45 protein-coding genes (1 of these 45 running past the window's edge) are annotated in these 57,671 nt (G+C 55.2%); 22 read left to right on the top strand and 23 right to left on the bottom strand.

The annotated features are described in order from the left end of the window. Together ABD971_RS24365 and ABD971_RS24360 are read right to left on the bottom strand one after the other, a co-directional pair. Nucleotides 1-260, bottom strand: partial view of a hypothetical protein gene (locus ABD971_RS24365; protein ID WP_345326388.1) — the start only. Its footprint begins 1,093 nt before the window's first position; 260 of the gene's 1,353 nt are visible here — the first part of the coding sequence; it begins with the start codon at nt 258-260; its stop codon lies off the left edge, out of view. 119 nt (nt 261-379) lie between these two features. Further along, a complete protein-coding gene (locus ABD971_RS24360) occupies nt 380-1,645 on the bottom strand; it encodes an NAD(P)/FAD-dependent oxidoreductase (RefSeq protein WP_345326384.1) in 1,266 nt (421 codons plus the stop codon). A gap of 331 nt (nt 1,646-1,976) precedes the next feature. Here ABD971_RS24360 and ABD971_RS24355 point away from each other — a divergent pair, with 331 nt between their 5' ends. Continuing rightward, nucleotides 1,977-2,297 carry a hypothetical protein gene (locus ABD971_RS24355; RefSeq protein WP_345326382.1) on the top strand — a complete coding sequence of 107 codons (321 nt, stop codon included), beginning with the start codon at nt 1,977-1,979 and terminating at the stop codon, nt 2,295-2,297. Nucleotides 2,298-2,368: 71 nt separating this feature from the next. Here the strand turns inward: ABD971_RS24355 and ABD971_RS24350 are convergent, their stop codons facing one another. The 11 genes from ABD971_RS24350 to ABD971_RS24300 form a co-directional block, all read right to left on the bottom strand. Continuing rightward, entirely contained in the window at nt 2,369-2,770 is a 402-nt protein-coding gene (locus ABD971_RS24350; protein ID WP_339938997.1) for a hypothetical protein, read from the bottom strand. A 121-nt stretch (nt 2,771-2,891) separates the two neighbouring features. Next, nucleotides 2,892-4,175: a beta-ketoacyl-[acyl-carrier-protein] synthase family protein gene (locus ABD971_RS24345; protein ID WP_339938996.1), complete on the bottom strand. Its 1,284-nt coding sequence runs from the start codon at nt 4,173-4,175 to the stop codon at nt 2,892-2,894. Between the two features lie 68 nt (nt 4,176-4,243). Further along, nucleotides 4,244-4,750 carry a 3-hydroxyacyl-ACP dehydratase FabZ family protein gene (locus tag ABD971_RS24340; protein ID WP_345326380.1) on the bottom strand — a complete coding sequence of 169 codons (507 nt, stop codon included), beginning with the start codon at nt 4,748-4,750 and terminating at the stop codon, nt 4,244-4,246. 6 nt (nt 4,751-4,756) lie between these two features. Next, nucleotides 4,757-5,146 carry an acyl carrier protein gene (locus ABD971_RS24335; protein WP_008694933.1) on the bottom strand — a complete coding sequence of 130 codons (390 nt, stop codon included), beginning with the start codon at nt 5,144-5,146 and terminating at the stop codon, nt 4,757-4,759. A gap of 136 nt (nt 5,147-5,282) precedes the next feature. Continuing rightward, a complete protein-coding gene (locus ABD971_RS24330; protein ID WP_339938994.1) occupies nt 5,283-5,777 on the bottom strand; it encodes a 3-hydroxyacyl-ACP dehydratase FabZ family protein in 495 nt (164 codons plus the stop codon). A gap of 88 nt (nt 5,778-5,865) precedes the next feature. Then, a complete protein-coding gene (locus ABD971_RS24325; RefSeq protein WP_345326372.1) occupies nt 5,866-6,480 on the bottom strand; it encodes a DMT family transporter in 615 nt (204 codons plus the stop codon). Continuing rightward, nucleotides 6,481-6,936, bottom strand: coding sequence for an aspartate 1-decarboxylase (panD, locus tag ABD971_RS24320; protein WP_345326370.1), 456 nt, complete (start codon nt 6,934-6,936; stop codon nt 6,481-6,483). Between the two features lie 4 nt (nt 6,937-6,940). After that, on the bottom strand, nt 6,941-7,315 hold the full coding sequence (locus ABD971_RS24315; RefSeq protein WP_339938988.1) for a response regulator: 375 nt from the start codon (nt 7,313-7,315) through the stop codon (nt 6,941-6,943). Between the two features lie 242 nt (nt 7,316-7,557). Further along, complete coding sequence (locus ABD971_RS24310) at nt 7,558-9,843, bottom strand: outer membrane protein assembly factor BamB family protein (RefSeq protein ID WP_339938987.1); 2,286 nt, start codon at nt 9,841-9,843, stop codon at nt 7,558-7,560. Nucleotides 9,844-9,996: 153 nt separating this feature from the next. After that, entirely contained in the window at nt 9,997-12,270 is a 2,274-nt protein-coding gene (locus ABD971_RS24305) for an outer membrane protein assembly factor BamB family protein (protein ID WP_345326367.1), read from the bottom strand. Between the two features lie 158 nt (nt 12,271-12,428). Then, nucleotides 12,429-12,902, bottom strand: a complete 474-nt coding sequence (locus tag ABD971_RS24300) for a cupin domain-containing protein (RefSeq protein ID WP_339938983.1) — start codon at nt 12,900-12,902, stop codon at nt 12,429-12,431. A gap of 1,935 nt (nt 12,903-14,837) precedes the next feature. Between ABD971_RS24300 and lpxB the strand changes: the two genes are divergently transcribed. Next, complete coding sequence (lpxB, locus tag ABD971_RS24295; protein WP_345326452.1) at nt 14,838-16,025, top strand: lipid-A-disaccharide synthase; 1,188 nt, start codon at nt 14,838-14,840, stop codon at nt 16,023-16,025. Nucleotides 16,026-16,211: 186 nt separating this feature from the next. Here the strand turns inward: lpxB and ABD971_RS24290 are convergent, their stop codons facing one another. Then, nucleotides 16,212-17,417, bottom strand: coding sequence for an esterase-like activity of phytase family protein (locus ABD971_RS24290; RefSeq protein WP_345326364.1), 1,206 nt, complete (start codon nt 17,415-17,417; stop codon nt 16,212-16,214). Nucleotides 17,418-18,142: 725 nt separating this feature from the next. On the opposite strand from ABD971_RS24290, the gene ABD971_RS24285 reads away from it, so the two are divergent. Then, nucleotides 18,143-19,174: a DsrE family protein gene (locus ABD971_RS24285; protein ID WP_345326362.1), complete on the top strand. Its 1,032-nt coding sequence runs from the start codon at nt 18,143-18,145 to the stop codon at nt 19,172-19,174. 26 nt (nt 19,175-19,200) lie between these two features. Here the strand turns inward: ABD971_RS24285 and proB are convergent, their stop codons facing one another. Beyond that, nucleotides 19,201-20,373 (bottom strand): glutamate 5-kinase, encoded by a 1,173-nt coding sequence (proB, locus tag ABD971_RS24280; protein WP_345326360.1) that lies wholly within the window; start codon nt 20,371-20,373, stop codon nt 19,201-19,203. Nucleotides 20,374-20,703: 330 nt separating this feature from the next. On the opposite strand from proB, the gene ABD971_RS24275 reads away from it, so the two are divergent. Together ABD971_RS24275 and ABD971_RS24270 are read left to right on the top strand one after the other, a co-directional pair. Beyond that, a complete protein-coding gene (locus ABD971_RS24275; protein WP_339938975.1) occupies nt 20,704-22,317 on the top strand; it encodes an amidophosphoribosyltransferase in 1,614 nt (537 codons plus the stop codon). Nucleotides 22,318-22,607: 290 nt separating this feature from the next. Then, entirely contained in the window at nt 22,608-23,615 is a 1,008-nt protein-coding gene (locus ABD971_RS24270; protein ID WP_345326357.1) for a phosphotransferase, read from the top strand. 246 nt (nt 23,616-23,861) lie between these two features. Here ABD971_RS24270 and ABD971_RS24265 read toward each other — a convergent pair whose 3' ends face one another. The 3 genes from ABD971_RS24265 to ABD971_RS24255 all read right to left on the bottom strand — a co-directional run bounded on the left by ABD971_RS24265 (nt 23,862) and on the right by ABD971_RS24255 (nt 26,935). After that, nucleotides 23,862-24,917, bottom strand: a complete 1,056-nt coding sequence (locus ABD971_RS24265; protein WP_345326355.1) for a hypothetical protein — start codon at nt 24,915-24,917, stop codon at nt 23,862-23,864. A gap of 896 nt (nt 24,918-25,813) precedes the next feature. After that, on the bottom strand, nt 25,814-26,134 hold the full coding sequence (locus tag ABD971_RS24260; protein WP_345326353.1) for a sulfotransferase domain-containing protein: 321 nt from the start codon (nt 26,132-26,134) through the stop codon (nt 25,814-25,816). A gap of 177 nt (nt 26,135-26,311) precedes the next feature. Further along, nucleotides 26,312-26,935 carry a hypothetical protein gene (locus ABD971_RS24255; RefSeq protein WP_345326351.1) on the bottom strand — a complete coding sequence of 208 codons (624 nt, stop codon included), beginning with the start codon at nt 26,933-26,935 and terminating at the stop codon, nt 26,312-26,314. Nucleotides 26,936-28,217: 1,282 nt separating this feature from the next. On the opposite strand from ABD971_RS24255, the gene ABD971_RS24250 reads away from it, so the two are divergent. The 3 genes from ABD971_RS24250 to ABD971_RS24240 are packed head-to-tail and all read left to right on the top strand — an operon-like array spanning nt 28,218 to nt 33,127. Next, nucleotides 28,218-29,498 (top strand): FMN-binding protein, encoded by a 1,281-nt coding sequence (locus tag ABD971_RS24250; RefSeq protein WP_345326349.1) that lies wholly within the window; start codon nt 28,218-28,220, stop codon nt 29,496-29,498. Next, entirely contained in the window at nt 29,499-30,647 is a 1,149-nt protein-coding gene (locus ABD971_RS24245) for a glycoside hydrolase family 62 protein (protein WP_345326348.1), read from the top strand. Continuing rightward, the gene (locus ABD971_RS24240; protein ID WP_345326347.1) at nt 30,644-33,127 is read left to right on the top strand and encodes a 4Fe-4S binding protein; all 2,484 of its coding nucleotides are present in this window, start codon (nt 30,644-30,646) and stop codon (nt 33,125-33,127) included. Before ABD971_RS24245 ends, ABD971_RS24240 begins: the two co-directional genes overlap by 4 nt. 64 nt (nt 33,128-33,191) lie before the next feature. On the opposite strand, the gene ABD971_RS24235 is transcribed toward ABD971_RS24240, so the two are convergent. Beyond that, nucleotides 33,192-33,608, bottom strand: a complete 417-nt coding sequence (locus tag ABD971_RS24235) for a hypothetical protein (protein WP_345326346.1) — start codon at nt 33,606-33,608, stop codon at nt 33,192-33,194. 273 nt (nt 33,609-33,881) lie between these two features. On the opposite strand from ABD971_RS24235, the gene ABD971_RS24230 reads away from it, so the two are divergent. The 10 genes from ABD971_RS24230 (at nt 33,882) to ABD971_RS24185 (ending at nt 49,738) form a co-directional block, all read left to right on the top strand. Further along, nucleotides 33,882-34,790: an anti-sigma factor family protein gene (locus ABD971_RS24230; RefSeq protein ID WP_345326345.1), complete on the top strand. Its 909-nt coding sequence runs from the start codon at nt 33,882-33,884 to the stop codon at nt 34,788-34,790. Nucleotides 34,791-34,885: 95 nt separating this feature from the next. Continuing rightward, on the top strand, nt 34,886-37,228 hold the full coding sequence (locus ABD971_RS24225) for a heavy metal-binding domain-containing protein (RefSeq protein WP_345326343.1): 2,343 nt from the start codon (nt 34,886-34,888) through the stop codon (nt 37,226-37,228). Between the two features lie 77 nt (nt 37,229-37,305). Continuing rightward, the gene (locus ABD971_RS24220) at nt 37,306-41,298 is read left to right on the top strand and encodes an efflux RND transporter permease subunit (RefSeq protein ID WP_345326341.1); all 3,993 of its coding nucleotides are present in this window, start codon (nt 37,306-37,308) and stop codon (nt 41,296-41,298) included. 144 nt (nt 41,299-41,442) lie between these two features. After that, nucleotides 41,443-41,892 carry a hypothetical protein gene (locus ABD971_RS24215; RefSeq protein WP_345326339.1) on the top strand — a complete coding sequence of 150 codons (450 nt, stop codon included), beginning with the start codon at nt 41,443-41,445 and terminating at the stop codon, nt 41,890-41,892. 181 nt (nt 41,893-42,073) lie between these two features. Beyond that, a complete protein-coding gene (locus ABD971_RS24210; RefSeq protein WP_345326337.1) occupies nt 42,074-43,501 on the top strand; it encodes an efflux RND transporter periplasmic adaptor subunit in 1,428 nt (475 codons plus the stop codon). A 107-nt stretch (nt 43,502-43,608) separates the two neighbouring features. Then, nucleotides 43,609-43,959, top strand: coding sequence for a four helix bundle protein (locus ABD971_RS24205; RefSeq protein ID WP_146595561.1), 351 nt, complete (start codon nt 43,609-43,611; stop codon nt 43,957-43,959). A gap of 52 nt (nt 43,960-44,011) precedes the next feature. Then, nucleotides 44,012-47,488: an efflux RND transporter permease subunit gene (locus ABD971_RS24200; RefSeq protein WP_345326330.1), complete on the top strand. Its 3,477-nt coding sequence runs from the start codon at nt 44,012-44,014 to the stop codon at nt 47,486-47,488. Nucleotides 47,489-47,558: 70 nt separating this feature from the next. Beyond that, the gene (locus tag ABD971_RS24195) at nt 47,559-48,458 is read left to right on the top strand and encodes a hypothetical protein (protein WP_345326328.1); all 900 of its coding nucleotides are present in this window, start codon (nt 47,559-47,561) and stop codon (nt 48,456-48,458) included. 93 nt (nt 48,459-48,551) lie between these two features. Next, nucleotides 48,552-48,923: a DUF3147 family protein gene (locus ABD971_RS24190; protein WP_345326326.1), complete on the top strand. Its 372-nt coding sequence runs from the start codon at nt 48,552-48,554 to the stop codon at nt 48,921-48,923. A gap of 122 nt (nt 48,924-49,045) precedes the next feature. Beyond that, the gene (locus tag ABD971_RS24185; RefSeq protein WP_345326324.1) at nt 49,046-49,738 is read left to right on the top strand and encodes a GNAT family N-acetyltransferase; all 693 of its coding nucleotides are present in this window, start codon (nt 49,046-49,048) and stop codon (nt 49,736-49,738) included. A 351-nt stretch (nt 49,739-50,089) separates the two neighbouring features. Here ABD971_RS24185 and ABD971_RS24180 read toward each other — a convergent pair whose 3' ends face one another. Continuing rightward, nucleotides 50,090-50,425, bottom strand: coding sequence for a hypothetical protein (locus tag ABD971_RS24180; protein WP_425571362.1), 336 nt, complete (start codon nt 50,423-50,425; stop codon nt 50,090-50,092). Nucleotides 50,426-50,457: 32 nt separating this feature from the next. Here ABD971_RS24180 and ABD971_RS24175 point away from each other — a divergent pair, with 32 nt between their 5' ends. Further along, nucleotides 50,458-50,616, top strand: a complete 159-nt coding sequence (locus tag ABD971_RS24175) for a hypothetical protein (RefSeq protein ID WP_345326456.1) — start codon at nt 50,458-50,460, stop codon at nt 50,614-50,616. Between the two features lies 1 nt (nt 50,617). Here the strand turns inward: ABD971_RS24175 and ABD971_RS24170 are convergent, their stop codons facing one another. Beyond that, nucleotides 50,618-51,220 carry a cation efflux transmembrane domain-containing protein gene (locus tag ABD971_RS24170; protein ID WP_339938940.1) on the bottom strand — a complete coding sequence of 201 codons (603 nt, stop codon included), beginning with the start codon at nt 51,218-51,220 and terminating at the stop codon, nt 50,618-50,620. 330 nt (nt 51,221-51,550) lie between these two features. Continuing rightward, nucleotides 51,551-51,904, bottom strand: a complete 354-nt coding sequence (locus ABD971_RS24165) for a hypothetical protein (protein ID WP_345326321.1) — start codon at nt 51,902-51,904, stop codon at nt 51,551-51,553. A gap of 375 nt (nt 51,905-52,279) precedes the next feature. Here ABD971_RS24165 and ABD971_RS24160 point away from each other — a divergent pair, with 375 nt between their 5' ends. Next, a complete protein-coding gene (locus tag ABD971_RS24160) occupies nt 52,280-52,834 on the top strand; it encodes an RNA polymerase sigma factor (protein WP_345326319.1) in 555 nt (184 codons plus the stop codon). Between the two features lie 144 nt (nt 52,835-52,978). On the opposite strand, the gene ABD971_RS24155 is transcribed toward ABD971_RS24160, so the two are convergent. Then, nucleotides 52,979-54,574, bottom strand: a complete 1,596-nt coding sequence (locus ABD971_RS24155; protein ID WP_345326317.1) for a TolC family protein — start codon at nt 54,572-54,574, stop codon at nt 52,979-52,981. 160 nt (nt 54,575-54,734) lie between these two features. Between ABD971_RS24155 and ABD971_RS24150 the strand changes: the two genes are divergently transcribed. Together ABD971_RS24150 and ABD971_RS24145 are read left to right on the top strand one after the other, a co-directional pair. Then, nucleotides 54,735-55,337: a hypothetical protein gene (locus tag ABD971_RS24150; RefSeq protein WP_345326315.1), complete on the top strand. Its 603-nt coding sequence runs from the start codon at nt 54,735-54,737 to the stop codon at nt 55,335-55,337. Nucleotides 55,338-55,514: 177 nt separating this feature from the next. Then, nucleotides 55,515-57,557 (top strand): heavy metal-binding domain-containing protein, encoded by a 2,043-nt coding sequence (locus ABD971_RS24145; RefSeq protein WP_425571361.1) that lies wholly within the window; start codon nt 55,515-55,517, stop codon nt 57,555-57,557. The last annotated feature ends 114 nt before the right edge of the window (nt 57,558-57,671 follow it).

Raw genomic sequence — 57,671 nt, 5'->3', positions numbered from 1 at the left:
TGCTGCCAAATCGCGTCGCCAGGTTCATGTCGTAATTGGAAACCTGATTGCGACAGCAGCGATTCGGTTTCCACGGAAAACGGCAGCGAAATGTGATCGAGCCAATCGCTTAATCGTGTCCCGGTTTCCTCTAACATCCGTGTCTGCAAGTTGGCGACAAAGCGATTGTCACGCACAAACTCTTCGGTCCATTGATCGATCCGCATGGCGGCTTGTGGCTGACATTTCCAATCAAATTCCGACAATGATGATTTCGGCATGGTCATCGGGCTCCGCTTTCAGCAGGGGAGGAACACCACGACCCAATTCGTGATCGTCCTTCCTTCATTGTAGCATCGCCGAAATGTGGGATAGGCATCCTGCCTGTCATCGAATGCCGCTAGTGCAAGATCGCCTGGGCGACTCGCAGGCCGCTGTTCATCGCCCCTTGGATACTGGGCGTTTCACGGTGATCGCCACACACAGAGACGCCATCGCGAGCTGTCGTCACCGGCTGCATCACGGGATCAAGTGTTAGTTTCGGCAGCCCGAATGGCACGTGATAGATCTGCAATCGCCTCCATTCGCCGGCCTGCTCGCCAAACCACTGAATCAATTGCGGGCGGAGTGAGTGGTCGAGCGTATCGGGATCGATATTTTGACTCAGTTCGGTGCTGACTGAGATCAGGTGCTGGCCGCTCGGCGCGTAGCGTGGCGCAACGTTCGACATGACGGCGGCGGTTTGAATCGGTCCCGACTCGTCACCTCGCAGTAGCAAGCGTCGTCGTTGCAGTGGGGCTTCGCTCGCTCCGTAATAAACGGTGGTGGTTCCCGACCACTTGGTGTCCAGCGATTCTTCTCCGAGTAGACTTGCCGCCGCACTGCTTTCGGTGGCGATCACGACCTGCTTGGCCCGCAGCGTGCGACCGTCGGTCAATTCGACGGTCGTTTCAGCAGCCCCAGGCTGTAGTCCCGCAACGGGTGTTTTCAGTTGCAGCGTGCCGCGTGGCAATCGGTCAGTGAGTTGTCGTGGAATTTCAGCCATCCCGCCCGCAGGAACCGAGACGTGGCCTTGGCTGAACATGCGAAAGACGAACTCAAGCATCCGGCTAGGCATGACGAGTGATTCATCCAAGTACACGCCGCCAAGGAAGGGGCGAAAGAATTGGTCAATGATGCGGTCCGAGAATCCATTGGACTTCAGTCGTTCGAGCGTCGTCGTTTGCTCTCGGGTGTAAACGTCCTCGAGTGACCCCGCGCGGCTGGCACTGCGAAGTTTGGAGATGCGACATTTGTCTGCGAGCGACCCAACGGTGTTTTTGGCGGTTGCGGCGATGTCCAAGGGACGTCGCCATGGATCACTCAGCAGTGCAAACTCACCGTTTTGCCGTATCAATGCTCCCGGAGAAAAATGACACAACTCGAGCTGTTTGTAATCGAGAAGTTCGCGGCAAGCGGGATACGCCGTCAACAACACTTGGAAACCATAGTCCAGGGTGAAGCCGTCGATATGATCGGTGCGAACTCGGCCTCCGGCGCGATCACTCGCCTCGAGCACCGTGATCGAGCGTCCTGCCTCAGCAAGCTTGACCGCACACGAGAGTCCCGCCAGCCCCGCGCCGACAATGATGACATCGTACGAATCGCTTGCTGTTGCGTTTAGCATTGAGTTGCTTTCGGAAATTGGGGAGTTCGACTGAATGCTGCATCTTGACAGAAAACACGTTAGGCCCAAGTCAAGTTTCACTGCAGCAGGAGAAAATATCGCGTGGCGTCTCCGGCGCCGGATTGCACGGACGTCCCGAGACGTCCGGCTACAATCCGAAGTTCTCAAACGTAAACCGGATGGCAGCTTGAAAGCCTATTCCACATTTTTGAACTTTTTATTGCGTTTTGACCTAACGTGTCACCGCGGATGCGATGAAGTAAGTAGCCGAAAGTGGCACCCCTTCAAAATCAAAAACACAAAATCATAAAACATCCCGCGGAGTTTGATCATGGCTAAGTTTTACGTTCAATCCGGAAATTTGCGTACCGTCGTTCAAGCAGAATCGAGCCGCAAGGCTGCCATTTGGGCCGTCCACGAAGCGATGCAGCAAGTTTTGCCCGTCGACGACGAGCTTTCTCACTCAAAATCGGATCGCGAGGGTTCGGAAATGAGCACCGTGATCATGTTGGCCAAACGGATCACGATCAGTGAGCGAGGCTTTGATCGCAGCGACGCCGTAGTCATGTCGACTTTGGAAGTGATGAACCAGTGGAACCAAATGGTCACCACCCTCGATCGACTCGAGCAGATGATGCATCATGCGGCGTAGCGTGTGTGCCGTTTCGTGTGCTGGCAACCTGCGAATCGATGGGAAGGTAATCGCGAGGTGTAGTGCCCTCGCTATTCTTTTCGCAGGTAGCCGGCACTGGTTTGAAAGAACCGGCTGCGACGGACGACCGGTTGAACTTGGTCCTGGGAGGATTCTTTCAAATCCACCAAGTTGGCTTGGCAGTAGCGACATCCGACTTCTTCGAGATGGAAGCGGATGTAGTCATTCGGTTCGGCATCAAGTGTGCCAAGAATGTATTGGCCAAGTTCCGAACGTGACGGACACGACAATCGTTCGCGTCGCCAAATTCCCGCGATCGTATGCAGCCCTGCAGCGTCACGTCCTTGGATTTCGATCAACCGTTTGCGTAGCGAGGCGTCGCTGCGTAACGCTTGCTCGAGTTCCGAGCTGCGGTTCGCTGGCAACGCTTCGTCCAGAAAAGCCGCTAGTTCCGAATCGGTGAACGCGTTCATGGTTGCATGCTCGCTGTTGGGAATAAGGTCGTAGCGAAAGTCGCCAAGACTTTCGACGATTCGGGCGTGAACGAAACTCTTGGCGAGTTTCGCTACCCCAAGTCCTACCCGGGACGCAGCTCTAACCGTCGAATCGGCTCAGGCACAGCGTGACGTTTTGTCCGCCGAAGCCGAAGCTGTTGTTCAACGCGTAACGGATGTCCGCTTCGCGAGCGACGTTGGGAACGTAATCCAAATCGCAATCGGGATCGGGGTTTTCTTGATTGATTGTCGGTGGCAACACTCCGTCGCGAATCGCCATCAAGCAGACAATCATTTCGGTCACGCCAGCTGCCGCAATCAGGTGTCCCATCATGCTCTTGGTGCTGCTAACGGGTGTGTTGATGGCGTTTTCGCCGAACACTTCTTTGCACGCTTTGGTTTCGACTTTGTCGTTCACCGTGGTGCTGGTTCCGTGCGCGTTGACGTAGCCGATGTCATTGGGGGTTAACCCAGCGTCGGCGATTGACATTCGCATTGCCGCGATCCCGCCATGGCCATCTGGTGGAATGTCGGTGATCCGGTACGCATCGGCGGTGGTTCCGTAACCGGCGACTTCGCCATAGATCGTGGCACCGCGACGTTTGGCGGCTTCGAGTTCTTCGAGCACGACCATTGCGGAACCTTCGCCCAGCACGAATCCGTTTCGCAAACGGTCAAACGGACGGCTGGCCTTGGTCGGTTCGTCGTTGCTTTCGCTCAGCGCGGTCAGCAAGTTGAATCCGGTCACGCCGAGCGGATGGATCATGCTGTGCGTTCCGCCGGCGAGCATCACGTCGGCATCGCCACGGCGAATGATTTCGGTCGCTTCACCGACCGCTTGGCTGCTGGCGGCACAGGCGGTCAAGCAGTTCAGGTTGGGGCCTTGCGCGTTGAACATCGCGGCCAAGTGAGCCGCAGGCATGTTCGGTTCTTGCTCGAGTTCTTTGGCGGGATCGAGCAGTTCGAGTCCTTTGCCGACGAACTTGGCTGCGTCATAGGTGCCGCTGGCCAATGCCGCGGACATCATACGGCTGAACGTTTGGAAGTCCTGGTTGCCTTCGCCACTGCCCATGTAGACACCGAAGCGAACCGGATCGGTGATCGAATCCATCACGCCGCTGTCCTGCATCGCTTGCTTGCCCGCACCGATGGCAAAACGAGTGTGTCGGCCGCGGTTTTCCCACTGTTGGATCGACTCGCCTACTTTCGAGACGTCCCAATTTTTGACTTCCGCACTGATCTTTGTGGGAAAGCCGCTGGCGTCAAACAGCGTTGTTTTGGCAACGCCGCTTTTGCCTTCTTTCAGCCCCGACCATACGGTCGCAGCGTCATGGCCCATCGGGTTAATCATTCCGATACCAGTGACGACGACTCGGCGACGCATGGGGAAACCTTGGGTGAGGAGAGTGAAAACAGGAAAATGAACAGAACAGAGAGGTAAAGCAGATTGACTTAGAGGTTGTCGTAGACCGGAACTGGAGTTCCGTCGGGTTTCACCGCGACGTGGAAAAAGTTCATCAGTCGCAGCATCGCCTCGAGGTCGCCCGGTCCGAATAGCGGTCCGGAGGTAAAGCGATCTTGGTCTAAGAACGCGAACATCAAGTCGATCTCGGCGTGCAGTCGCTCGTCAATGTGGCTGACACAGGTCACCGTGGCACCGGTGTCCTGCAGCGATTCAACTTTGACGTGGTATCGCAACTGGTCACCGGTTCGCGCCGGTTCATGAAAGATCGCCTTGCCAACTTTGGCCAGGACACATCGCTTTTCGAAGCCATAGTACTCGGAAACCAAGATGCCGCCGAGTTGGGCCATGCCTTCGATCACGAGCGTCGGGGGCAGCACGGGGTAGCCGGGACAATATTCGTCCACGACTTCCTCGTCCAGCGAGACATTTTTGATGCCGCGGGTATGACTGCCACTGACAAACTCAGTAAAACGATCGATCCAAAACCAACGCATCGACGACTACGCTCCGACTTTGGTTTCGACGTAGTTGCACAAATCGCCTACGGTCAACAGGTTGCCGAAGTCTTGAACGCGTGGGTTCTTTTCGAATTCCGACAGATCGGCCCAAGGCATCCGTCGCTTCAGTTCCGCCATGCCTTCGGCAGTGACCACGCCATCTTTGACGTATTCCGAGTTGGTCAAAACGTCTTCGGGCGAAAGTTCTTCACGAGGGATCGTGATGTCGAACGCTTTTTCGAGCTTGAAGACGATATCAAGAAAGTCGATCGACTCGGCACCCAGGTCGCCGACCAAAGTCGCTTCGCGAGTCACTTCGTCATCATCGACACCCAGGGCGTCGATCAAGGCTTCTTGTACTTTTTCGAAAATCTCTTCTTGGGAAAGTGCCATCGAGTGGATCCTTTAAGGGCTGTTCACATAAACGGAGCGATAGGGATGCGTCATTTCGAGACGCGTAAATATTGTTTTTCAAGTCACTCGGGGGGCCTGGCATCAATGGCCGAGCGTCGTGGCGACTCGTTCAAGCCTAGCTCGCAGCATCGGCGGGAATCAGATCAATCGAGCCAAACAGTTCGTCAAATTGCTTTTTTGCACGCTGGCGAACGTCTTCGTCGGTCTTTAATCGTTCAGGATCATTGCAAGAACGACGCTCCAGCACCAGACGAGCGGAAACGGTCGTGCGTCCCTCTTTCTGTGCCGTTGCCTTGACCGTGGTCAAGTTGCCATCGTTTTTGACCACTTCTGCGTTGATTTGCAGTGTTTCGCCAGGCGAGAGGAAGTCGCCAAACTTAACGCCGCGGACCTCTTTCAATGTGACCAACGCGCTCTCGAATCCGTCGCCGGTGCGGATCATCCAAATTGCCGCTTGGTGCAGGGCTTCGAGCATCATTACCCCCGGCATGACCGGAAAACGGGGGAAATGGTCCAGCAAATATTCTTCATCGGCGTGCAGGGTTCGCTCCGCCGTGATTCGGACTCCAGGTTCAATGGAGGTGATTTTGTCGAGTTGTCGGTACTTCATTTTCCGGTCATTGGCGGGTGTGGGTTCGCCATAAAATAGTTTTCGGGCTGTTTTGCCTCAACCTTAATTACCGCTGTTTCGCCCCTGTTTACTCCGAATTCGTCGATTCGACGACCGGGGTTGGGCTCGGATTTGCGGAATTTGCCAGTGCAGGTCCGCCAAGTTCAATAGTCTGTTCAGCGGTTTGTTCACTGCGTGGGGCAGCCTGTTCACTGCGTTTGGCGGCCTGTTCACTGCGTTTGGCTTGGGCAATCACCAAAACGCCCGCCACCAGCAATCCGACTCCGACTAACCGCAGCGGCGATGCCGAAGCCTGTGGATTGCCCATCCATCCGTAGTGATCCAGTAAAATAGCCGCCAATGTTTGTCCTGTCATGATGGCGGCAAACCACGGAACCGAGCCAACGCGGGGGACAAAGTACAGCGACGTGGTGACGACCACCACTCCGATCGCACCGCCCGACCAGATCCACCATGGTAATTGCCCCGGCGTCGATTGAAATGACGGAGGAAAAACACCGGTGAAAAGGCACAGAATCAATAGCAATGCTGTGCCGACCGAGAATGAAATTAACGCCGCCTGGTAGGGGTGCGAGACCACCTTGCCAAGCGATCCGTTGACGCTCGGTTGTACGCCAAGCACACAACCTGCGGCGAGACCGACGAGAATCGCGACCCAAAGCATGCCCACAGCGTGTTGCACCTAGCAACCCTTTGCGGTCTGGACCGCTTTGGCGTTGTCCGGCGATTGGCTGTTTTGAGCCGTATCACGACGCTGAGGGCCAGCGACTTCGGGACCCAAATGCTTGATTTGATTCTCGGCGTCGACAAATACCAATCGCGGCCGATGCTCCGCCACCTTGTCTTCGGGGACCATCGTGTAGGTCGCCAAGATGACTCGGTCGCCTGGGTGCACCAAATGGGCTGCCGCGCCGTTCATACAAACGTCGCTCGACCCGGGGATTCCCGGAATCGCATAGGTTTCTAGCCGAGTGCCACGAGTCACATTCCAAACGTGCACCGATTCATAGGCACAAATGCCAGAAGCTTCGAGCAATTCGGGAGGGATCGTCACACTGCCTTCGTAATCCACATCGGCGCCCGTGACGGTCGCACGATGGATTTTGGCGGAAAGCAGTTTGCGAAAAGGGCCTGTCATCGTTTTACTCGCTCAGATACGGCTCAAGCAGTTCACGTGTCTTCGTGTCATCGATTGATAATTTTCCGAAACCGAGCACGCCCCCGGCATCGATGGATGCTTGTTGATGTTCTTCGTAATTGGTCACCAGCATGACGGGGACCGAACCTACTTCGGGATCCGCCTTGATCGCTTTTAAAACTTCCAATCCGTCGGAATAATCGCGATCCAGTTTGCGATTGACCGTGACAAGATCGACTTTGCGAGTGCGAAGCGTCTCCAGCGTGTCTTCCAAACCGTGGGTTTGCACCACCGAGGCTTTGAAGTTCGAGGAAACCATACGCCGAATCGAATTGAAGTCTGGACCGCAATTTCCGCAATCCACGAGCAACTTAGACATCATCAAACCAATTTTATGCAAGTCGGGTCTCGGCGTCCTGCCCCCCGAACAATCGGGTGTCGGCGGACGAGGTTACCAAGACTGAGAAACTTTAGAGATTAGCCATGTCGAGAAGCACGGCAAGGCGGTTGCAAAATGAAACAGTCGCAGCGTCCTCTTTTCCCGAGGGGCTGCGACTTGCATTATGGCACCCGATTTCACCGCTCAGCCGAGCTTTGGCCGAACTTCACATCCTACGTAGATTATTCGTCGGTCTTTCCGATCGCGAATAATTTGTCCTTCGTGCTGATGTAAATCGTGCCGTTGGCGGCCACAGGAGTGCTGTACACACTGGTTCCCATGTTGATTTCTTCCACCGGTTCCTTGTTGTCAGGACCAAATTCAAAGACCGCAACGTCGCCATCTTCGTCTCCGATAAAGACGCGTCCATCGGCGATCAGCGGGCTACCCCAGCTCTGGGCGAACATGTCATAGGTAAAGTAAACGGTGGGCGTTCCGTCATCTTTGGGCTTGGCGTTCAAACAGTGCACCAAGCCTGAGAAGTCGGCGATGTAAAGAATGTCATCTTTGATGGCCACGGTACCGCAGCTGCGATGCATCTTTTCTTCGAAGTCGAATTCGCCGTCGTCGTTCTGGTCCGCCATGCTGTAGTGCCACACCACGGCCGAGTTGGAATTGTCCACCGCAGCTTCCCCGTTCTTCGGATCCACCGCTTGAATACGACGGTGAGGAATCGGAGTTCGCGATCCATCGGCTTCGATCTTAACCGCCAATTGAGGCGAAACGTCGCCTCGTTTGGTCGGGTCGATGCACCACAAATGGCCTTCGCCTTCGCCATGCTCGGGGTCTTGGCCGACCGCGATGTAGACCAATCCGTCATAGGCAACCGGAGTGGCGATCAAGTTATTGCGAGTGCCCTCGCCGCCAAGGATCCATTTGGTTTCTTTGGGGTTGGCGTCAAATTCCCACAGCAACTCGGGTTTGCCATCTTTGCCTTGGTCGGCCCGGTAGCTGCGTAAATAGCCGTCGCCGCCGGCGAACAAGACTTGAGGCACGCCTCCAAATTCCGCCACCATCGGGCTGGACCATTGTCCGTGCAAGATGTTGGTTCCCGGAGCGTTGTCGGTCCAGTAAAGTTCGCCGGTGTTTTTGTTCAAACAGATGAAGCTGGCTGCATCGGGGGCTGGCAGATTGATGTGCGATTCATCTAACCCGTTGCTGGTGTTGACGAACAACAAGTCACCGTAGGCGGTTACGCTGCAGGCACACATGTTGTGCTGGCTCGAACCAAGTTCGCTCATCATGTTGTAAACCCAGATGGTATCTGCATCGCGTTTGTCATGGACGCCGAGCGTTTTGGTGAACATCAGCTTCGGGCCAATCGCTTTGACGGTGATCGTTCGCTCGACCCCACTGAACTTGCCATTGATCGCCCATACCTTGCCTTCGGTAACGGTTTTGATCTGGGCATCGCTTTCGAGAGCTTCGCCCGCTGTTTCGAGCAATTCCTTCGCGGCGTCCGACAGTTTGCCTTCGCCCAATGCGGCCAGCGTGTCGGCGTACGGTTTGGCACCGGGGCCCGCGTTCATGATTTCGGTGACGTTGGCAACTTCGTCCTTAACCGGACCGTCGTCCTCGCCATCGTGGAAACCTTCGGTGTCAACGCAGCGGACTTCGCCACGGCTGGTGACGAACCAAAGTCGGTTGCCTTCGACCATCGAGGCACAGCAGATGCCTTGCAGCGGCCAGTCGTGGACGCGGCCGGTGATCAATTTTTCGCTGCTGTGTTGCCACAGAAATTCGCCGTTGGATTCGTTGAATGCCAGCAAACAGCCCAGGTCGACGGTCGATGGGTAACGTTTTAGATAACCCGCTCCGTTATTGGTTCCGACAAACACTTTGCCGCCCGAGACGACAGGGTTGCCGTAGGTTTGGCTGCCCAAGTTGGCGTACCAACGGATGTTTTCGGATTTCTCTTTGTCCCACTCGCCCGTCTTGCGGTCGAATTTACCAATGTCCCACGACTCGGGAAGATTTTTGACGTTGGGCGTGTTGTTACGCAAACGGGTGCCGCCCCATTGGGGCCAGTCGCCACCGGCGCTGAGTACCTTTTCAGGTGTGATACTTTCGCGGGTGTCTGCTTTGGTGCTGACAAGTGTCTTGGCCGCCGGTTTGGCTGCATCCGAGTCGGTTGCTGCCGCCGCACCGTCTTCGGGTTTCGCTTCGGGTTTTGTTGCTTTGGCCTTGGGTGCTTCCGGTTTCACCGCAGGAGCCGCTTCGACGGGGGCCTCTTTGGCAGGCGTTTCTTCGGCAGGCATCTCCACCGCGGGCGTTTCTACCGTCGCGGCGGTCGTATTGCTCGACTCGATATTGCCTTCGTCGATATCCAAATCCAAGTCGTCCGCTTCGATTTCAATCGAACCGGGAGCTTCAGGCGGCTTACATCCACTAAGGGCAACCGCCGTAATGCTGCCAAAAACGGTGGCACCGAAAATCAGAGTCCATGCGGACAATTCATTCTTTTTCATATTGAAAGCGTTTTGGAGCGAGAGGTTTTTGTTTTGGGAGGGAGAGATGGGGGGCACGGCAGATCGAATCGCTTCGAACTGCCCTGCGGAGCGTTTATTCATGCCGAACATGCTTGCGAACGACGTTCATTCTAATGACGTCCGGCAAACGTGCTATTCGTTTGCCGTCACTTCGACGTTGTCGATGTAAATTTCAGCGTCCTTAGCGTTCCCGTAAAGACCGGGGCTCGCGTTCAGGTTCGGAGACTCGTCGCGTGCGGTGATGGTCCATTCTTTGGGTTCGGGTTCGTCACGCGGCCACACTTTGCCCTTCAGCACGGTGACCGACGCAGGTGGCTCGCTTTCGATTTCCGCACGGAATTTCATGCGATACCACGTGTTTTCCTTCCACGGAAAGTTGATCGTTTCGGCCATGCGAAGCTGGGCCGACCAAGTCCGAATCTGAAGCTGTTGGCTCTGGCCCATCAAATCCAGCACGTAGCCGTGAGCGGTCAATCCGATGTCGGGCAGCTTGTCATTGTCGCGAGCCCCGCGAACGTCGGCCGCGATCGTGTATTCCGATAAGTCACTAGGACCCATCCACGAACGGCTGCGTGCTCCCTTGGGAATCGTCGAGATTTTCACGAGTGCCGGCGATCCGTCGACATCGCGAATCACGTGGCGATAGCGGGCACCAACCCACGACAACGGTGGGTCAGTCATGCCATCAAATGTGAACTTCCATGGCAACGGAGGCACGATGCGGATGCGAGCGGTTCCCGTCGCTTTCCCCGCTTTCGCGGTGATCACGACGCCGGTGTGCGAGGCGTCGGCGTTGGCGGTAAAGGTCGAACCTTCGATCTTGCCCGCTCCTTGGACTTCAAATGTCACGTCGGCATCAACATCCAGCGGTTGGCCAAGTCGATTGAAAAAACGAGTGCTCAATTGGACCGATTCACCCGGCTGGACAACCGATTCGGCGGGAACGACCAAGATTTGAGCGAGGTCAGGGTTCTCGGAAACCGGAGTCTCTTCGCCCATCGTGCTGGCCATCTCGACGCTCTCTTGGCTGCCATTTTCGGTGGCGACACAGTAAAGCGTCTTCGAGCTTGGGAAATACAGTCGACCATCGGCCACAATCGGTGATCCGGCAAAATCGGCGTCATCGACGCGCCCCTTGCTCAACACATCGAAGCCGTCTTCGGTCGGTTTGACGACAGCCCAGCGGCCGTTTTCGGTCAATACATAGATTTTGCCGTCGGCATACAACAAGGCACTGCGTTGACGACTGCCGACAAAGGCTTTGCGTTCGACGACCGTTTCGCCGGTCTCGGCGTCAAAAATCCACATTTTGCAGCGGTCGTCGACCAAATAGACGCGGCCGTCGACAAAGACAGGTTCGCTGTAACCGGCGACCACCTCTTCGCGACGCCAAAGCTCTTCGACCTTGGTTTCGTCTCCGGTCCCCGAGACTTTCATGGCGACGATCGCCCCCATCGAACTGCCCGAGACGTTTTCTTCGCTATGAGCAGCGAAGACTTTGTCACCCACCACCAGCGGTGTGGCGTAAATTCCGCGGCGAGAAATTTGCTTGTTCCAAAGCGGTTTGCCTGTGCGAGGTTGGAATCCCCAGATCGCGCCGTCACCCGCCCCTAGGATCAGTTGACGTTGGCCATCGATCGTGACCAGACTCGGAGCCGAGTAGGTGGTGTCATAAGGCAAGTCGCGCGTGCCGCTGAACCAGACGATTTCGCCGGTTCGTTTGTCGAGTCCCAGCAGCCGATGGTTCGGTTTAGCAAATTCACCCCAATTGATGATGATCCCGCTGATAATGACGAGATCTTCATGGATGATCGGGAAATTGGTGCGTCCGCCGTAGGTGCTGAGCATGCCGAATTGTTCGTGCAGCGGAATCTGCCACACCGTTTCGCCGGTTTCACCATTGATACACAGGAAGATATCGCAGGCACCCAGCACATAGACGTTGCCGGTTTCTTGGTCCCCGACAACGCTGCTCCATCCGATTCGCTCGGCCGGAACATCCGAAAGCCAGACGTTGTATTGATTTTCCCAGAGCGTTTCGCCGGTTTTCGCGTCCAAACAGACCACTTTTTCCGACTCTCGGCTCGTTCCTGGCAAGGCACGCTGGATCGTGTAGAGCCGCTCGTTCATCACGATCGGCGTGCAGGGGCCGCCGATATCGTCGCGTTTCCACAGCACATTACTGCCTTCGCCCCCATCGGGATCCCAATCTTCGGCCAAATTGGATGCGTTGGCGGATCCGTTGTAGTGCGGGCCACGCCAGTAGGGCCAACCGGCGTTTTCTGCCTGAGCCGACTGTGGGACGCTGATCATGGCAATGGCAAAGATCAGCAGGGCTTGCATCGAACCGGCAAACCAGTTCGCTCGCTTTCGGAAAAGCGAGGGCGTTTGAAACAGGGATTGCATCGAAACTCTCTTGAGGGAAAGGTCGTTGTGGTTGTTCGTGTTCCGCGACGAATCGCGTGGACTGTATCTGTGGGCTGTTCCGCCGTAGGGCGGGATTTGAGTCGAGCTGTTGTGTTGCCAAATACCGTGATTTTCCGGCAATTTAACGGCTCGTACCTCTATTCCAGGTCAAAGTGTTCGTCGCTCGCGTCAAAGTTAGGGGAACTGAGGATGATCGTTTTCATTTCGCCGACCGCCCGATGACGAACGCCTGCAGGGATCAGGATAGCAGTTAACGGGCGAACAGGGTGGAGGACTCCGTCGAGTTCAATCGCTGCATCGCTTTCGCATTCCAGTACGATGTAAACCTCAACGTGTTCATTGTGATAGTGAGTACGGGCGGCTTGGGTGATTTCCGTCAAATGAACCGTGCCGGGAAACTCGGGGCGATCGGCAAATGCCCGACGCGCCGTGCCACAAGGGCATGCGACCGCAGGCAAGGCGGTCAAATCGACGAGTTGCGGGGCCGTTTTCGCTCGATTCACTTTGCTAGCCAGACTCGTGGTGGTTCGTTCGGGGGGTGTGTGTCGCTGATCTAGCAGCACAATGTCGAATCGTCGGGGGGGCAGTCGGTCGCCAACTGGTTCGTTCAAACCAAAACGGCTTTGTGGGGGGGATTCAAAAGTACGGGCAGAGGGCGTTGCACCGGGGGGGAAGGGGAAATGGGGGTTAACCAATGTTGGAAATTAGCGGCAAAACCCCGCATTCCCATTAGTTTATACCGATCTTGCGTAAGATGCCATGCGCAGAATAGTCACAGTCGGAATTGCTGGAATATGGGGTCGGGTTTACCTAGCCGTCAAACCCTTCCAAGCGGCTGAAAATCAGTTGGATCACTGATTCTGAAGGCACCGAGCGCCGATATCGTTATTGTCCCGCTAACGAAGGCTTCACATCAACGAAGGTGACGTCGGACTTGGCGAGGCAAAACAGAAGGCTTCGATATCGGATGTCGAGGCGAAAAGGTATTTCGACCCAAAAAGAGCTCGATCGCTCAAACACATCACTGCCACGATCCGATTCATCTCCGATCACGGCAGCGATGGTTTCAGGTTCACAACAAGCTAACGAAGTCGGCGGGCCGGGTGCTCGCACCCGAAACCGTTAGGGTTTGTTGAAAGAGTCATGAAGGTGTAATCGTCGGCGACTTCGTTCGACGACTGGACCTTCTGCTTACCTGAAAAACGAGCAATCGCACTCTTTAAAGAAATGCCGACCAACACCCCGCAGAAAATGGCATAAAGGGAGACGTGGCTCCAATGAAGCGGACAATCTTAACTTTGACCCTCGTATTGGGTAGTTCAATTTGTAGCCAAAGCTTTGGATTCGATCTTTTGGATCGGATGCTTGGCGTTAAAGGCTGTGGCAGCTCGACGAGCTGCTGCGATGCGCCAACATATGACTGTGACAGCCCTTGTGGTTGTGACGTAGAACCAGCATGCGGCTGCGAAGCACCTGCATGCGGTTGCGAAAAATCAGGCTGCGGTTTGCTCAAGGGTGGCCACAAGCTGCTCGGCGGCCACTGTGGCGAGCCAGCATGCGGTTGCGAAGCACCCGTTTGTGACGGCGGCTGCGAAGCTCCGGCTTGCGGTTGTGCAGAACCCGCTTGCGGTTGCGAAGCTCCTTCGTGCGGCAAGAAACTCGGTTGTGGCCTGTTCGGTCACAACAAGTCGGCTTGCGGATGTGCTGAGCCAGCTTGCGGTTGCGAAGCACCTGCATGCGGTTGCGAAGTTGCACCGGAATGTGGCTGCGAAGTCAACGCATGTGACTCGGCTTGTGGCAAGAAGAGCTGCGGCGGATTGCTGTCGAAGCTGTTCTCGCACAAAAAGGGCCACGGATGTGACTCGGGTTGCGAAATCCCAGCTTGTGGCTGCGAAGCTCCTACCTGTGGCTGCGAAGTTGCTACCTGCGACAGCGGATGTGACAGCGGTTGCAAACGACCTGGTCTGTTGACCAAGTTGTTCGGTAACCTTGGCTGCAAAAAAGGTTGTGACAGCGGCTGCGATGCTGGCTGTGACAGCGGCTGCGGATGTGGAGCTCCTGCTCCCTACCAATCGGCTCCTTACCAATCGGCACCTGTTGCTGCTCCTGCAATCGACGCAGCTCCAATGCCCCCAGCACCGATCGTTGATCCAAGTGCTAGCGTGACCACTAAGCGTCGCGTCATTCAAGCTAGTGCAAGCTACGTTCGCTGAAAAATGCTTACAAAGGTAGCCCACTAAGCTATTAGACGTGACCTAAACGACCCGGTCGGGGAATTTTCCCTGACCGGGTCGTTTTTTTTTGCTTTCAAATAGATGTTTGCTAGCGATCACTGCAGCCCAGACCAGCCCGGCAGCCCGGGCCAGCCCGACGCTTCGAGCTGAGATTTTTCTGAGCGGGGATTTTCCTAAGCGGGGTATCAATATTCACGTTGACGCTACGCCGCCAATTTTCTAGCTATGTCACTGGCAAGCGACGTGAAGCAGGCCCCCACGCTGCACGGATCCCACGCGACCACCTCCTATCACCAACCCCACTCCGAAGACATGTCCAAACGCATCTTCTTTTCTGTTGGTGAACCCAGTGGCGACCAACATGCCGCTCGCTTGATCACTCACTTGAAACAATCGTTTCCCGAAATCCAAACGACCGGTTTCGGTGGCGAGGCGATGCAGGCAGCCGGCTGCGAGATCGAATTGGATCTGACCAAACACGCGGTGGTGGGGATCCTGGAAGTTTTGCCAAAACTGCGTGAGTTTTTTGGATTTGCCGATCAAGCCGAAGCGATTTTCAAATCGGGCCAGATCGATGCGGTCGTGCTTGTCGATTTCCCCGGGTTCAATTGGCACATTGCCAAACGGGCAAAACGCTACGGCATCCCGGTCTACTATTACTGCCCGCCCCAATTGTGGGCCTGGGGCGGTTGGCGAGTGCGAAAGATGCGTCGGCTGGTCGATCATGTGTTGACCGTCTTGCCGGTCGAACAGACCTACTTTACTAAACACAGTATCCCCGCCACCTATGTCGGGCACCCGTTCTTTGACGCGGTCGCGTTGGCGGAGCTTGACGAGCAATTGCTCGCGAGATTTGCCAAACAAACCGAATCAGGCGATCAACTTGTTGCGGTTCTGCCCGGTTCGCGGACTCACGAGGTGCATCGCACTTGGCCTGTGATGCTCGAGTCGATTCGTCAATTGGCCAAATCCGAACCGACCGCCAAGTTCCTGGTCGCAGCCTATCGCGATCGTCACTGTTTGTGGTGCCGCAACCAATTGACCGCCGCGGACGCTGATCTGCCGATCGAATTCTACGTCGATCGGACCAGCGAAGTGATCGAAGCGGCGCGATGCGCGATGATGGTCAGCGGTTCGGTCAGTTTGGAGTTGATGGCGCGGCGAACCCCCGCAGCGGTCACCTACCGCATCGGCCGGTTCCTCTACGCGTTCGCCAAAATGGTTGTCAAACTCGACTCGATCACATTGCCTAACTTGATGAGTCCTCGCAAAGTCTTTCCCGAGTTTATCTCGGTCGGATCGACTCAGCCGGCGGTCGATTTTCTGACGCAATCGGTCGGCGCGATGCTGCACGACGAATTCTATTACCGCCAAACACTCAAAACGATTGACGAACTGTGTCGCCAACATGCCGGCGGCGGTGCGACGGCAAAGGCGGCCGATTGGATTGGCGAAAGTGTGCTCGGCCGCCGCGACGAGGCCATTCGCCGCGCCGCCTAATCGCCCCTTGCAAGCGGAGGTCGTCAAGACTTTCGTCCAGTATTCCCTGTAGCGGAAGTCGTCAAGACTTTCGACCCGCATCACCCGCAGCGGAAACCGCCAAAACTTTCGTGAATCGCCGAACAAGTCGAAACTCACGCACGATTTCCGCGACGGCCTAATACGTCGCTTGCAGAATCAACGTCCTTAACGATCCAATCCGTCGATCGCGAAGCAATAGATTTCCGTTTGGATCGACTTCTCGAAATCGTTGTCGCAGCACACCCACAGCGTGCGGCGGCCATCGGCCAAGCGTGGCCCCCAGCACAAGCCTTCGGGTTTCTCGTGAGCCTGTTCGCCCCCCACTCCAAACTTGGCGTCGAGCAGATCGATAAACAAGCTCTTGCGTGCGGGAGTAACCGACGCCGGCAACTCGATTTTCGGCAGCGATTCGATGTCGGTAACGTCCGTGGCCTCGGTGGTATCGATCAGAAAGATCTTTTTCGTCTTGGCTTCGCTTCCAGCTTTGCCATCACGCTCCAACACAAGGAAGCGGTCTTCGTCGACTGCCAAGATTTCGCTGGTGCCGCTGGTGAGATCGTCTAATTGGTAAACGATTTCACGGATACAGTTGTGATTGCCATCAAAGACAACGCAGCGGCAATTCAGTCCCATGCAATACCCGTTTTCGATTACGGCGTCTTGGATCAGCGGGCTTTGCGGAATTGCGATCATGCGACTACCGCTCGGAGTGACAGCGATCCCTTCTAAACCGCGGTTGCTGTAAACCCCTTTGCTAAACGTGCCATTTTCAGTGCTTCGCAACCGGAACTTGTCTGGCACGGTGAATTCGTTCGAGATCCGTCCGGACTCATCCACGATCACGATATGAGGTCCATACTCGTCGCTGATCAACAACGATTTATCGGGCAGCATTCGCACGCTCTCGGGATCAAACGCGGTCCAAGGTTGATGGGGGACCGTTGCGTTGAGGTGTTTTTCATGCGCCGCGATCGAACCGACAAGCGGTTCGCCCGTTAGTGTGCTGAGCATTCGAGTCGTCTTGAGCTCAAACGCAATCTTCCCCGTCGCTGGGTCTAAGACGAGGTCCGCTTCGTGGTAGCGGCACTGATAGCTAACTTTGCCATCGCCCGCTCCACGATCGGCAAGCAGCAAAAATCGGTTTCCGGTACCGGTGTATTCGATTCCCGACAGACCGCCGAATTGATCCGACGGTGATCCGTCTTCGAGTGGCTTGGCGTCACCGCTTCGATCGCGTCGATCACCATCGATCGCGACTTTTCCAATCAGTTCAATGGAGGGTGTTGCCGCGTGGACCGCTGCTCCGCCCAAACCCAATGTTGCAATTCCAATGCTCAAAAACGATCGAATCAGGCCCGTTTTACAGGTCATTTTGTGTACCAGCAAAAAAACAGAGGAGTGAGTGGAAGCGACAATCGTTCCATGCTCGCGCAGGCAGAAAAGCAAAACCCTGCGATCTGTAGATCGAGCAGGATTATGTAAAAGCTTGGCGAAAATCAGATGTTGGAATTGTGAAGATTGCGTGAAGGAAAGGCTGTGATGTAGCTCACGCTAGAAAATTCTTTCTCTGCCCACTGTCTTTCGCCGGTCCTTTTCATTTTGCCACCATCGCCCGAAACCGATTCCAAGCGACGGCCGTGTGACTTGGATGCACAAGGTCCCACTCACTGGGGCGGATCCGCACACTGTGATGAACGACTTTAGTACTGCGTCGACGGGCTGTTATAGCTGGATTCGTTAAGGCGACACGCGAGTCGCCCTGTCGCTGCAATCGTTCATCGCAGCCGTTTTTGCCAAGAATGGCGACGACGATAGCAGGAGGCACGCCTGGGATTGCAACGGATCGAGCGGAGGACGATGCAGATAAGAGATTTCACTGGAACGCCAAGTGCAGATCGCTGGCGATAGGCCAAGGCCGTCTGCTTTGGTAACGGTGCGGCGCGAGCCGCCCGGTGGGAGCTAATAAAAACGTTCGATTTAGACCGGGCGGATTGCGCCGCTCCGCTATAAACACCACGCGTGATCGTCTCCCAAGTGACCGGCAGCGGGTGACCGAGCTTATTTATCGTTTAAAGAACACCAGAGAATCACTCACCATGATACGTACCTACCTCGTCCCTTACGTCGTACTGTTGTTGATGGCGACGCTGCTGAGCGGAATCGCCGACGCCCAACGTGGCCCCGGAAACGGTCGCGGCTTTGGTCAAGGCGGCCAAGGTGGCCAGCACGGGCAAGATGAACGACACGACGAAGACCGCCAGCTGTTTCATTTCCTGCTGACGAACCACGAAAAGATTTCGCGAACCGTCCGCGAGCTTCCCAACGGCGTCGAAACCCTGACCGAATCGGACGACCCCGCCATTGCAGCGAAGATCCAAGAGCACGTTCGTTGGATGCAGTACCGTGTCGAAGAGAGCAAGCCGATTCGGATGCGCGACCCGTTGTTCGCGGAGATTTTTCGCCATACTAATAAGATCAAAATGGTCCGTGTCGACACGGACAAGGGGGTACGGGTCACCGAAACATCGGGTGACCCCTATGTCGTTAAACTGATCAAAGCTCACGCCCAAGCCGTCTCCGGTTTTGTTGCCAAAGGATTCTCGGAAGCCATGAAAAATCATCCCGTGCCAGAAGAGGTTGGGGCAGATTCGCCCAAGTATTCTCACCCGGCGATCGCCAAGTATGGCAAAGTCGTCACGCTGCCCGACGCGACGCAGCAACCTCGCGACGGCAGCCGCATCGTTGTCGATGTCACTCACGGCGGCGAACCGGACAAACTGAATACCGCGCTGGATAAGGTCGCTCGCTTTGTCAACATCTACCGGGGTGCTGGCAAGAAGTCGGCCCAGGTCGACATCGCCATCGTCCTTCACGGCGACGCGACGTTAACCATTTTGAACGAGGATGCCTACGCCGCTCGTTTCCAAACCAAAGGCAATCCCAACCTCGATTGTTTGCAGGCACTGCACGAAGCCGACGTGCAGATCTTTGTTTGCGGCCAGTCGCTGATCGGTAGCAAGGCCAAGCCGGACCAGGTTGTGGTGTTCGCCGATGTTGCCGTGTCCGCACTCACCGCTCTGGTCAATTTGCAAACCGATGGCTACGCCTACGTGCCGCTGGGCAAGTAACACGATGCCATTTGCCCGACGCGTGATTACGCGAACTCGCCGTTTCGAGTCAGCACGAGGTTGTCGCGGTGGATCACGTTCTCGTAGGGACAGTGCCCGATCAGTTCGCCAATTTGGTCGCTCGGTTTGCCCAGGATCTTTTCGAGTTCGGTTGAGCGGTAATTGCACAACCCGCGAGCGATCTCGTTTCCAGCGGGATCATGCAGCGCCACGACGGCGCCGCGTTTGAACGTTCCCTTGATCGACTTGACACCAACCGGCAGCAGGCTCTTGCCATTTTCCCAAACCGCTTTGGCTGCCCCGGCGTCGAGATGCAAAATCCCTTCGACCTTGGCGGAACCTCCAATCCAGCGACGCCGTCCCTTGATCGTTTTTTCGGTTGGCAGGAAAAGAGTTCCTACGTTTTCACATGCAAAAATCTTGTCCAGCACCGTGTCGTCATGCCCCGGCGCGATGATCGCCGTGTGGCCGTGGGAGGCGGCGATTTTTGCGGCTTCCAATTTGCTCGTCATGCCCCCTTTGCTGACGTTGCTCAGTTTGTCCTTGGCAAGGCCGAGGATCGAATCGTCGATGCGAGGGACCAATTCGATTCGTTTGCTGTCGGGGTCATTAGGCGGCCCGTCATACAGCCCGTCGATATCCGAAAGAATGATCAGCAACGTGTCCGTCAACAGTCCGGCGACACGAGCGGCCAACCGGTCATTGTCCCCAAACGTCGTTGTCAATTCACGCACCGCCACCGAATCGTTTTCGTTGACGATGGCGATCGCACCGTATTCATGGATGCGGCTTAGCGCATTTCGAACGTGCAGGTAGGCGCTACGGCGGCGAAGGTCCGACGCGGTCAATAAGACTTGAGCGGCATGGCGGCCACGCGCCGCGATGCTCGATTCATAGGCCTGGATCAAATCGGTTTGGCCGATTGCCGCAACGGCCTGCAGTTGCGAGACGACCTTGGGCCGAGTCGTCAGCCCCAGTTTGCCGACGCCAGCGCCGACGGCGCCGCTGCTGACCATGACGGTTTGCCGCCCCGTGTCAGCGATGCGACAAAGTTGCGCCGAAAGTTTCTCGATTCGATCCCGATCAAGTTTGCCGTTGGGGGTGGTGAGGACCCTCGTCCCCACCTTCACCACGACACTACGGGCTCGCTGGATCGCAGATTTTCGGTGCGATAAATACTCGTTTTCAGCTTGGTTCATCGGAAAAACGATTCCTTGATGACTTTAAAATGGGCAGCCGTTGCGAGGCTGCGGAGGGTTCGGAAATGAGAGGTGCGGCCCTGCATTCAGACGATTCGGACTGCATATTGCTAGTAAATTTCAACAACGGATGCGGATCACGTCGCCCTTTTCACCAGGAAATAGCAGCTTCACGCCAATGCAAGAAGATTGAATTGTGTTGGGGAATCGACGACCTTGGAAGCCCAGCGTACATTTCATGTAGACTTGATGAAGCTGCATTGATCCAAAATCTCTGCTTCTTCGCTGAACCATCCGCCTCTTCATCTTCCTCAGAACGAAGCATCTGATATGAGCGAATTACATCACGAGTGTGGTGTTGCTGCCATTTACCACCTGTCGGGACGCGGTCGAAGTCCGCTGTGTACCTCCGATGGGCCACGCCACATTTCGCGGCTGTTGCCTCGAATGTTGCTGGATATCCAAAATCGCGGGCAACTTGCTGCGGGGATGACAACATTCGATCCCGCACGCCCTTCGATTCTGAGAACCCGCAAAGACGTCGGGACCGTGACCGAGGTGTTTCGGCTGAATCATCGGGCCAAGTCCGAATCGTTGATGAAACACTTGGCTGGCCGCGCCGCGATCGGCCACGTCCGCTACGCCACCTGTGGCCAAGATGACCGCAGCTATGCTCAACCGTTCGAGCGAAAACATATTCACAAGCGGAAATGGTTCAGTTTCTGTTTCAATGGCCAATTGGCCAATTACGGGCTACTGAAAGAACGATTGCTCGCCGATGGCGATCACCACCTGACGCTGGACACCGATACCGAGATCATCTTGCACGAGTTCGGTCGTCTGCTGAGCCAACGGCCCGATCGGATCGACTGGATCGATGTGCTACGTGAAGCCACTGCCGGTTTCGATGGCGCCTATAGCCTGGCATTGCTGACGGCCGAAGGCGAAATGATCGTCGCGCGTGATCCGTTGGGGGTCAAGCCGATGTGTTACGCCAACGAAGGCCCGTTGTTCGCTGCGGCCAGCGAAAGTGTGGCGCTATTGAACCTTGGGTTCTCCGATGACCAAATCAAATCGTTGGCTCCGGGGCATGCGATCATCATTGATCCCGAAACCGGATTCCGTATCGAGCGTTTTGCCGAAGAAAGATCGCCTGCTCACTGCTTCTTTGAGTGGATCTATTTTGCCAATGTCGCCAGTACATTGGATGATCGAAGTGTCTACCTCAGCCGCACGCACCTTGGCGAAGAATTGGCTCGCGCCGAACGCGCCCTCGGTCGTGTGCCACTGAACAGCGAAGACACGATCATCGTGCCGGTACCGGACACCAGCAAAGCGGCTGCGGATGCGATGGCGTTTGAGCTCTCGATTCCTTGCCGCGAAGGTTTGATTCGTAACCGTTATGCCGGGCGAACCTTTATCGAAGGTGGCGGAGCGAGAAAGGCCAAGGCGGCGGCGAAGTACACGCCACTTCGCGAAGTGCTCGAAGGCAAAACGGTCATCTTGGTCGAAGATTCGATCGTCCGCAGTACCACGATGAACGTCTTGTTGGACCGGATTCGTGAAGTCGGCGGCGCCAAAGAAATTCACGTGCGTGTCGCTTGTCCGCCCATCGTCGCCCCCTGCTTTTACGGGATCGACATGAGTACGATCGATCAATTGATTGCACCGAAGTACTTCGGCATCAACGGCGAATTGACAGACGAGTCTCAGCAGCGATTGGCGGACGATCTCGGCGCCGACTCGCTGCGTTACCTGCCCGTCGATGCGATCGCTCGCGCGATCGGGTTGCCTGAAGACAATTTGTGTCGCGCTTGCGTGACCGGCAATTATCCCACCGAGTGTGGTCAACACTTGTATCAGATTGCCTTGGACAATCGCGGCAATAGCATCGATAGCAAGCGAACCTACGAACAGCTCGCCGCAGCGCTGCAGCAAAGCTAGTCTACGGAGCGGCGAAAGTTCGGAACGTGAAGTCGTTTGGAGGTGACGCGGCCATTCTGCCACCTCTCCAGCAAGTTCGAGAGAGTGTTGGAATCGTCGTTGTTGGATGTCTTGTCTTAGCGCGAGCGACGCAAGTTACCTCTCCCAGCGAAGCTGGGAGAGGTACCAGTACTGTGCCGTCAAGACACACCCTAATTCAGTAGTCTCTACGTCTACGTCTACGTCTACGTCTACGTCTACGTCTACGTCGTGGTCACTGCGAAATTAGCGAAAAGAAAAACACTGCCCCCATGAAACTTGATCCGTCACTTCGATCGCTTGTCCTGCGGGCCACGTCCGCCAGCGACGCGGGAGAGGCCTCGCTAATTCAGTCACTATGGAGCGGGTACGGAAAAATCCTTCGCGTCCCGCTCACCTTCGATGTGGTTGATCCGACGAACCCCGCATCGGTCATCGTCAAACATGTCTCGCCTCCATGCGAGCAGCAAGATTCACCGGGGGCCTCGCATCCTCGTGGCTGGAATACCGACCAGTCACACCAGCGAAAAGTTCGTTCCTACGACGTCGAAGCCACTTGGTATCGCGAGTACAGCGATCGCTGTGACGCCACTTGCCGCGTGCCTGCTTGCTTGCTTGCCGAATCGGTCGAAGGCCAGTGGGTCTTTGTGCTCGAAGATTTAGATGCATCCGGTTTTGACGCTCGGAAATCGCATCTCGATCGCGACGGCGTGTTCGTCGTGTTGGCCTGGTTAGCCCACTTTCACGCGACGTTTCTCAGCGAACCACTCGAAGGACTTTGGCCGGTCGGGACGTATTGGCATCTGGCGACCCGCCGCGACGAATGGCAAGTGATGCAGTCGGGAAAATTGAAAGAGGCCGCGGCGGTGATCGACGACCGTTTAAACGCCTGTCGTTTTCAGACTGCGGTCCATGGGGACGCCAAGGTCGCCAATTTCTGTTTCTCGCCCGACGGCACGCGAACTGCCGCGGTTGATTTTCAATATGTCGGTCGTGGCTGTGGCATGAAGGACGTCGCCTACTTTCTCAGCAGTTGCGTGTCCGAAGCCGAGTGTGAGCGCAATGAATCGGTCTACCTCGATTTCTATTTTCGAGCCTTGCGTCAATCGCTTGCGTCTCGAAACAGCACGGTCGACGCCAATGCACTCGAAGCCGAGTGGCGTGCGATGTATCCGGTTGCCTGGGCCGACTTCACGCGGTTCTTACTCGGATGGTGCCCCGGGCATCACAAACTGAACCGCTACAGCCGACGGATCACCGAGCAAGTCTTGGCGGAGTGATCGCTCGGGTGTAACAAGACGGTGAGACGTTCCGGTTTTCTAAGGACGCACAGGACAATAAATGGCGGACGGTAGTGGACGAGGCAACGAGTCTTGCAGCTTCACTGAGCCAAAAAGGACTCGTTGCCTCGTCCACTACGGAAGACGTCGTCAGCTATTCTTCCGACGGTCCTTAGCAGGTCGTTCGGTGTCTACTGCTGAAGCGTCGGCTCAGGCCATTATGTGGAATGACTCATATTGGCCTGCTTAATTCGTTGGTTCATCTTTAGGCAGGATTTCTTCAGGAGTTTTCCAGGGTGTGCCCGCCAAGTAGCCACCCGGTTTCGCAAACGTGTCAAAGTGAAAATCATACAGCGGAGAGAACTGCAAGCGAAAATCCTCGGATTCGCAATCGAAGAAATCGTCGGGGATCTCTTTGCCGAGACGCCAATCGAATACCCAGTTATGTTGCTCTTTTGTAAGCCCAGTGAACAATCCGCCTGCCGCTGCGTTGATCACATAAGGCAGATACTTTCCCGATCCTGTGTGCTTCTTCCACTTGATCTCCGTCTCTCCGTAAAGATTCGGATGCTCCTTCGAAGTGCTGGTGTATTTAACGTGTGTCGGTAGGTAGCCATACGCCTTCGATTGTGTTAGCTCGATGTCGAAATTCCCATACGGCTCGTTCAATTGCCATTTGCTGCGGATGTCCCCCTGAGTGATCGTTTCGGCTGATAGAAGCTTGCTCTTGGTGAAAAAAATCCGTTCGATCCATCCGTACTGATTCATTGGGTTCCTTAAGAACATCGGATGCAGCACAAGGTCATCAAATGGGTCGAAGCCAATCGATTCGACGAGATTCTTCTCAAGGAAGTTTTTCGTCGTCTCGTCTTTCTGTCGCACCTTGTAGCCGCGGGCCGATGCACTGCCGTAATTTGCCTTCATTACCAAGCCGCACTGTAAAAGCTCCCTCCAAAACTGGCACTCATAGGGGCGATTGGTCTGCTCGACACCAAGCACAGCACCGCTTGCCACGTATTTGAATGACTTCGACTTCAGTCTCGCTTGCAGGTCATAAATGCGATTGATCCGCAAAGGCACACGGCTTTTGATCGACGCATCGTAGGATTTGTGTGACTCGCCTGTGACCATCAGCGTATAGCGTTTGAGTACGTCGTCTCGCAGTAGCGTCAGATCCGTAATCCCTTGATAGACGAGATCAACCGTGTCCTGATCGCTTTTCGATTCCTCGCCCCAAAGGTTTGACGCCAAGAGGGGCTGGCACAACAAGAAAAGAAAAGTGGCTAATTTGAAAGATCGCATTGGTTTTCCCTGCAAGCCTTTATGGAATCGCTGTCGTGGGGAGTGGTCGCCCCCTTTCGCCAATAAAGGTGATGCTACCGTATAGGATTCGTGAGTCAAGCAAATGCTGCGGAGAGTTCGTCCGCTCTCTGCAAAGCGTTGTCGTGTTCAGGCCTTGAAGGTAGAGTGCAGACGGTTGCTAAATCCAGAAAAGTGCGATGTCTCTTTTACTGGTCTCTAACATTGTCGCGAGCAGACGGAGACATCCAGTCCGTGAGGCCGAACAAAAGTCGTGGCAATTTTTAATCTTAATCCTACTCGTAATCTTAATCCCGTCTGCGTAACCACGCTGGACCGGTGCCAATCAGAGAAGATTAGGATTAAGAATAACTTGAGCTCTACTCCACATGCGATTTGTGGTCGGTGTCAGGCTTGCTCTGTTCTATCGCTTTTAGTCGACGGTCAATTTCTAGCAAACCAATCGACACAACGATCGACACTACTATTATTGGAAGCAGCAGAATCCCGTCGTCAGACGCAGAGGTAAACATCACGACCAAATAACTCGTTGCCACAAATAACAGTAAAAGGGCATCGATCTTAAGCATGTGTATCATACGGAGTTCCTGGTTGTTGGCGGAATTGTTTTTGGTGCATCCATGTTCTCAATGTAAAGCAGAAGCTCTTGGCCCGTTTTCGTTGGCTTTGTCAGTCATCGGGGCCGCCAAACGCGAGCCACCGTGTTCGCTCTGTTCCTAGTTCAGCGTCAGCCAGTTGTTCGTAATCCCGGGATTCTTCGTCCGTCAGTGTTTCGGTCCATCGCCCCATTCACGTCCTTGTTGATGAACACCTGCGTTCCAGCGTCCCCAAAACCACCACCTAGAGGCACGCTTCTCGAAGCGTTTTAATTCATCCACTCAAACGAACAGTATTCGAGTACGGATGGCCGCGACGCAGCGAATCTCAGCTGGCATGTTCTGTTTGAGTTTGGTGAAGTGGACCAGCAACACGTTGGGTAGGTTGCGAATTTGCCGCCAGCTGCGAACATTTTCCCAGAACGGCCAAAACGGATGTTTGTCGCGATCAAGCCAATCCTGCCAGTACTGTCGAATGTCGTCCGGAGGCGGTTTAACACGGCCCGATGTTTCGTTCAATGCGTCGTACCATTTCTGATTAGTGGTCGCATGGTGATTGGGAAGCTCTCGACTCTTCTCAGGCCAGTTAATTGCATCTGTCATCGCTGCTTCTCTGTTTAGCAATCGTCGGTGCTGGCCGATTCGCGTTACCGATCACCCAGGTTCATGCTGTCGGCGAACGTGACGAATCACGTGGTCGCTGTAAACGACTTTCCACTTCAATAGACTCAGTGCAGCGACTCACCTGCATCCGGCGGTATGACACTTTTCACGACTAGTTCACATCGCCGAAGATATCCGATTCACAACATCATCGCTGAATGATTTAATGATTGTCAGAGTCTTCACTCGGCCGTTCGTTTGAAGGTCCGAAGTGTATTCAAGTTCAGCTTTGACCTTGACTGTTAGGTGGCCGGCAATTTGGACTGTCGGAGGCGTCGAATAGCCGTAACCTCCGTCGCTAATTTTGAAACCAGTGATCTTGCCATCCTTGATCGTTGCTGTCGCGACTGCCGGTTTGTGTTTCCAGAGTTCTCCGGACTGCGGCCGATAACGGTAGAAATTTGAGACCTCGTCCAGTCGCTCGTTGGTGACTCCGAGCGGGCCAAGTTTGTCCATCAAGATCTGCTTGTTCGCTTGAGCACGAGACGGAGATGGCGAGCCGTTTTCTGCTGGACTGACGCCGCTGAACGCGTCGCGAAAAACCTCCGGTGTCACACCGAGCGCATTGCCGATCAGTGCAACCGGCCGGCCATGGTCGACCGGATCCGTTTCGTGTCCGCCGCTAATGACGATTTGTCCGGCCGTTGCTGTCGTCATGGAAACGCCGCTGTCTTCACCGTTGGAACATCCAATGATGATGGGTAGCAAACTGATAATTAGTGTCAAACGAGAAAAACGCATCAAAAATTCTGCATCGAGAGAGTTTTTGGGGAATGAGTGCACGGCGTCACGAGATCCGAACCCATTCGGCATCACCATTTAAACTGGCGAATTCGTATGCGAAGTCAGCGTCCCTGAACTCGTAGTCTACACTGTCCTTGTAGGCAGTAATGTCGATCGCCGGTGGATAGAAAGTTTCCCAAAAGAAATAGGGCGCAAGGCAAACGAGAATCAGGCCCATCGCCACCCATTTGCGAAGCGATCTTGCGACGAAATCGTCCAAATGTGGCCATAGGAATGCCATGAACAATGCGGCAAATACAAGTGTAAAGAGCATTCCACCGACGCGCTGTGTACGAATTCTCCAGGCACATTTCTCGCAAGCTGGTGGTCGAGTAGTAAAACCCCAACCAAATATCCAGAATACCGCTGTCCACCATCCGATCGTATGCGTCCAAAGCCTGATCGTACGTCCTTGGTTATTACTCCCGCAGCGAACGCATCGTGCAGGATACCGAGCTTGATGTCGGCGTGGCAGATTTACATCAGTGCTGAATGTCATGCGATGCAGTGAATGAACGTAGGGAGCACTTGGATCAGTTGGATAGATCGTGCGTCCAAGCGTGACTGCTTTGGGGCTTGGCGTTTTCAATCGAATATCGATTGATTCCTCGATCGATCATGAGAAAATTTCTACTGCCGCTACCTCGGCCAGTGAAAAGCGTTGTGAGGGGACCAATCGGACACACTGTGCAGTCGTTTTCGATGGGGAGTGTTGTCTTCGGGGTGCTTGTATAGAACAAGACAGAAAGATTGATGCGACAGAAAGATTTTTTTACCGCGACGAAGCCTTCTTTATTTTTCTGTCGCATTAATTTTTCATGTCTAATGAAAAACCTTCGGGAGCGTCGGCGTTCTGGCAGCAGCAGTAAAGGACTATCTATCGCTTTGCCTCCGTTGGTTAGCGGTGCGGCGAGGGTCCGCCCCGCGGAATTTGAACGTTTTTCCCGCTGCGGCCCGCGGCTAACGCCGTCGAATTAGTGAGCCGTGACGTGTGAGCGGCCGGGGCCCACGCCATTACCCGGTGCCTTACGGCCCACGGCTCACAAAGTCCTCGCCAATTCGTATCGGACTCTGCACCACGGGGCGATCCAAGATGATTAGAATTTGGAGCGTGGGGTGCAATCGGATTCAAGTCATGCGACAAACGCGAGACTGTCCCCATGGACGCTCAGCCCCCGTGAATGCATCAGGGCCGCGTATCTTCTTGCACAGAGATTTGACCAAATCGAGGAAAATGGGAATGCTGTATTCGAAAATGGGATGGGCTGCGTTGCTGGTTGTCTGCTTGTCGCATCCTGCCGCGTTTGGCGAAGATTTGGTCGAGTTTGTAAACGGGTCCACCTTGACCGGCAAAATGCTCGAGATTCGCAAGGACGCACGCGAGTTTGATTTTTCATCCAAGTTTGGCCAGACCGCGGTGATTCGCACCTACCCGTACGCCAGCGTGCATGCGGTCACGTTCAACGGTAAACGCTTTGTCTTGACTCCCAAGCAAGCGATGTCGGCCGGCGAGACATCCACCGGCGAGACAACACGAACTCCCGCCGAACTGCGAAAGCACATTGAACAAGTCGGCGGCACTCCGCCCGATTGGCTCGCTTCGACTGACATGAATCATCCCTCCTCGCTCGATCTCGATTGGCCACTGAAGCCATCGGGGAAATGGGACGAGTCCAAAAATATCGGGCAATACATTTGGGGTCGCGTCAATCCAAACGTCTCGCGTTGGAAACCGGGCATCAAGTTGGTGCATCATGTGATGGAACGTCATCAACGCAATCCAACGCTACTGAAACGTGACATGGAAAAGCTCGGTGAGATGTACTTCACGTTGCTGCAAGATTATCCGCGGGCCGCCTATTGGTTGCAAAAAGCCAAGGTGTCAGCGACCACTCCGACCGGGATCCATCTGGCCGAATGCTATTGGCGTTTGGGCAGCAAGCCGATGGCAATGGACATGTTAAAAGGCCGCAGTCTGCATCTCAACGCGATCAAGCTGCTTGGGGATATGGGTGAGGTGGACAAGGCGATGGCGTTAACGGCAAGCTATGCCAACACGAACTCGTTCAACGAAGCCTTCCTGAACGCCGGCGATGCACTTCGGGGTGCCGGACGACTGGACGAGGCGATCGAGTACTACCAACGAGTGCTGGACATCAACAAAGCCCGCAACGCCGAGTATTTGAAACGGTACCAAGCCCGAGCCGCCGAATCGATCGAGGCGATCAAGTTGTTTGACAAGGCCGACGTCAGCCGAGTCGCCGATGGAACGTACACGGCTCACAGCACGGGATACAACGGCCAGATGGATGTGGAGGTGACGGTGGCGGATCAGAAAATTCGCGACGTTCGCGTGACCAAACACAGCGAAAAACAGTTTTACTCGGCGCTAACGGATACGACGACACAAATCATCGACCAGCAAGGAATCCAGGATGTCGATGGTACCTCCGGGGCAACGATCACGTCTCAAGCGATCGTCAGTGCGACCGCTCGCGCGTTGGCAAAGGGTGCAAATTAGATGACACGCTTGTCGACTCGGATCACGCCGGCTGCGATGAGGATCAGACTAGCGGTGGCGGTTTGCTCGTTGTCCGCTTGCCTCGGGCAATCGGCGGATGGCATCGCCCAAGAACTGAATTCCCTCTCGATTACCCAAACGCAGCTTGCAACCACGGCGCCGTCTGAAAACGATCCGTTTCGAAGCGGCGATTTTCGCTGGCGTGTCAGCCCGCCGCTGATTGCGGTGGATCCCGCACGGCTGCCCAAATCATCACAACATCCTTGGCTGGCCCTGAAAGATCCTTCGATCGTGCGGCACCAAGGTCGTTGGCATTTGTTTTGTACCTTGCGAAAAGCGAAGCAAGGCGATGGTCGTATTCGAATCGGGTACGCATCGTTCGTCGATTGGGCGGATGCGAGCGATGCCGATTGGAGTGTGCTGGATCTGACGATGGGATACCACGGAGCGCCCCAAATCTTCTATTTCCAGCCGCACCAAAAATGGTATTTGATCTATCAAGCCAGCGATGAGACTCGCAATTTGAAGTACGGCCCGTGTTACTCGACCAATGACGATATTTCCAAACCTGAACGCTGGACTCGTCCCGAGCCGCTGTATGTTGTCAAAGAAGGCGCCAAGGCGGGGCTTGATTATTGGCTGATCTGTGACGAGCAAAAGGCACACCTGTTCTTCACCACGTTGAACGGCCAAATGTGGCGAGCGGAAACGGCAAAGCACAATTTCCCCAACCACGGTTGGACGGATCCCAAAGTGGTGCTGCAGGCGGATATCTTCGAAGCAAGTCATACCTACAAATTGAAAGGCCAAAACCGGTTTTTAACCATCGTCGAAGCCCAAGCTGGCAAGCGGCGCTACTTCAAAGCCTTCACCGCAGATGCGCTGGACGGACAGTGGACGCCGTTGGCGGCAAGTCGCGATCAGCCGTTCGTCTCACCTAAAAATGTCGTCAACCAAAACGAGTCATGGGCGACGTCCTACAGTCACGGCGAATTGATCCGCGATGGATCGAGTGAAACGATGGAGATTGATCCTGCCGAACTTCGTTTGTTGTTCCAAGGAGCCAACGATCCGGAGTATCAAAGCGGGAACTATGGACAGATTCCGTGGCGATTAGGGCTTTTGGAATTACAAGGTTCCGCAAAATGAAACCGTTGCGAAACTACCTGCTCGCCGCTGCCTTGGCGACCCTTGCCATGGTGTTAATCACCACCGCGATGACGGAACACGCGTTTTACCGTGACCTGTTTCACGATCGATTCGCTTTGGCGATCACGGTTGCGGCGGTGTTGTTGACGGCCGCGTCGTTAGTGCTGTTGACGACTCTGGATCGAGGCCGATCCACCGCTATGATTCGGTTGGATTGGTTTTTGCCCGCACTTCGCCGAATTGCACCGGGAAATTCTCCGTCGCATACGTTCCCTGGGCGACTGTTGCGACGCTGGATTCCCGCTCGCTTTCAATCGGATCGACTCAAAAAGAAGCGGGGGTGGATTCGAAAATCCTTGCGGAAATTGGGCGTGTCGTGGTTGGCGACGCCAGTGCGACGCGTGGTGCAGTCGGTCTGTCTGGTCACCTTTGTTCTGCTTTTTTTCTACGTGTGCTGGCCATACAGTGCTCGCCCTCTGCCGCCCGGCAGCGTTTCGCACGGTTGGTCGTTGCGATCCGTTGATCAGCAAAGTGGCGAGTTTGTCTTGACTCAAGGAAGTTCCCATTCGGCTTCGCCATCTGACTGGGAAATCAATTCCGGCACGACCCTTTTTGTCGTCGACGACCGCATCGCTACCCAGGCGACTGCCACGGAATCGGTTACTGCGATTGGACAGTTCGTGGTAACTGAACGCGAGGGAAAGCAGATTCGCTTGACGCCGAGTGAAGCAGCCACTCCGGCAATGTTGGATGCGTTTTTAAGTGGTTCGGGTTCCTTCCAACTGGCCCAGCATGATCTGCAAGCATGGCCGTCGCACTATGCCGACAACCTTTCGGCTAAAGAATTCATTCCGGCGGAGAGTTTCCTGCTGATCGACCCGTTGGTCAGTTTGTCGACGGCGGTCGCGTCACGTAGTTGGATCGCGTCGCTGGTTTCGGCGGCGGCGATCTTGATCGTGTGTATTCTGATTCCTCGCGGGTTTTGCGGGTATCTATGCCCGTTGGGGACCACGATCGATCTGTTCGACTGGGCGATCACTCGGCGGACAACGCGGTTCAATGTCGCCGACGATGGATGGTGGGTTCACATCAAATATTACTTGTTGGCAGGCACTTTGATCGCTGCGGTGTTCGGCGTGTTGGTGTCGGGGGTTGTTTCTGCGATCCCCGTGATCACTCGAGCGATGTTGTTTATCGGTGATCCGCTGCACAGCGGCGTGACTCGCGGTTGGCATCTTGTGCCACGCATCGGTGTAGGCCAATTCGTTTCGATCGGGCTGTTTATCGCCGTGTTGTCGCTGGGGTTTTTGCGTCCTCGGTTTTGGTGCAAGTACGTTTGTCCAAGCGGTGCGGTGTTTTCGCTAGGCAATCTTTTTCGTGTGACCGAGCGCAAAGTCGAATCGTCCTGTATCCATTGCAACAAGTGTGTCGAGATTTGTCCGTTTGATGCGATCAAGCCCGACTTCACCACCCGCACTTCGGACTGCACGATGTGTCAATCGTGTGGCGGTGTTTGCCCCACACACGCGATCAAATTCGTCGAACGCTGGAACGTCGTCGAGCTCAAGGTGGACAATGATCCGCCGACAAACGAAACGCCGCTCGGGCGCCGCGGTTTCCTTTCACTCGCCGCCGGCAGCACGGCGGCCGCGGTTGGCGGAATCGGGCTGGCCAGCGTGACCAAGGCGTGGGGAGCGAATTTGGATGATCCCGATTCGCCACGACTGGTTCGACCCCCGGGAAGTGTCCCCGAGCAATCGTTCTTGGAAATGTGCATCCGCTGTGGCGAATGTTTCAAAGCGTGCCCGAACAACGTGCTGCAACCCGAGGGATTCCAGCAGGGACTCGAAGGACTGTGGACACCGATGGTGGTCGCCGATTGGGCTGGCTGTGAATCGAGCTGCAACGCTTGTGGGCAAGTTTGTCCGACGGGTGCGATTCGGCCGCTGGTGATCGAAGAGAAAAAGGCCGCACGGATGGGATTGGCGATCGTCAACGAATCGACTTGCCTGCCCTTTGCGGGCACCGCAGCGTGCGATTTGTGTGTGCAAGAATGTGACGCAGCGGGCTACCACGCGATCGAATTCACCCAGGTCGGAACCGAACTGGACGAAGCCGGCCAACCGGTCGAAGGCACAGGCTATCTGGCGCCCGTAGTCCTGGATGACAAGTGCGTCGGTTGTGGTTTGTGTCAAACGCGATGTTACGCCATCAACGTCAAAGCCGAAGGACTACTGTCTCGCTCGGCCATCATCATTGAAGCTGGTGAGGGCAAAGAGGATCGGCTGCACGAAGGTTCGTATATCGCACTGCGTGAACAAGCGAAACGTCGAACCCCTAATGCAATGGAAATCGACGTCGTGTCTACGGTGCCCCCGACACCATCCCCGAACGCGAACTCCATCGACGAGTCGACCGAGGATCCGTTCGGAATGGAATCGGCCGACACGGACGCGGATCCCTTCGGATTGTCCGATTAAATTCGGTCGCGACCTTGCCAGCTGATCTCATTGTTATGGTTCCGAGCGGATGAGTCGGCTGCGGTTATTGTTTTAACTTTGCCAGGTATTTTTCGGGGTCCGCCAGCAGTTTGTCTTTGCAGCCATCGCAGCAGATCCAAACCGACTCGCCGTTCACGTCCACTTTCTCGGGGGCTCCCATGGTTCCCAGCATCTTGCCGGTGACGGGGCAAATGTGTTGGGCCATCGCAGACTTGTAGTCTTCCGGTGACAGTTCATTGAGTCCCGGCATCATCTTCGCCATAGGGGAATCAGTATCGATCGTAGGATCGTCGGCGGCATGGTCGTGTCCTTCGTGTCCGTGTTCACCGTGTTCGTCGACTATTTCGCTGGTCTCCGGCGCGGACGGCGTCACGGGGTCGGCCGAGGGTGTGTTGCATCCGTAGATGCCGAAAACAAGCAGGCCGCCTAGAATGAGAGGGATGATTTTTGTAAGTCGCATCAACGTGACCTTTGCAAGAATGGGATGTGAATGTTCGGATGAACTGTTTTGGGACACACGTGTGAACTGTGTGAGGGCATTTTGGATGCATGAAGCACGCCGTTCTTCGCCCATTTTTTATCAAGTCGCAAAAGAAATTCGGATTTCTGTTGTCGCAGGTGAAGAAACTCGATCGCCAGGCATCCAAAATTATGTCAGCCGATGTGTCTGTCAGGAAATAAGAGTGTTTTTGCAGGAAAGATACGAGTGATGGCTTCAAACGAATGCAGAACCGTGCAGCAACGTCTGTCGGCCTACCACGACGGGGAACTGTCGGCGGGCCTAGCAGCGGATGTTGCGCGGCACATCGAGGCGTGTGACGAGTGCGCCGCCGAACTGAGTTCGTTCGAGTCACTTAGCTCGGATTTCGCTCAGGCCCCGCTGCCTGCGATACCACTCCATTTGTGGCAGCGAATTGAAAGCGAACTTAAGCCCGGTGTTGAGCCCATTCCCGAGCCGGTGACGTTACCCCGGCGTCTTGCGGATTCGATTAGCCGGTCGCCGTATATCGCGGGCTTCGTCTCGATGGCAGCGTCGGTCTTGCTGCTGCTTGGTTTCGGGCTTTGGTACGGCGGGGAAGAACCAGCGGCAGCAGTCGCGTTGCATTCGCACCATGACGAACATGACGTGTCGCACCAACACCTAGCTGAATTCACGGGGGTGATGAACGACTATTTGCAAAAATTGCACCGTGATCCAGACGAAGCGGAACAGATGCTGCTAGCGAAGTACAACGGCGAGCGGGTCGACGCCGACGACGCGGTCCGATTAGTTGGGTACCGGCCTATCGTTTCGGGGGGATTGCCCGACGGCTATTCGTTGGCTTCGACCAGCGTGCTGAAGATGCCCTGCTGCACTTGCGTCAAAGCGGTGTGCCGGCGGAATGACGGTTCGACATTGGTGTTATTCGAGCATGATGACCAACAGGCGGCTTGGTTCGGCGATCGGCCGTCCAACATGGCCACGTGTGGCGACAAGGAATGTTGCCTGATCGATCTCGACCATAGCATCGCCGCGACCTGGAAGCAGGGGTCGCGAAACGTCACCGCGGTCGGCGTGCGGGACCAAGCCGAAGTGGCAATATTGGTGGAATGGTTAGAGAAGAAAGCGGGAAGAGCGGGAGTGGGGATCGAGGGAGTCTGAAGTGCCGCGCATCAACCTGCTTGTCCTGCTCCTTTGCTCGCGACTTCCATCCGGTGCAAACCTAATCTGAGTACTCGCAGTCCAAAGGGACAACGATGAATCATTGGTTGACGCGACATCGCAACGCACTTTGGATCGTCCAAGCCATTGGCTTTGTGCTGGTCGGGGTTGCGGTTGCGTCATGGTTCGGCGGCGATTCACAAATGCCAACTGCGGCTTCGACATCCACCTCGCACGATGTCGCTGACCCAGGCAAGCCGACGATCTGGACCTGCTCGATGCACCCTCAAATTCGTCGCGATGGGCCGGGCGATTGTCCTATCTGTGGCATGGATTTAGTTCCTGTTCGCGAATCCGCTGGCGGCATCCGTACTGTTTCGATTAGCGATGCCGTCAAAAAGTTGATGAAGGTCGAAACCGTTCCCGTCCAGCGGCGTTATGTCACCGCCGAAGTGCGAATGGTGGGCAAGTTGCAGTACGATGAAACGCGATTAGCACACATTACGGCGTGGGTTTCTGGGCGACTCGAGCGGATGTTTGTTGATTACACCGGTGTCAACGTCAACAAGGGCGATCACATGGTGCAGCTTTACAGCGAGGAACTTTACACGGCCCAAGAAGAATTGATCGCGGCCTCTGAATCGGCGGCGACATCCAATCGCTCTTCACGCTTCATCGAGCCGATCGACTTGGCCGGATCCGCTCGCGAAAAACTGAGGCGGCTGGGGATGACAAAAGAGCAAATCCAAGAGATCGAGCAGCGAGGTGAGCCTTCGGAATCGGTCACCATCTATTCGCCGGTGGGTGGCATCGTGGTAAAAAAGCTGAAACAGGAAGGCGAACGTGTGCAAACGGGGGATCGTATTTATACGGTTGCCGATCTGAGTCATCTGTGGGTGCAATTGGATGCCTACGAATCGGATTTGGCGTGGTTGCGTTATGGACAACAGGTCCAATTCACCACCGAAGCCTATCCCGGCGAAGTTTTTCGAGGTCAAATCGCTTTTATTGATCCGGTGCTCAATGCCGATACCCGCACGGTACGGGTTCGTGTCAACGTCAGCAACGAAGATGGGCGTTTAAAACCTGAGATGTTTGTCCGTGCGATCGTGGAATCCAACGTCGCCGCAGGCGGCCGCGTCCTAGACGCCTCGTTGGCTGGTAAATGGATCAGCCCGATGCACCCCGAGATTGTCAAAGACGAACCAGGCAATTGTGATATCTGTGGCATGCCACTTGTGCGTGCCGAATCGTTGGGGTACGTCACCGCAGAACCTTCGGATACCGCGAAACCATTGGTGGTTCCCGTCTCGGCGGTGCTTCTGACCGGCACGCGAGCGATTGTTTATGTCCAGATTCCTGACGCGGACAAACCGACGTACGAGGGCCGTGAAATCGTCATCGGTGCTCGTGCTGGTGACAGCTACTTGGTCAAATCGGGGATCCGCGAAGGCGAGTTGGTCGTCACCAATGGCAATTTTAAACTCGATAGTGCACTGCAGATTTCAGCCAAGCCTTCGATGATGACGCCTCAAGGTGGCGGCGGATCCGCAGGACATCACCACGGTAATGAATCGCCAACGTCTCGCGATTCGTCGATGGCAATGTCGGGGCACGCGATGTCGCTGCCTCCGGCGTTCACGACTGCGGCGATCGCGGTGGTGGATCAATATGAAACGCTCCGTGAATCGCTGGAATCGGCAGACTTGCAAGCCATTCAAGCTAACTTTGCCACTCTGGGCGAAAAATTGGCAAGCGTACCTCCCGCGAACCTTTCACCCGAGTTGTCAGGGCTGTGGCGTGAGCTTGCGATGTTGCTGCAAAATGATTCGGTCGAAGGGCGGGATGTTCAAAGCATGCGTGACGCCGATCGTGTCTTTGCCGTCACCCGCAGACATATCGAACAATTAAAAAATCAGTTTGCATTGTCAATGGATGACGACGAACCCGCAGTCGAAGTGCTCGATGCACCGCAGGCAGTGGTTACTCAAATCAAGCAACTTGTGCCGATCTATCTAGCAATCAGCGAGGCGTTAGCGGCGGACGAAAGCGAACATGCAAAACAGTCGGTCTCGAAGTTACACGACTGGATCGCAGCAACGTCTGCGGTCGAAGGCTCTGGGAAAGCGATCGAGCGTTGGACGAAAGAACGACGTGACTTGTCCGAAATCACTGCTAGGCTTTCTAAGGCCAACGACCTGGAAACACTGCGAAGTAGTTTTGCATTGTTGTCTGAGCAGATGTTGAGTCTACAGCGGATGTTCGGCTTGCCCGCTTCGCAAGCGTTATATGAAATGCATTGCCCCATGGCCTTCGATGGCCGCGGCGCGTCATGGATCCAGTCGGATGACGCCGTTCGCAATCCCTATTACGGTGCGTCGATGTTGAAATGCGCGGATCGAATCGAGAAGTTAGAGGCAAGGGACGAGAGGAAGTAGTAACAAGTAGCGGAGAAGATTTTGCTCGTCGGATGGTTGGTATTTAAAAACGCGGCTTGGATTTGCAACACAGAACAATGTCTGACTCTCACCCCAATCCTCTGGACTCTTCTCTGTCCACCGCGCCGCGGACGATGCTCGGACGTATCGTTTGGTTCTGTCTGACCAACAAGTTGGTCGTGTTGCTGTTGGTCATCGCAACGATTTTCTGGGGCGTGATGGTCGCGCCGTTCGATTGGCAAGTCGGCACGTTGCCTCGCGATCCGGTGCCGGTTGATGCCATTCCCGACATCGGCGAGAACCAGCAAATTGTCTTCACCGAGTGGATGGGACGCAGCCCGCAAGATGTCGAAGACCAAATCGGCTATCCGTTAACCGTGGCCTTATTGGGGATTCCTGAGGTCAAGACGATCCGTAGTTATTCGATGTTTGGATTCTCGAGCATCTATATCATCTTTGGTGAAGACGCCGATTTCTATTGGTCGCGAACACGGGTGCTGGAAAAACTAAACAGTCTGCCGTCGGGCACGCTGCCCACCGGCGTGCAACCCACGCTTGGACCCGATGCCACCGCACTCGGGCAAGTCTTTCTCTATACACTCGAAGGTCGTGACCCTGCGGGGCAACCCACAGGTGGTTGGGATCCGCGTGAACTGAGGACAATCCAAGATTATTACGTTCGCTACTCGCTAACGTCCGCCGAAGGAGTCAGTGAAGTGGCGTCGATTGGCGGCTTTGTCCAGGAATATCAGATTGATGTCGATCCCGATGCGATGCGGGCCGCTGGCGTGACGCTAGCCAATGTGTTCGAGTCGGTGCGGATGACCAATGTGGACGTCGGTGCGAGAACGATCGAGCTGAATAAAGTCGAGTATGTGATTCGGGGGCTGGGGTTTGTCGAGCAAGTCGAGGACCTGGAAAAGACGGTCGTGAAAGTGACCGACAACGTGCCAATCACGGTCAAGGACGTCGCGACGGTATCGCTCGGACCGGCGCTGCGACGCGGAGCACTCGATAAAGCGGGCAGCGAAGCAGTCGGTGGCATTGCGGTGGTACGATACGGATTCAATCCGCTCTCGGCGATCAAGAATATCAAACAACGTGTCAAGGAAGTTTCGCCCGGGTTGCCGACAAAGGTCGTTGTCGATTACAGCCGGGTGACCGCCCGCGAGGTGGACGACTATGCCGACTTGCACGGATTGAACGCAATCACTGCGGGGGATTCTGATGATGCCGCGTGGGTGAAACACCTGCGATCGATCCCCGCCGAGCAATGGCCCGCGTGGATTACAACGAGCCAAGTTGCGATCGTGCCGTTCTATGACCGTACCGGTTTGATCTATGAAACGCTCGGCACGCTGAACACGGCGCTGGTAGAGGAGATTTTGGTGACGATCATTGTCATTCTTGTGATGGTCGTTCACCTGCGAAGCTCGTTTTTGATCAGTGCCCTGCTGCCGTTGGCGGTGCTAATGTGTTTCATCGCGATGAAGACATTTGGGGTGGATGCCAACATCGTCGCTCTGTCGGGAATCGCGATTGCAATCGGAACGATGGTCGACATGGGTATCATTCTGACCGAGAACATATTGAAGTATCTCGACGAGGCGGATCCCGACGAAGATCGTATGTCGTTGATCTTCAGGGCGTCACACGAAGTCGCCGGAGCGGTCGTGACCGCAGTGTCCACCACCGTGGTCAGTTTCCTACCCGTCTTCACGATGATCGGAGCGGAAGGCAAATTGTTTCGGCCGCTGGCGTTTACCAAAACCTTTGCATTGGTCGCTTCGGTCGTGGTCGCGCTGATGATCATTCCTCCTGCGGCTCACGTGTTGATGGGAGGCCGGTTTCGTTCCAAGCTGCTGTTGCGTGTGGCGTGGTTGGGACTCTTGGGCGCGGGGATTGCGGCATCGATCATGCTCGTTTGGTGGATCGGGGCCATTTTGATTGTGTTGGCGACCTTCAAATTGTGGGAAGACCGCATTCCTGAGCGGTTTAGGCACTATGGACCTACCGCAGCGAGTGTTTTGGCGGTCGTCGTTGTCGCCGTGCTGTTGACGGATCACTGGTTGCCGCTGGGGCCCGAGAAAGGTCTGCTGCGAAACCTGATCTTTGTCGGGCTGTTGATCGGCGGCATCCTCGGGTTCTTCACCGTGTTTCAGCGTTATTTGTATGAGCCGACATTGCGTTGGTGTTTGAACCACAAGCTGATGTTTCTTTCAATTCCAGCGGTGATCTTGATCTGGGGTGGATGTGCATGGCTGGGGTTCGATCGCGTCTTTGGTTTTGTGCCTCGAACACTGGCCGCCGTCGGGGTTCCCGAAGCAGCGGTCCGAACGTCGTCGCCTTGGCAAGCGGCGTCGACCGCGCTTCCCGGGCTGGGCAAAGAGTTCATGCCGCCGCTCGACGAAGGATCGTTTCTGTACATGCCCACCACCATGCCGCACGCTTCGATTGGCGAGGCGATGGACGTCATGCAATTGCAAAATCAGCTGCTGATTTCGATCCCCGAAGTCGAGTCGGTGGTGGGTAAGATCGGACGCGCCGACAGCCCGCTGGATCCCGCACCGGTGTCGATGATTGAAACCTATATCACCTACAAGTCCGAATACAAATCAGACAAAAACGGTCGTCGGTTGGAATTCAAATTCGATGATGCAGCGGGTGATTTCGTGCGTGATTCCGATGGGGAATTGATCACCGAGGATGGTGGACGCCCGTTTCGGCAATGGCGAGATGAAATTCAAACTCCCGACGACATTTGGCAAGCGATCACCGAAGCAGCCGAGATCCCCGGGACAACGTCGGCGCCTAAGTTACAGCCGATTGCTGCTCGGATAGTCATGCTGCAAAGCGGGATGCGCGCCCCGATGGGGATGAAGATCAAAGGCCCCAATTTGGAAACCATCGAACGAGTCGCACTCGAGATGGAAGCGATGCTAAAACAAGTGCCCTCGGTGCAGGCGTCGGCCGTCATTGCTGATCGAATCGTGGGCAAGCCCTATTTGGAAATCGACATCGATCGCGACGCAATCGTGCGTTATGGATTGCACATTCGCACGGTTCAGGACGTGATCGAAATCGCGATTGGGGGCCGACAAATCACGACGACGGTCGAAGGGCGAGAGCGATTTCCTGTGCGAGTCCGCTACGCCCGTGAACTGCGTGATGATATTGAATCACTTGAGCGAATTCTTGTTCCGGCACCCACGGGACAACAGATTCCGCTCGGTCAATTGGCCGACATTCGCTATCTGCGTGGTCCACAAGTGATCAAGAGTGAAGACACGTTCTTGATTGGCTACGTCCTGTTTGACATGAAGCCGGGCAATGCCGAAGTCGACGTTGTCGAAGAGGCCCAAGCATTCCTGGAAACCAAGATTGCCTCAGGTGAGTTGACGCTGCCACCCGGAGTGACGTATACGTTCGCAGGCAACTACGAGAATCAACTTCGTTCTCAAAAGACGCTGTCGATCGTATTGCCGCTGGCGCTTGGAATCATTTTCCTGATCCTCTATTTGCAATTCAAATCGGCGATCACGACATCGTTGGTCTTTAGCGGGATCATGATTGCATGGGCTGGCGGATTTATCATGTTGTGGCTCTATGGAACTGAGTGGTTCCTTGATTTTGAGTTGCTAGGCACGAATATGCGCGAGTTGTTTCAGGTTCACACGATCAACCTCAGCGTTGCTGTTTGGGTCGGTTTCTTAGCGTTGTTCGGCATCGCGAGCGATGATGGCGTCGTGATCGCTTCGTACTTGGACGAAAGTTTTCGCAAGGAGCGGATTGCAAACGCGAATCATGCACGCGAAGCGACCGTCATCGCCGGAATGCGACGCGTTCGTCCTTGTTTGATGACGACGGCAACGACCCTGCTGGCCTTGATCCCGGTGCTCACGTCGACCGGTCGGGGCAGCGACATCATGGTGCCAATGGCAATCCCTAGTTTCGGCGGGATGGCGATTGAGATCATCACGATGCTCGTGGTTCCGGTGCTGTACTGCAGCGCGATGGAATGGAAGCTGCGGCTAGGAATCAAGGACGAGCGATTCGTCGAAAATGCCTGATTTCGCAGGTATGGAATAAGGGAAGAAAACAAATGTCGCGAGGCTGATCGAGAAACGTTCCACCTCTCATTATTCCCACGCTTCTTGTCGCTCGCCCCGGAACCGCTCTAGTCGTTGAGTCAATGAGTAACTAAAATTTGCGTTATGATCCGATTCGTTTCACTACTGCTGATTCCTTTTTTTGTGCTGGGGCAAGCTCTGCCTCATTCGCACGCGGGGACCGGCGTTGCTGAACCAGAGGGTCACGCCGTGCGTCCGCATCTCCATTTGCATTCGCACGATCACCATCATGACGGTGAATCACACGATCACGACCACGCTGATCGTCATGCCGGTGAAGATGATTTAGCAGCGGATGCCGAAGGCATTTTGCCAGCATCGGATCACGATTCGGATGCCCTTTACCTGACGGCATCTGGGCAATCGCTGACGCGTCATTCTCAATCGTTTGAGATCGATGTTTACGCTGCGAATTTGGATGCGTCAACGCTGCCGGTTGTGGTCGATACACGGTGTCGATACCACGCCAGCGTTCCGCCGGATCCGCTTGCAACACTGCCGATCTATCTTCTCACAGCCTCGCTTCGGCTATAGCGGACGCTCCTTTGCGCATGCCTTGATCATGTGCAAATCCGAGTGATCCGGCGGCAACAACTGCGGGCTTTACCGCTCGATTCGCTGCCGCTGTCATCTCCCCTACCAATGCCTATTTCAGCCTTGCGGCTAACGCTGCGCGGTCGGTGTTGTCCGCTGGAAATCTGTTGAGAACGAACCCATGTTGAAAACTTTAAAGTCATTACTTAGAACCTTCAGCGGTCCCGCAATGATCATGATTGCCGTCGCGGTGATCTGGTTCTTTCGAGCCGAATTGTTGGGTAGCCACGGAACGAGTGAAACACCGGCAGAAGAGCAATCGAGCAATCCGGCTGAGAAGCAAACGGTACTGGAAATCAGCACCCAAGCCAGGAAGAATCTGGGTTTGGTATCTGCACCAGCCAGGCCGCAAGAATATTGGAGAACGGTCGTCATTCCTGGTGAAGTTGCTGACCGACCGGGGCTGTCCGATCGTGGCGTTACATCGCCAGCCGTCGGTGTCGTCACCGCGATTCATGCGTTCCCGGGCGACACGATGCGACCGGGCGAGCCGCTGTTCTCGCTGCGTTTGTTCAGCGAATACTTGCAAGCAACGCAGACGCAGTTGTTCAAGGCGCGGCAGGAAACCGCCATTGTGAAAGCCGAAATCGACCGGTTGTCCGGAGCGGTCAGCATCGGTGCCGTTTCGCGTTCCAAGATGATCGAGTTGGAAAGCGAAATCAGTCGCCAGAACACATTGATCCAAGCCGCTCGCCAGGAGTTGCTGACGCGAGGTCTGACTCCGGAGCAAGTGCAGCAGATCGAATCCGGAACATTTGTTTCCACTGTCGACGTGGTCGCTCCGCCCGTGCGAGATTTCGACGCGTTCGCAAATCGTACAGTGCCTCAGGAAATCCAGCAGGTCAATTTTGTTAACGAATTTGCGGAGGACCAGCCGATCGCGTACGAGGTTCAAGAGCTGGCCGTCGAACTGGGGCAACAGGTGCAAGCGGGCCAATTGCTTGCGAACTTATCGAATCACCAGATGCTTTATATCGTCGGTCACGCATTCAAACGCGAGGCTGCGTTTCTCGAACAAGCTGCCCAGGAAAGGCGGCCAATCGAAATCGAGTTCGCCGAGGATCAAGGTGGACGTTGGCCGCAGTTGGATCAGACGTTCAACATTCGTCATCTGTCGAACTCGATCGATACAAACAGCCGGACGTTTGATTTCTTTGTTCCGTTGTCAAATCAATCGCGATCCTACGGCGACCAGGGACGTGTCTTCATCGTCTGGCGTTTTCGCCCTGGCCAACGGGCTCGCATCCATGTCCCTGTGGAAAAGTTCGATGACGTATTTGTGCTGCCTGCGGAGGCGGTTGTGCGAGAGGGGCCCGAGGCGTACGTGTTCCGGCAAAACGGTGATCTGTTTAAACAGATTCCTGTTCATGTTCTGCACGAAGATCGACGCTCGGTTGTGATCGCCAACGATGGCGGTATCACGATCGGAGCTTTCTTAGCACAAAACTCAGCCGCCTCGCTCAATCGTGTGCTCAAGTCACAGTCGGCTAGCGGAAAAGAACCCGGTGTGCATGTGCATGCTGACGGCACCGTGCACGCGGCACATTGATTGAAGATTGAAGATTGAAGATTGAAGATTGAAGATTGAAGATTGAAGATTGAAGATTGAAGATTGAAGATTGAAGATTGAAGATTGAAGATTGAAAGGAACCAGACATGAATGATTCGGAATTGAAGAAGAGGACAAAGCAGCTTGCACTGAGGGTGATGAAGCTCGTCGGTGCTTTGCCGAAAGATGCAGTCGGGCGTCCCATCGGCAATCAATTGATCCGGAGTGCGACATCCGTTGGGGCGAACTATCGAGCCGCGTGTCGCGGGCGTTCGAGAGCTGAGTTCGTCTCAAAGCTTAGCATCGTCATCGAGGAAGCAGACGAATGTTGCTACTGGCTCGAACTCATTATTGAAGGCGACCTTTTACCAAAGGAGAAAGTCGAAGCACTACTCGACGAAGCGAATCAAATCACGGCAATCATGGTCGCATCCCGAAAAACAGCCAAAGGTGAATGAGGGTCGGCGATTCAATGTTCAGCAATCTTCAATCTTCAATCGACGATCTTCAATGTTAGATTCAATTATCAAATTTTCGCTCCGCTACCGAATGCTGGTCATTGTGATCAGTTTGGCAGTATTGGTGGATGGTTCGTACCTCGCCACGCAAATGTCGATCGACGTCTTTCCTGACCTCGACCGACCTCGCGTGGTCATCATCACCGAAGCGCCCGGCTTGGCGACCGAAGAAGTCGAAACGCTGGTCACCCAGCCTATTGAAATCGCGTTGTTGGGGGCCAACGGAGTGCAGGCGGTCCGCAGCCAGTCAACCGCGGGGCTGAACGTCATCTATATCGAGTTCGATTGGTCGACCGAAATTCGCGCGGCCCGGCAAACGGTTCAAGAGCGATTGGCCACACTCGAAGGCATTTTGCCCGCAGGCATCCGGCCTCAAATGACGCCGCCCTCGTCGATCATGGGGCAAATCGTAGTCGCCGGTATCTATCGTCAAGATGGACCTGATGGCGGACGACTTGCTCAACTCGGCAATACCGAAATGATGGCCGAAGTGCTTGGACGAGTTGATGGAAAACCGCAGATCCAAATTTGGGAACCCGGCGACCGCCACGATCTTTCGACCTGGAAGAAGATTGAACCAACAACAATTCAGTGGCGTGATGAACCTGGTCTCGGACCTGCTATGTCATCGGTCTCCGTGGGATTCGCCACCATCGAAATCAACGGCAAAACGTTTGAAGCAAACTTCTACAGCGAAGCCAAGCAGCAGTTGGAACTACGCACCGTCGCGGACTGGATCATTCGGCCGCGACTGCTGAAAGTTACCGGCGTGGCGGAAGTGTTCATGCTCGGCGGCGACCGGAAACAGTACCAAATCCTGATTGATCCGACCGCGCTGCTCGAATACGACGTCACGGTTCAAGAGGTTGAACAGGCACTGCGAGCCAGCAATATCAACACCAGCGGTGGCTTCGCCGTCACGGGCGAGACCGAGCGACCGATTCGGATTTTGGGACGGTTGGGTCCAGAATCACGGGTCGTTATCGAAGACTTGAAGAAAGTCCCCGTCGGCAACCATCCCAAACGCTCCGTCTTGCTCGAACAAGTCGCACGCGTCACCGAGGGAGCGCAGTTCAAGCGTGGTGACGGAAGCGTCAACGGTCGCCCGGGAATCGTGTTTACGACCGTCAAGCAACCTCACGTTGATACACGTGATCTGAGCGATGCGGTCGCGGAGGCATTTGTCGAGGTCGAGGCATCATTGCCCGCAGACATCATCGTTAACTCGGAACTGTTTCGGCTCAGAAATTTTATCGACCGAGGCATCTTCAATGTTGCCGAGGCACTCGTGATCGGTGCGGTGCTGGTCATCATCGTGCTGTTTCTGTTCCTGCTGAACTTTCGCACAACGTTTATTACGCTCACTGCGATCCCTCTTTCGCTCGTCCTGACAACGCTTACTTTCCGCATTATGGGTTGGTTGAGTGGAACGGAGCTTTCCATCAACGTGATGACGCTCGGCGGAATCGCCGTTGCGATGGGAGAACTCGTCGACGACGCGATTGTCGATGTTGAAAACATTTTTCGTCGACTCAAGCAAAACAACCTGTTACCGATCGAAAAACGGAAATCATCCATCGTCATTACCTTCGAAGCGAGCAAAGAGATTCGCAGTTCGATCGTGTTTGGAACGGCGGTCGTGATCCTCTCCTTCATGCCGTTGTTCGCACTGTCAGGCGTCGAAGGTCGCTTGTTCACGCCGCTGGGTTTCGCCTACATCGTGTCAATTTTGTCGTCGTTCGTCGTGTCGATGACCGTCACGCCTGTGCTTTCTTACTATCTGCTGCCGAACTCACGTGCCACCCACCACGAAGGCGATGGGTTTTTGTTGCACAGCTTGAAAGCGATCGCGACTCATCTGATTCGTCTCAGCATGGCGATGCCGCGAACGCTGTTCCTTCTGACATGGATCGCCGTAGCCTTGGCCGCGTGGCAGATGTCGATGTTGGGGCGAAACTTTTTGCCGCCCTTTGATGAAGGCAGTATTCAAGTCAACGTCACTCTGCCGCCTGGATCGTCGCTAGATGCTTCGAACAAAGTTTCAGGGGCAATTGATTCTGTATTCCAGTCGATGCAAAAGACGACCGACAATCCGGATGGCGAGATTTTGCACTTCGTTCGCCGAACTGGACGAGCTGAAATGGACGAACATGCATCGCCCGTTAATTTCGGCGAATACATCCTCAGTATGAACCCAGAGTCGCCGACCGAGCGAGAAGAAATCCTCGCGAGACTCCGCGAGAAAATCAGCGACGAAGCACCCGGCGTGGACATCGAGGTCGAGCAACCGTTGGCGCACTTGATCAGTCACATGATCTCGGGCGTTTATGCTCAGATCGCGATCAAGATTCACGGGGATGATTTGGATACCCTGCAGCGAGTGGCCGAACAGGTCAAAGCGACAATCCAAGACGTGCCAGGGATCACGCCGCCGGTCGTTGAGCCGATTCAAGAGACACCCGAACTGCATATCGCTCTTCGCGCCGACGACTTGGCGTTGCATGGACTGACTCGCGAATATGTCGCGGACGTTTTGCAGACGGCGCTACAGGGTGAAGTCGTTTCGCAAGTCCTCGAAGGGCAACGACGGTTCGATTTACTTGTACGGCTGGAGGAGGAGTATCGCACCGATTACGCGAATCTTGATCGACTTCGCATCGACTTACCTGATCGCGAAGGGCAACCCGATCGGGGACAGATTGAACTTCGCGAGGTTGCGGATGTGGGTGTCGGCACCGGGCCAAATTCGATCAATCGCGAGAACGCACGACGTCGAATTGTCATTCGCTGTAATACCGAGGGCCGCGACTTGGCCGGTGCGGTCAATGACATCAAGAGTCGTATTGGAAACCAAGTCGAAATGCCGGTGGGCTATTTCATTGAATACGGCGGCCAATTTGAAAGCCAACAACGTGCGACGCAGCTGATCATTGTGCTAGCCGGGGTTTCGGTGGTAGGCATGTTCATCGTATTGTTGGTCTTGTTTCCATCGATCCGCATCGTTCTGCAAATCCTAAACGCGCTCCCAACCGCGTTCATCGGTGGCGTGATGGCGCTCGTCATCACGCAACAAAGTCTGACGGTTGCGAGTCTCGTCGGTTTCATCTCGCTCGGAGGCATCGCGGTCCGCAACGGCATTTTGTTGGTGACTCACTACTTCCACTTGATGAAGGAGGAAGGTGAAGACTTCACTGAAGAGATGGTAATGCGAGGCAGTCTGGAAAGGCTTGCACCTGTATTGATGACCGCACTGACGGCGGGTATCGGTCTGATTCCGCTTGTGCTGGGCGGACAAGAACCGGGCCGTGAAATTCTCTATCCCGTTGCCACCGTCATCCTCGGCGGACTGACGACATCGACATTCTGTGAATTCCTCATTCACCCTGGACTCTTCTGGAAATTCTCTGGCAAGGACGCCGCTCGACTTGCAAGGCTCAAAACGGAGGATGACGAATTTGGAATGAACTAATCAAATAAGCCGCATTGCTGCAATCACCAGCGTTAGAAATTGTTTGCCAAAAACTCAAAGGAACCTTTCAATGAAACTCTCAATCACAACATGTTTACTCGTCTTTTGTGGACTCATCGGATTCACAGGCTGCAAAAAGGAAACTGCCACACCCGTCACACCCACAGCCGCTCCATCGAGTGAAGAGGGCGGTCATGTTCATGCCGATGGGACCGTACACGCCGCGCACGGAGGGCATGCTGCTGGTCCGCACGACGGTACCGTCGTCGACTGGGGCGGCGGTAAGTACCACGTCGAATTTACCGTCGATCACGACAAGCAACAGAGCACGGTCTACATCCTTGGCTCAGACGAGAAGTCGCCCGTTCCGATCGACGCCGAGTCCATCGACTTGAGTATCAATGATCCCGTGATGCAGGTGAGTTTGAAAGCTGCACCTCTGGACAGCGATCCGGCAGGCAAAGCATCACGTTTTGTCGGCAACCACAAGAGTTTAGGCGTCGTTCAGGAATACGCAGGAACGATTGTTGGAGTCATCGACGGCACGCCGTATTCCGGTGACTTTACCGAAGAAGCTCATGGCGCCCACGGGCATTCGCACGGACCCGATGACGCGTTGGTTTGGGAAGGTGAAACACGAGAACATGCAGGGTTGAAGATTCAACTCGGACACCACGGGAAGCAACTACACGCGGGCGAAGAAGTCGAACCGGCGGTTTCCATCGTCCGCGACGGAAAGCCTGTCGACGATGCCAAAGTTTTCAATGCGTTGGTCAGTGCCGACGGCCAAACGGTTCTGGCGAAGGAAGTCGCGACCGTATATGAGCCAACCACGGACGACGAACCGGCCCACTACGCCCAAGGAGCCCTGGCGATTCCTAACGGCGTTTCCAAAGTCATCCTTCGTTTCCGTATTGTCCCGGCTGGTGCGGATCCGGTGACGTTTGACGTTCCTGTGACGGTTGAATAGTCGGGATGGATCGAACCCAAGCGAGAGAACTTTGCTCCGAGACGACAGGGGCATCGGTACTGCCAAAGTTTTGAAGCGAAAGGTGTGAACGTCATGGTTTGGATGATAGTCAAGGCTTTGATCTCGGCAGCAGTGATCGTCGCGGTTGCCGAGATTGCTGGACGGATGCCGAGAGTGGGCGCGCTGTTATTGACATTGCCGATCATCAGCATCCTGGCGTTCGTGATGACATGGAATAAAGAACACGACATGAGCTCGATAGCGGCTTTAGCTCGTGCGACGCTTGTACTCGTTCCACTCGGACTGCCGTTCTTCGTGCCATTCGCGATTTCCAATCGGACAGGTTTGTCGTTCTGGCCATCGTTCGTGATCGGCGTCCTGTTGGCGTCGATAACGATTGGCACGTGGTTTTGGATTTCATCACCCCCCATCAATGACCCATCTTCCATCGAAAGTCATCAATAGATTCGGTAACCCACGTTTTGTCGGTTGGCGATTCTGTTTGTGGATGTCTCCTATGAAAGGACCCTAGGATAAATCCTCCGCCCCCCTCTTCCTAGTTACCGATGTTGTTAAATCGAATCATTATGAAGAAGCTCCAATATCGAGCCCTGTTCTGGCTGCCTTATCGAGTGTTCCGCCGCATCGCAATTGCGAATGTCAATTACATCTATCAACGTCCTGTCCATGACATGAAAAATGTTGTGACCGAGGAGGAATGCTCAATCGAACAGTGCTCGAGCAGTCGGCTTCGGGGACTGATGCAAACTACGGATCGCACTCTCTCAGAAAGCGATTTCGCGCTGTTGGAGTCCGGCAAGGCGTCATGTTATGCCGCGTTGCATAACAACTCACTTGTCGGCTACGCCTGGGTCGCTTTCGGTGACGTCTCAGCCGATATGAACCACGATGGTAAACCTGATACCGGGCTGCCAATTCAACTTGGCGACGACACCGCCTTCATTTTTCATGTTCTGGTGCTTCCCGACTATCGCGGTAGACGCTTATACGCGGCGATCGTAAGCCAGATCGCGAGTGAGCTGGAGACGCAGGGTATTCGTACCATGGTGCTGACGACCGAGGCATCTAACCATCGTGCGCGGCGAGCGGTCAAGCGGATGGGCTTTAACAAAATTGGGCAAACCTGGATCTTCCAAGTCGGGCCATTGTGCAAAGTTTTCTATTCAACGATCCCCGAAGAATTTGGAATCAAAATCGGTCGATATGTGGGCGATTGTGTTGATCGGAAGAGAACCATCTCTGGAATGACATCTTTGTGACGTCTGAAGTCGACACATGGAAAAAAACTGAAATTGTATTCGTATGTTTAGGCATGCGAGTCGTTACATTTTTGGTTGCCAGTTTTCATTCTTCACTTTCAAACTGTCTTGACCGTGTATGAAGTGTTGATTCTGGACGTGTTTGCTACTGGAGCGTCGTTGCGCAGGAGGTGTCGTCAGAGGGGGGGCGGATCGCTTTGGACGACGTACTAATTTGCAGATCGCTGCTGTAACATGGATCGCCGCCGATTTGTTGTTTGCGACCACCGCCTCATTCTTGTGGTTTGCATTTGCCCAAGTCTTTTTAGCGATTGAAATGTCATTCCGGTGTGGAACGGATTCATCAATCCTTTACAACGCGTCACAGACATTCGACCGATCCGATTCGTCGACGCCATCAGCCGGACGACTGGCAGTCATGTGAGGTTCGTCCTCGGTCAGTGTTCCTGTTTTATCGAACGCAATCGCATTGAGTTGACCAAGGCTTTCAAGTGGTCCACCGCCTTTCACGAGAACGCCACCGCGAGCGGCACATGCCACGCCGCTTAGAACGGCACAGGGCGTGGCAATCGCGAGCGCACCCGGTCTTGCTGCAACCAGAACCGCCATTGCTCGATCAAAGGAATCGCCAATGGGTTCATTAATGAGCAGCGGTGCAAACAGCAACAGCACGACGCCCGAGATCACCGACGGAACAAATTAACGCTCGAATAGTTTCGATGAATTTCTGCGTCGATGAGACTCGTGCTTCCGCTTCGCTGACGATCGGCACGCATGAAAAACTTGGGGTGGTCCAAGAGTACGAAGGGACGATGACCGGCGTGATCGATGGCACCCCGTACTCGGGCGATTTCAAAGAAGAAGCTCACGACCACTAACTCACATTGATTTCGACTCTGCCCTCGATTCTGTTAGTATCTGCCACCCGCCGCGGGTGACGACCGCGGCGATGACGATGCCGATGAGGAGATCGGGGATTTGCGAACCGAGTAGCAGAACGAGCAAGCCAGAGACGATGACACCAACGTTAGCGATGACGTCATTGGCCGAAAAAATGTAGGACGCTCGGAAGTTGATGTCGCCATGTTTATGCCGCGAGATGAGTTTTAGACAAATTGCGTTGGCGATCAACGCAACCAACCCCATCCCCATCATCGCGGCACCAATCGGTTCGCCACCGCCGACAAATCGGCGGACCACTTCGATCAACACGCTGATACCGAGGACGACTTGCAACACGCCGCTGGCGGTCGCGGCGTTGTGCCGGATCGATGACGATCGACCGACCGCGTACAGACTAATCGCGTAAACGCTGGCGTCAGCCAACATGTCGAGCGAATCGGCGATCAGTCCCGTCGAACTGGCCAGCAACCCAGCGACGATCTCGGCGACAAACATCGCCGCATTGATCGCCAGGACAATCCGCAGCGTCTTTCGCTGCGACTCGCCGTCGGCCTCCAGTTCGCATCCACAGTCGCTCATCGTTACATATTCAATCCGTGGTAGAGATGCTCAGTAGGTGTGCATGGATGCGGTTTGTCAGCCGTTTCGTCCAATGCTGCGAAGCATTCATTCTTATCGCCTTGCCCTAATTTAGCGTAGCGGAAGTCGTCAAGACTTTCGTGCCACGGCGAATGCCCAATGCCCTCTACTTTGGGTAGCAGCACGGCGCGAGCCGTCCGGTTGCAGCATGATAAAACGTTCGATTTCGACCGGGCGGCTCACGCCGCTCCGCTATAAAACCCACCTATTTTAGTTGCCAAGTCGTTGCCGGCGAACATAATCTCGGCATTGCAAAATCCGCTAATAGGCTTACTCGGAACGAGAGGTATGGTTGTCTTCGTGCTTTTTGTGTTTCATCATTTTTCCTTTCATCATTTCATCCATTTTCTTTTTGCACATGGGACACATCTCTCCAGACTTTTCGTCGTGCATGTTTGAGGACCGCATCATCGCGATTTCCATCATTGACATCGGTTTGTGTGGAGCATCACCAAGACTTGACTGCTGTTCGGACGTAAGGACCTTCGTCGCCTTTCTCTGAGCCTCTTCAGCGATCGATTTCAGTTCCTGCTTCTGCTGCTCTGTCAACTTGAGTTCGTCTGCTCGCGCCATCAACAGTGGTGGGCTGTCAGCCGTCAGCTTGATCCCTTTCAGTCCGGTCATCATTGGACACATTGACTTGGACGACATCTCTTTGTTGCTCTCGCCCGTTGTTTGTGCAAATGTCATCGACTGAACTGAGAAAGCGACAAGCGAAGCAAGTGCTACTCCGGCGGCGCCAAGTGCAATGGGGGTTCGTGGTTTGTTACGATAGCTTTTCATAGTGGATCACCTAATGTGCATTAATGAAACGGAGTACCGCCCGACGCAGTACGAACCAGTAAGAGACGGGCAACTCGCGTGCCACGATAAGCCACGCATTCATGGTTGTAGGTTTGGGGGTGTGCTGCAGGTCCTCGCAAGGCAGTTAATCGCTTCAATGTCGGAAGCTGTCGAGAGTGTCTGGTACCCCCGGCGGGTATCGCTACAATCTGGCGGATGGAGAACCCAGTCGACCCCAGTCCGAACCAATCGATCGACGACGCAACGGTCCGTGCCGCTGCGTCGGGGGATCGGTCTGCGCGTCGCGATATCTACGAACAAACGTCCCCTCGTGTGTATCGTTTGATGGTGCGAATGGTGGGACAGCAAGACGCCGACGATTTAACGCAGCAAACCTTTGTTCAAGCATTTGGAAAAATCAGCCAATTTAGTGGCGAAGCCAAGTTCGAGACGTGGTTGTATCGATTGGCGACCAACGAGGCGCTGCAGCATTTGCGCCGAGAGAAGCATCGGCGGACGAAGGATTTGGTTGTCGAACCTGCGACGCAGCCCACGGATTCTGTCGAACAAAACGAACGCGTGGCGGTCGTCCGGCAAGCACTCGAGGCGATCGATCCAGAACTGCGAGCCATTTTCACGCTAAAGGAAGAAAGCGGATTGTCCTACCACGAAATCGCAGTGACCCTCGGCATCCCCGAGGGAACCGTAGGATCGCGGCTCAATCGAGCACGACGCGAATTGCGGCGGGTAATCGAAGCAAGTTGGAAATGAAGAAGAAGAGAGCGGGAAGAGAGAGTGGGAGACAGAGAGACAGGGAGAGGGGGAGTTGACTCGGTAGCTTAACTTTTTTTTCAGCTTCTCCGTGTCTCCGTGTCTCCGTGTCTCCGTGTCTCCGTGTCTCCCCCTCTCCATGTCTCAATTCGGGCAACCGACGGTGCGGTTGATTTGTGCAATCGTCGTCGCCAGGCTGGCGTCGAATCGCGCGAGCTGGGTCTCGAACATCAACAGTTCACGGTAGGTCTCGATCAGACTGTAGAAGTCAGTGCGTTTGCCCCGGTAATCGGCCACCGATAGTTGCAACGTTTTTTCGGTGCGGGGGATGATTCGCTCTTCGTACAATTGTCGCTGTTCGATCAGCGAGTCGGCTTGAGCGAGTAAACGCCGCAGACGGCCGTACAGCGAGTCTCGCTCGGCTTCCATGCGGTTGGTGGTGCTGTTGGTGCGATGCGCCGCTTCGCGAATTCCCGCATTGATCTTGTCTCGCCAAATCGGCAGCGTCGTGCCGACGGTGAAGCTGAGGTTGTCGTGACCGTTGGCGACCCCACTGAGCACGTCGTCATCGTCGCTGACGATCGACAGGTTCACGCCGACCTGTAGGTCCGGGTACTTTTGCAAACACGCCAATCGGTGGCGTTCTCGGTCGCGTTGGATCTCCCATGCCAAACCTTGCAGTTCAGGACTGCACGCTTCCGCCGATGCGATCAATTGATCCAATTGCCCAGGGGCATCGGATATTCCTAAATCGTCGGCTGCTTCGGGCACCATCGAAACCGGTTGTTGCAGCAGTGCCGCAAGATCCGCTTGCGCCATCTGCTTCTGTTTGGTCAGCTGAATGCGTTGATCTTCGAGTCGGTCCGATTCCAATTGAGCTCGCAGCACGTCCTGCTGAGCCCCACCACTGCGATAACGCGCCTCGGCCACCTTGGTTAGATCGTCCACCAAATCGGTTGTCTCATCGACGATTTGGATCGCTCGCGTTGCGTACCAGAGTTCGTAGTAGGCGGTGCGTACCGATTCGGTTACCTCGCGTTCGATGCGGTCCACTTCGGCTTGAGCGATTTGCACCTCGCGACTGGCAATCGCTGCCTTGGCACGCCGTTTCTCGGGCCACGGAACGCCTTGGGAAAGCGACATTTGGTGAGCGATACGTCCACCCGCAGTTTGCAGGGCTTGGTCATGCAGCGGCCAAAAGGTGTTGTTAAACATCGGGTCCGGCAACGCCTTGGCCTGCGGGATCACGTTGGTCGCCGCGGCAACGCGGTGTCGGGCGGCTTGGATTCTTGGATGTCCTGCCAATGCGATGCCAACAAAGTATTCGACGGGCCGGCCGCTCGAGGACGCGGTTTCATTTTGGGTGGACGATAGTTCACTCGACTGCGGCTGGTGGGTGGCCGGATTCAGCTGCGGCGATTGGTTTGCTTGGCGTGCATCCCGGTCGCCTGCATCGACGTTGTTCTCGGCTTCGTCAACCAGAGTCAAATTCATCGCGGCAAAGACTGCGGCATCGTCGTAGCGGACAGGGCGGATGGGGGCTACAGGTTCGTCTGCTGCGGCAGCGATTCGACCGCTTTTTGCTGGCGTAATCTCATCCGTGGGGTTGGACGTCGATAGAAGCGGCGCGGTCACAATGGGAGGGGTTGGGGCGCGAGTTGCAGTGCACCCCCCGGCGGAAGTCGCCAGGATGGCTAGCAGTATCAGCCGTTTTTTTCGGATGCGTCGATGCGTTTGCATGCCATTTTCCCGCGTTGAAAGACGTCACTTTTTGACTTGGTGTAGCTATAATGCCACTGTAAACCTTGCCCAATCCGTAAATTCCCCTTGAACCGATCGGGCAAATGACCGATACAGTGCGTATACCGGTCATGGGTATATTCTTCGGAGCGTTTCAGTAGTGATCTTCCGCCTAAGTCATATCGCCGTCATTCTTTCGCTGATCGTCGCAACGATGATCCAGCCGATGGCGTTATGTATGGCCGAAGCATCTTGTCCTGCGAAATCCACTTCTCCGCTGATGTGCCACGGGTGTGGATGCTGCGAGGTCGATTCGGCAGCGACGCAGTGTGGTTGCTGCTGTGCCCGTAATGCGACTGCGGCTGAAGCTGCGGCATCAGAACCTGCCCCAGCGGACCAGGAAACATCAAGCTGCTGTCACGACGATGCTACGGCGGTGACATCCTCGTCCAACGCGACGCTGCATCCGGCTAAATCAGCGGACCAAGTTTGGCTTCCTGAACAAGTGATCGCAGGAAGTGAGAAGACAGACACTCGCAGCCTTTCCGCGTGTCTGTGTGGTGTGACCTCGCCACCGCTTAGTGATTCGAGTCCGCGTCCTCCGATCAATGAGCTGCGAAATTTCGAGGTTCTCAGTTACCTTGTTCGTGCGGTAGACGCCGAGGCGGATCGCAACGCGGTTTGGCCAGTCGATGAGTGGGATGCCGCGACTTCGTTGTCGTTGCACTTTTCTCAGCGTGTTCTCTGTATCTGGCGTCTCTAACGTCTGCGCTTGAGTTGCGTCTTCACGGCAACTCTCTGTTGAGTCATTTCCTGCGCACTTGAGATCCCGAATCTCACGATTGGAAATGGTTTTTGTGCATGGATCGTAGCGCGATCGATGCCCTTTCTGCGTCTTCGCAAACGCACGCTTGCTGCAAAGCCTATCCGAGAACTCAATATGTCTGCCCATTCAAAGTCTGACGATTCAAACGAGACAGAGCCCATCGCTCCATCGGACTCACCACCACCAAGCACACCGTCGTCTTCCGCGATGCGCAGTGGACGAGCATGGTTGGTTCGGATCGGTGTCCAGGCAGCTGCCGTGCTGGCGGTCGCTGCGCTACTGCTAGTGATGATCGGGTTTGCCCAGCGGACTGGATGGATCACGCCGGATGGTTTTTTCGGGACAAAGAACAATGATGCTTCGCAGTCCGCGAAGGGGGACGCAGACAAACGTTACATCTGTCCGATGATGTGCACTCCACCATCAACCGAACCAGGCCGCTGTCCCGTTTGCGCGATGGAATTGGTCGAGGCGGTAGGTGGTGGCGGCGGAGATGGAAAATCGGTCACGATCGAAGCCGCGGCTCGTCGTTTGGTAGGGATTCAAACCGCGACCTCCAAAATGGGGCAGGTCAACCGTGTGATTCGGACGATCGGCTCGATTGATTTCGACGAAAGCAAACTGGCGACCATCTCGGCTTACGTCGATGGTCGACTCGAAAAATTGTACGCCAATTACGCGGGTGTCCGAGTCAACAAAGGGGACGACTTGGCGTTGATCTACAGTCCTCAGCTCTATTCGGCACAGACCGAATTCATCACCAGTCTGGATAGCGGTTCGGTAGGACGATTCAGTGCCAGTGATACGAATCTGAACGAAATGGCGCGAGAGAATCTTACGGAACTCGGAATGACCGAGACCCAAATCGAACAGCTTCGTAAGAGCCGAAAACCGCAATCGCGGATCCGTATCAAGTCGCCTCAATCCGGCACCGTGATCGAAAAATCGGCGGTCGAAGGTGACTACGTCAAAACGGGACAAAAAATTTATCGCATCGCGGATTTATCCTCGGTGTGGTTGATGTTGGATCTGTTTCCTGATGATGCGTCGGTGGTTCGGTTTGGACAACAAGTCGAAGCCGAAATTCAATCGCGACCGGGCGAAGTGTTTACGGGGCGAGTGGCCTTTATCGATCCCATCGTCAACCCCCGTACTCGGACCGTCCGTGTGCGGGTCGAGGTCCTGAACTTTGACGGCAAACTGCGACCGGGTGATTACGCGACGGCGCGAATCACGGTTCCCACGGTCGCCACCGACCTCGTTTACGATCCCGCATTGGCAGGAAAATACATCAGCCCGATGCATCCGCAAGTGATCCGGGACGAATCAGGCGAGTGTCCGCTGTGTGGGATGGATTTGGTGTCCACTTCGACACTGGGGTTCTCGCCGACACCACTGCCGCAACAAAAGGTGGTGACGGTGCCTCGCGATGCCGTGTTGTTGGCCGGCAGCAACAGTGTGCTGTACGTGGAAACGGAACCAGGCCGTTTTGAAATTAGGCGAGTCACCCTCGGTGCGATGAATCGGGACGAGGCGGTGATCGTCGAAGGGTTAGCGGCGGGCGAAACCGTAGCGACAGGCGGGAATTTCTTGATCGATTCGCAGATGCAGCTCGCCGGCAACCCATCGCTGATGGACCCCAGTCGGGCGCCACGTTTTGCTCCAGGCCCGATGCCGTTGCCGCAAGCGGAACCGGTGATGTTGGCCAACGAAAGCGGGAAGCGGTTTGACCAAGCCTATCAAGCCTACTTCGAGATCCAGCGCGCCTTGGCCGCCGACATGACGCCATCGCCCGTGGCGCTGAACGCATTATTGGAGAACCTGTCGCAATTGGAATTGTCGGGCGCTGTTCCCGACCGCGTGCAGAAAGAGTTGGCGGCGGCACGACGCAGTGCCGGACGCATGGATGGATCGATCGAGACCGCGCGGGAAGCGTTCCGAGGCGTCAGTCACGCGATGCTGCGTGCCGCAGCGGTCGCACGTGGCCCGCAAACCGCCACCACGCTGACGCATTACTACTGTCCGATGGTGCCGGGCGACGGAGGTGATTGGATGCAGCCGGGCGGCGAGTTAGTCAACCCGTACTGGGGTAGCGAGATGTTGCACTGCGGCGAGGTCGTCCGTGATCTGGCCGTCGCAGAAGCGAGTGAGGAGTGAGGAGTGAGGAGTGAGGAGTGAGGAGTGAGGAGTGAGGGAGACAGGGAGACAGGGAGACAGGGAGACAGGGAGAGTGGGAGAGTGGGAGAGTGGGAGAGTGGGAGAGTGGGAGAG

It is taken from the genome of Novipirellula rosea (assembly GCF_039541335.1).
GTDB classification, from domain to species: domain Bacteria; phylum Planctomycetota; class Planctomycetia; order Pirellulales; family Pirellulaceae; genus Novipirellula; species Novipirellula rosea.
This window is presented reverse-complemented; position numbering and strand designations above follow the sequence as displayed.

Coding starts and splice junctions, on each gene's coding strand:
- ABD971_RS24360 (WP_345326384.1), bottom strand. CDS start 1,645: ATGCTAAACGCAACAGCAAGCGATTCGTACGATGTCATCATTGTCGGC.
- ABD971_RS24355 (WP_345326382.1), top strand. CDS start 1,977: ATGGCTAAGTTTTACGTTCAATCCGGAAATTTGCGTACCGTCGTTCAA.
- ABD971_RS24350 (WP_339938997.1), bottom strand. CDS start 2,770: ATGAACGCGTTCACCGATTCGGAACTAGCGGCTTTTCTGGACGAAGCG.
- ABD971_RS24345 (WP_339938996.1), bottom strand. CDS start 4,175: ATGCGTCGCCGAGTCGTCGTCACTGGTATCGGAATGATTAACCCGATG.
- ABD971_RS24340 (WP_345326380.1), bottom strand. CDS start 4,750: ATGCGTTGGTTTTGGATCGATCGTTTTACTGAGTTTGTCAGTGGCAGT.
- ABD971_RS24335 (WP_008694933.1), bottom strand. CDS start 5,146: ATGGCACTTTCCCAAGAAGAGATTTTCGAAAAAGTACAAGAAGCCTTG.
- ABD971_RS24330 (WP_339938994.1), bottom strand. CDS start 5,777: ATGAAGTACCGACAACTCGACAAAATCACCTCCATTGAACCTGGAGTC.
- panD (WP_345326370.1), bottom strand. CDS start 6,936: ATGACAGGCCCTTTTCGCAAACTGCTTTCCGCCAAAATCCATCGTGCG.
- ABD971_RS24315 (WP_339938988.1), bottom strand. CDS start 7,315: ATGTCTAAGTTGCTCGTGGATTGCGGAAATTGCGGTCCAGACTTCAAT.
- ABD971_RS24310 (WP_339938987.1), bottom strand. CDS start 9,843: ATGAAAAAGAATGAATTGTCCGCATGGACTCTGATTTTCGGTGCCACC.
- ABD971_RS24305 (WP_345326367.1), bottom strand. CDS start 12,270: ATGCAATCCCTGTTTCAAACGCCCTCGCTTTTCCGAAAGCGAGCGAAC.
- lpxB (WP_345326452.1), top strand. CDS start 14,838: ATGTCCAAACGCATCTTCTTTTCTGTTGGTGAACCCAGTGGCGACCAA.
- ABD971_RS24290 (WP_345326364.1), bottom strand. CDS start 17,417: ATGACCTGTAAAACGGGCCTGATTCGATCGTTTTTGAGCATTGGAATT.
- ABD971_RS24285 (WP_345326362.1), top strand. CDS start 18,143: ATGATACGTACCTACCTCGTCCCTTACGTCGTACTGTTGTTGATGGCG.
- proB (WP_345326360.1), bottom strand. CDS start 20,373: ATGAACCAAGCTGAAAACGAGTATTTATCGCACCGAAAATCTGCGATC.
- ABD971_RS24275 (WP_339938975.1), top strand. CDS start 20,704: ATGAGCGAATTACATCACGAGTGTGGTGTTGCTGCCATTTACCACCTG.
- ABD971_RS24270 (WP_345326357.1), top strand. CDS start 22,608: ATGAAACTTGATCCGTCACTTCGATCGCTTGTCCTGCGGGCCACGTCC.
- ABD971_RS24265 (WP_345326355.1), bottom strand. CDS start 24,917: ATGCGATCTTTCAAATTAGCCACTTTTCTTTTCTTGTTGTGCCAGCCC.
- ABD971_RS24260 (WP_345326353.1), bottom strand. CDS start 26,134: ATGACAGATGCAATTAACTGGCCTGAGAAGAGTCGAGAGCTTCCCAAT.
- ABD971_RS24255 (WP_345326351.1), bottom strand. CDS start 26,935: ATGCGTTTTTCTCGTTTGACACTAATTATCAGTTTGCTACCCATCATC.
- ABD971_RS24250 (WP_345326349.1), top strand. CDS start 28,218: ATGCTGTATTCGAAAATGGGATGGGCTGCGTTGCTGGTTGTCTGCTTG.
- ABD971_RS24245 (WP_345326348.1), top strand. CDS start 29,499: ATGACACGCTTGTCGACTCGGATCACGCCGGCTGCGATGAGGATCAGA.
- ABD971_RS24240 (WP_345326347.1), top strand. CDS start 30,644: ATGAAACCGTTGCGAAACTACCTGCTCGCCGCTGCCTTGGCGACCCTT.
- ABD971_RS24235 (WP_345326346.1), bottom strand. CDS start 33,608: ATGCGACTTACAAAAATCATCCCTCTCATTCTAGGCGGCCTGCTTGTT.
- ABD971_RS24225 (WP_345326343.1), top strand. CDS start 34,886: ATGAATCATTGGTTGACGCGACATCGCAACGCACTTTGGATCGTCCAA.
- ABD971_RS24220 (WP_345326341.1), top strand. CDS start 37,306: ATGTCTGACTCTCACCCCAATCCTCTGGACTCTTCTCTGTCCACCGCG.
- ABD971_RS24215 (WP_345326339.1), top strand. CDS start 41,443: ATGATCCGATTCGTTTCACTACTGCTGATTCCTTTTTTTGTGCTGGGG.
- ABD971_RS24210 (WP_345326337.1), top strand. CDS start 42,074: ATGTTGAAAACTTTAAAGTCATTACTTAGAACCTTCAGCGGTCCCGCA.
- ABD971_RS24205 (WP_146595561.1), top strand. CDS start 43,609: ATGAATGATTCGGAATTGAAGAAGAGGACAAAGCAGCTTGCACTGAGG.
- ABD971_RS24200 (WP_345326330.1), top strand. CDS start 44,012: ATGTTAGATTCAATTATCAAATTTTCGCTCCGCTACCGAATGCTGGTC.
- ABD971_RS24195 (WP_345326328.1), top strand. CDS start 47,559: ATGAAACTCTCAATCACAACATGTTTACTCGTCTTTTGTGGACTCATC.
- ABD971_RS24190 (WP_345326326.1), top strand. CDS start 48,552: ATGGTTTGGATGATAGTCAAGGCTTTGATCTCGGCAGCAGTGATCGTC.
- ABD971_RS24185 (WP_345326324.1), top strand. CDS start 49,046: ATGAAGAAGCTCCAATATCGAGCCCTGTTCTGGCTGCCTTATCGAGTG.
- ABD971_RS24175 (WP_345326456.1), top strand. CDS start 50,458: ATGAATTTCTGCGTCGATGAGACTCGTGCTTCCGCTTCGCTGACGATC.
- ABD971_RS24170 (WP_339938940.1), bottom strand. CDS start 51,220: ATGAGCGACTGTGGATGCGAACTGGAGGCCGACGGCGAGTCGCAGCGA.
- ABD971_RS24165 (WP_345326321.1), bottom strand. CDS start 51,904: ATGACCGGACTGAAAGGGATCAAGCTGACGGCTGACAGCCCACCACTG.
- ABD971_RS24160 (WP_345326319.1), top strand. CDS start 52,280: ATGGAGAACCCAGTCGACCCCAGTCCGAACCAATCGATCGACGACGCA.
- ABD971_RS24155 (WP_345326317.1), bottom strand. CDS start 54,574: ATGCAAACGCATCGACGCATCCGAAAAAAACGGCTGATACTGCTAGCC.
- ABD971_RS24145 (WP_425571361.1), top strand. CDS start 55,515: ATGTCTGCCCATTCAAAGTCTGACGATTCAAACGAGACAGAGCCCATC.